Source organism: Streptomyces sp. C1-1 (assembly GCF_050214755.1).
GTDB lineage: Bacteria > Actinomycetota > Actinomycetes > Streptomycetales > Streptomycetaceae > Streptomyces.
Map to the genome: position 1 here is coordinate 4,368,837 of NZ_CP189826.1, position 55,657 is coordinate 4,424,493.

The following is a 55,657-nucleotide window of genomic DNA, read 5'->3' on the forward strand; positions in this document are numbered from 1 at the left end:
GTCCGTGAAGTGGACGAGCGCCTCGGTCTTGTCGTGGTCGTTGAACGCCGGGTAGTACTCGGCGACCACGTCGATCGGCGTGGCCTCGATCATCCGCTCGGCGAACCGCACGATGGCCGGGTCGACGTCCCGGGAGGCGAACGAGTACCGCTTGATGATCCCGGCGAACAGGTCGGCGGTGGCCCGCCGGCCCCGCTCCACAAGCGCGGCCTGCTGCCCCAGCGCCTTCAGCACGCCGGGCAGCACCCGCCGTACGGCGTTCACGCCCGCGACGGGCAACCCGAAGTTGACCTCGCCGAGCCGCCCGGACGACGTACCGACGAAGGCGGTGGCGACGACCCGGTCCCGGATCAGCTCCGGGTACTGGTCGGCCAGTGCCATCACGGTCATCCCGCCCATGGAGTGCCCGACCAGCACGATCGGCCCGGTCGGCGCGGCGGCGTCGATGACGGCCCTGAGGTCCCGCCCGAGCTGCTCGATGTCGACGGGCACCCCGTCCTGCACCTGCCGCACGCCCCGCCCGGAACGGCCGTGGCTGCGCTGGTCCCAGTGCACGGTCCGTACGACACCTCTCAGGGCCGCGCGCTGGAAGTGCCAGGAGTCCTGGCTGAGGCAGTAGCCGTGGCTGAAGACGACGGTGACGGGCGCGGGCGCCTTCCGCCCGAACAGGCGTCTGCGGCGCGGACCGAGCGCGGGCACGGCGTCGGGGTCGACGTCGTCGACCTCGTAGTACAGCTCGGTGCCGTCGTCGGCGTACGCCTTGCCGGGCGTGCCGCGCAGCGCGCCGTACGGGCCGGCCGAGTCGAGGGCGAGCCGCGCCTTCTTCCGCATCCCGCGTCCCACGGTGAGCCGCTCGATGGCGACGCCGGCCGCGGCCCCCGCCGCGACCACACCTATCGCCGCGCCGGCGATGCCGGTGGCCCGGCGCCAGTTCCCGGCCGCCCCCGTGGCGGAGGCGACGGCCGCGGCGGCCGCGACGACCTCCGCACTGCTCTCGCTCACGTACCGCTCCTCTTTCGCCGGAATGCCGTTCGCTGGGTCGGGTGACGCGGATACCGCCTGACCTGCCGGTGCCGTGCCTTCGGCAGGTCCCTCAGCGGATTACCCCGTCTGGTTCCTCATTCACATAGACGCGGGGAACGCGCGTTCCGATGCGTGTGACGATTTCGTACGCGATGGTTCCCGCGGCCTGCGCCCAGTCCTCGGCGGTGGGCTCGCCGCGGTCGCCCGGCCCGAAGAGCACCGCCTCCGCGCCGACCGGCGGCTCGTCCCCGCCCAGGTCCACGACGAACTGGTCCATCGCGATCCGTCCCGCGACCGTCCGCCACTTGCCCCCGACCAGCACCGGGCCGTTCCCCGAGGCGTGCCGGGGGATGCCGTCCGCGTACCCGAGGGGCACGAGGCCGAGGGTGGTCCGGCCGGAGGTGACGTAATGATGCCCGTAACTGACGCCGTGCCCCCCGGGAACGTGCTTCACCAGCGCGAGGTTCGCCGAGAGCGTCATCACCGGCCGCAGTCCGAAGTCGGCGGAGGTGCCGAGCTCGGGGCTGGGCGAGATGCCGTAGAGCGCGATCCCGGTGCGCACGAGGTCGAAGTGGGAGTCGGGGACGGTGAGGGTGGCGGGCGAGTTGGCGATGTGCCGCACCTCCGGCCGGACGCCCTGCCGCTCCGCGTGGTCGACCATCTCCCGGAAGAGGTCGAGCTGGGCGGCGATGGAGGGGTGCCCCGGTTCGTCGGCGCAGGCGAAGTGGGACCACAGTCCGGTGATCCGCAGCACCCCGTCGGCCTCGGCCCGCAGGGCCTCGGCGACCAGCTCGGCCCAGTCCTCGCCCGGCTGGCAGCCGTTGCGCCCCAGCCCGGTGTCGGCCTTGAGCTGCACGCGGGCGGGAACCCCGGCCGCCCGCGCCGCGGCCGTGACCTCGGCCAGGGCCCACATCCCGCTCACCGACACGTCGATGTCGGCCTCGACGGCCTCCCGCCAGGGCCCGCCCGGCGTCCACAGCCAGCACATGACGCGCCCCGGAAGCCCCGCCCGGCGCAGCGCGAGGGCCTCCTCGGGCGTGGCGGTCCCCAGCCACCCGGCTCCGGCCTCGACGGCCGCCCGGGCGCACCGGACCGCCCCGTGGCCGTAGGCCTCGGACTTGACCACGGCCATGAGCTGCGCCCCGGGCGCGAGGGCGCGCAGGGTCCGCACATTGGCGCGCAGGGCCCCCAGGTCGATCTCGGCACGGGCGCGCAGGGGCGCGGTCGGGGCAGATGCAGTCTCAGTCATGGCGCCCCCAGTGTCTCAGAGGGCGCCGGGAGCGCCGGAGCCCCGTCTACGCGCCGGGCCTGCGTCCCCACACGTACACCCGGTCGCCCTTCTTCAGCACGCTCCACAGCTTGCGGGCGTCACCGAGCCGGAGGTTGACGCAGCCCCAGGAGCCGACGGTGGTGTAGATGGTGCCGTAGACGGCGTGGAAGGCCTCTCCGCCGTCGAAGAACTGGGCGTAGGGCATGGGCGAGTTGTAGAGCGTGGACCAGTGGTTCTTGTGCCGCCAGTAGATCGTGTGCCAGCCGGCCCGAGTGCGGTGCCCGGCCCGCCCGCTGCGCATCGGCACGGGCCCGAAGACGACCTTTTTGCCTTTCTGCACCCAGGTCAGCTCCCGGTTGAGATCGACGCAGGCGACCCGGTAGGAGCGCACCGGGCACTTCCCGGCGGCGTTGGGGTTCTTGCGCGCCCCGATGAGCTGCATGGTGGCCCAGGTCACAGGGCCCGCGAACCCGATCGCGGGCTTGATGCCGTGCCCGGCCTGGAAGGCGCGGATGGCCCGGCAGTCGGCGGCGGACTGCCGCCCGTCCGCCCTGAGCTTCAGCCACCGTTCCACGGCCCGCTGATACGGCCCGGTCCGCTTGCTGCACGTCACCTTCTTGACCGCGTCCCCGAGGGGGACGTACTCGACGAGGTCGTACGTCCCCGGGGCCGCGCCCCTCGGTTCGACGGCGTCCTCCGCCGCGCTCGGCGCGTACACCCTCGGGGCGAGCATCTGGTCCGGCGTGTCGATCTGCCAGGGCCGGGAGGGGCCCGGGGGGAGACCCGGGACGAGTTCGGCGTCGGCGGGGTTGGGGGCGGCAGCGGCGGGGAGGCCGGCGCCGACGGACAGGGCGGTGGCCGCGGTGAGCAGCATCGCGATGCCTCGGTGGGCGATTCGTCTTCTGATCATCCCATCAGAGAAACGTGACGATACGCCCGATCGGGGACGGCGCGCGGCCGGGTCACCCTTATTGCGGAGCGGGACGGGTCACCCGTCGTGCTTGCACCGGAGCCGGTCCGGTCACCCGTCGTGCTTGCACCGGAGCCGGTCCGGTCACCCGTCGTGCTTGCACCGGAGCCGGTCCGGTCACCCTTCGTGCTTGCACCGGAGCCGGTCCGGTCACCCTTCGTGCTTGCACTGGAGCGCGTCGGCTCAGCCGCGTACGTCCCGCCAGGCCCCCGGAATCGCCTCCGCCACGTCGTGCGCCCCGGCCGGCGCGCCGTTGGCCGCGAACCGCCCGGCCAGGCCGTGCAGATAGGCGGCCGCGCTGCCCGCGTCCAGCGCCGACAGCCCCGACGCCAGCAGCGACCCGGCGAGTCCCGACAGCACGTCCCCGCTGCCGGCGGTGGCCAGCCAGGACGTGCCGGTCGCGTTGGCCCGTACGAGCGCGCTCTCCGGGTCGGCGACGAGCGTGGTCGACCCCTTGAGCAGCACGGTCGCCCGGTACCTCGCCGCAAGCTCCCGCACCCACTTCAGCCGCGCCCCCTCGACCTCCTCGCGCGCGACACCCAGCAGGGCGGCGGCCTCCCCGGCGTGCGGGGTCATGAGCGTGGGCGCACGCCGATCCCGTACGACGTCCAGGTCGGCGAGCCGCAGCCCGTCCGCGTCGATCAGCACCGGTACGTCGGCCTCCAGCACCTCGGCCACGGTCCCGGCGTCGTCCCCGGCACCGGGGCCGACCACCCACGCCTGCACGCGCCCCGCCTTGTGCGGTCCCTGGTCCGACACGAGCGTCTCGGGGAACCGCGCGATGACGGCGTCCCCGGCGGGCCCGACGTACCGGACGGCGCCCGCGCCACCGCGCAGCGCCCCGGACACGGCGAGGACGGCGGCGCCCGGATACCGGGCGGACCCGGCGGCGATCCCCACCACCCCCCGCCGGTACTTGTCGCTCTCGGCGCCGGGCGCCGGCAGCAGCGCGGCCACGTCGGCGTGCTGCAGCGCCTCCAGCTCGGGCCGCGCGGGCAGCACCTCGCCGAGCCCGATGTCGACGAGCCGAACGGAACCGGCGTATTCGCGCGCGGGATCGACGAGCAGGCCGGGCTTGTGCGTGCCGAAGGTCACGGTGAGATCGGCACGGACGGCGGCGCCCCGCACCTCTCCGGTGTCGGCGTCGACGCCGCTGGGCAGGTCGACGGCGACGACGGCCGCCCCGGACTGGGCGACGACCCCGGCCAGCCGCTCCGCCTCCGGCCGCAGTCCGCCCTTGCCGCCGATACCGACGATGCCGTCGAGGACGACGTCGGCGCGAAGGATCGCCTCCTCCACGCGGTCGAAGCCCGCGGCCGCGGCGGGTTCGGTGCCGCTCCCGGCCTCCACGACCCGCCCTCCGGCCCGCCGCAACGCCGCGAGCCCCCCGGCGTGCACGCGTTCGGGCGAGAGCAGTACGGCCGCGACCCCCGCCCCGCGCCGGGCGAGCCGCGCGCCGGCGTACAGGGTGTCGCCCCCGTTGTCCCCGCTCCCGACGAGCAGCACGACCCGGCTTCCGTAGACCCGCCCCAGCAGTTCGGCACAGGCGGCGGCGAGCCCCGCCGCCGCCCGCTGCATCAACGCACCCTCCGGAACCCGCGCCATGAGCTCCCGCTCGGCACCCCTGACCGTCTCCACGCTGTACGCAGTACGCATACGCCCGAGTCTGCCCCGAACCCGTCGCCACCCGCACCCGCCCCACCCGGAAGGGCCCGCGGGCCTGTCGTTTGGAACAGCTCGCCGTCGCGCAAGAAACCGTCCCCTGCAGCCAACCTGATCCAAACGACAGGCCCTAGCCCTCCGCGATCACCACCGCCGACGCGACCCCCGCGTCATGGCTCAACGACACGTGCCACGACCGCACACCCAGCTCCGCCGCCTTCGCCGCCACGCTCCCCTTCACGCGCAGCCGGGGCCGCCCGCTGTCCTCGACGTACACCTCGGCATCGGTCCACAGCAGCCCGGCCGGTGCGCCGAGCGCCTTGGCGAGGGCCTCCTTGGCGGCGAACCGGGCCGCGAGCGAGGCGACCCCACGGCGCTCCCCGTTCGGCAACAGCAACTCGTCCCGCACGAAGAGCCGTTCAGCCATCCCGGGCGTACGCTTCAGCGACGCCTCGAACCGCTCGATCTCGGCCACGTCGATACCGACCCCGATGATGCTCATGCCGAGCACCTTAGGGTGCCGGACGGCAGCCCGAGCCGCCCGGAAGGCCGTAACGGCTGCGCGAAATCCCGGTCCCTCCCGTCACACCCCCCTGCTAGCCTGCGAAGCCTCTCGCGCGCCTGGGGGGCCAGTTCGCGCGCTCTTTTCATCGATCGGTCAAGGGGGCGCCCGTATGGGCGAAAGCACCGTAGGCAAGGGGACCTTGAGCAAGGGGGCCGCAGCAGGCGGTGGAGCCGGTGGCTCGTCGGGCCCGGTGAGTGATCCGTTCGACGCCTTGCCCGGGCTGGCCCCGCTGCGTGCCGCCGCGTGGGACGACGACTGGGCGGGCACGCAGGCCTTCCTCGCGGAGATCGGGGATTGCGCCGCCGACGTCTCGTTCGCCGCGGGCCTCCTCGCGGGCGTGGAGCGGACGGAGGCGTATCTGGAACGGGCCGTGAAGGCGCTGCCCGCCGACCCTCTCCCCCGCACTCTCCTCGCGGAGCGGTACATCCGCATCGGCTGGCGCGTCCGCAGCGGCGCCCGGGCCGAGCGGGTCTCGCGGGACCAGTTCGCCCAGTTCCACGACTGGCTGCGCAAGGCCGAGCTGCTGCTGATCGAAGTGTGCGCGGAGCACCCGGAGTACGGCCCCGCCTGGACCGCCCGGCTGCTGACCGCCCGCGGCCTGGAGCTGGGGCAGTCCGAGGCGCGGCGGCGATACGACCGGCTCTCGGAGCACCATCCGCACCTCCTGCGGGCGCAGTCGCAGCTGTTGCAGCAGCTGTGCCCCAAGTGGAGCGGCTCCTGGGAGGCCGCGCACGGTTTCGCGAGGGAGACGGCGGCGGCCGCGCCTTCCGGCTCCCCCGCCGGAGCCCTGATCGCCGAGGCCCACATCGAGCGCTGGCTGGACCTGGGCGGCGCCGCGGCCACCGAGTACCTGCGCGATGTGGCGGTCCGCAACGAACTGCGCGACGCCGCCCGGATGTCCGTGCTGCATCCCGACCACCGCCCGGGATGGCACTCGTGGGGCGCCCACAGCACGTTCGCCCTCGTCTTCTCGCTCGGTGGTCATCTCCGGGACGCGGCCGCGCACTTCGCCGCCCTGGGCGACACGGTCTCCGAGTCGTTCTGGCAGTACCTGCCCGACTGGAAGAACCGTTTCACGACGTACCGCACGGCCGCGTCGGCGGCGCTCTGAGGACGGGGACGACACCACATGACCACGCCGAACACGACCACGCCCCCCGACATCGCGCAGCCGGACCTCGCCGCGCTCGACGGCCTCGTCGGCCACACCACCGTGCACGGCATCCCCGCCCTGTTCGCGCCCCGCCCCGGCCCCCTCACCGCCGGTCTCCTCTTCCGGGTGGGCCGGGCCGACGAGACCCTGCCCACGACCGGCGTCACCCACCTCGTCGAGCACCTCGCGCTGCACCGCCTGGGCCTGTCCGACCTGCACTACAACGGGGCCACGGCGGACGCGTACACCCTCTTCCACGTCACCGGCGACGAGGAGGAGGTCGTCACCTACCTCAACGGTGTCTGCGCGGCACTGCGCGACCTCCCGCTGGAGCGGCTGGAGACCGAGAAGGAGATCCTGCGGACGGAGGCGGGCAGCCGCGGGAACGGCCCCCTGTCACAGATGCCGCTGTGGCGCTACGGCGCCCAGGGCCACGGCCTCGCGAGCTACGACGAACTGGGCACCCGCAGCCTGACGGCCGACCAGGTACGGCACTGGGCCGAGACCCGCTTCACCCGGGACAACGCCGTGCTGTGGCTCACCGGCGACCAGGTGCCCGAGGGCCTGGACCTCACCCTGCCCGCCGGCCGCCGCATCCCCGCCCCGGCCGCCACCAGCGCGCTGCCCGTCACGCCCGCCTACATCGGCGGCGACGACGGCCACATCGCCTTCACCTCCGTGGTGCGCCGCTCCACCGCCGCCGCCGTGTTCGCCGAGATCCTGGGCCGCGCCCTCTTCCAGGACCTGCGCCAGAAGGGCGGCTACTCCTACTCCGCGGAGGCCGACTACACCCCGCGCGACGCCGACTTCGCCACCCTCACCGCGTACGCCGACGCCCTGCCGCAGAAGCAGGACGCGGCACTCGGCGGCTTCGTCGACGCCTTCGCCCGGCTGCGCGCGGGCCGCGTCGAGCAGGCCGAACTGGACTCCGCGCGCGGCAAGTTGCTCAAGCGCTACGACGTGCCCGACCTGGGCGCGGCCCTGCTGCCGTCGTACGCGCACAGCCTGCTGCTCGGCCACCGGCTGCTGACCCCCGAACAGCACCGGGCCGAGCTGGAGGCGGTGACGGTGGAGGACCTGCGCGAGGTGGCCCGCGAGGCCTGGGACGGCGGGCTGCTCCAGGTACCGACCCGCGGCGCCGAGTGGGCGGGCCTGACCCCGGCCCCGCGGTACTCGCCGACCGGGGTGTCCGGCACCCTGCACCCCTCGCTGGAGGACGACGACGTCACGCTGGTCATCGGGGACACCGGCGTGACGCTGTCACTGCCCGCCGGCCTGGTCACCGTCCGGTACGACGCGTGCGCCGCGATGACCACCCGCCCCGACGGGGCCCGGTACCTGACCGGCCTCGACGGTTTCCGGGTGGCCGTGGAGCCGACCCTGTACGGCGATGTCACACCCGAGCGGATCGCGGTCGTGGACGCGGCCGTGCCCGCCGAGGCGGTGGTCCCGCTGCCGGCCCGCAACGAGGAGGAGATCCCCCGGCCGCGGGAGCGCAAGCCCGCTGCGCCGGCCGCCGGGACCGATGCCTCCGGGACGTCGGGTACCTACGGAGCGACAGGGAAGAGGGCCTGGAGGTGGTCGCTCGGGCTCCTGCTCATGCTGGGCGTGGACGTGGTGTTCGGGGCGGGCGTCCTGCTCACCGCCGTCCACCTGGCCGAGTCCGCCGACCCGCGGTGGAGCCGCCTTCTGCCCGCGGTCGTTCCTGGCATCCTGCTCATGCGCATCACGTACCGGACGTACCTGAGCGCGACGGGCGCCCCCGAAAGGCGCCCCTGAGCGCCGCCTACTCCACCGTCACCGACTTCGCCAGGTTCCGCGGCTGGTCCACCTCGTTGCCCCGTGCCGTGGCCAGCTCGCAGGCGAACACCTGCAGCGGCACCGTCGCCACCAGCGGCTGCAGCAGCGTCGGCGTCGCCGGGATGCGGATGAGGTGGTCGGCGTACGGCACCACCGCCTCGTCGCCCTCCTCCGCGATGACGATCGTCCGCGCGCCCCGGGCCCGGATCTCCTGGATGTTGGAGACGATCTTGTCGTGGAGGACGGAACGCCCGCGCGGCGACGGCACGACCACCACCACCGGCAGATCCTCCTCGATCAACGCGATCGGCCCGTGCTTCAGCTCCCCCGCCGCGAACCCCTCGGCGTGCATGTAGGCGAGCTCCTTCAGCTTCAGCGCGCCCTCCAGCGCCACCGGGTAGCCCACGTGCCGCCCCAGGAACAGCACCGTGTCCTTGTGGGCCAGGGTGCGCGCCAGCGCCCGTACCGGCTCCATGGTCTCCAGCACCCGCTCGACCTCGCCGGAGATCTGGGACAGGTCCCGGATGACGGCGGTGATCTCGTCGCCCCACTTGGTGCCGCGCACCTGCCCCAGGTACAGCGCCACCAGATAGCAGGCCACCAGCTGGGTCAGGAACGCCTTCGTCGAGGCGACCGCCACCTCCGGACCGGCGTGCGTGTACAGCACCGCGTCCGACTCGCGCGGAATCGTCGACCCGTTCGTGTTGCAGATCGCCAGCACCTTGGACCCCTGCTGCCGCGCGTGCCGCAGCGCCATCAGCGTGTCCATGGTCTCCCCGGACTGCGAGATCGCGATCACCAGCGAGCGCCCGCCCAGGATGGGGTCCCGGTAGCGGAACTCGCTCGCCAGCTCCACCTCGCACGGGATCCGCGTCCAGTGCTCGATGGCGTACTTGGCGATCAGCCCGGCGTGGAAGGCCGTACCGCACGCGACGATGACGACCTTGTCGACCTCGCGCAGCTCGGCGTCGGAGATCCGCACCTCGTCCAGCGTCAGCGAGCCCGCGGCGTCGATGCGCCCCAGCAGCGTGTCGGCGACCGCCTTGGGCTGCTCGGCGATCTCCTTGAGCATGAAGTAGTCGTAGCCGCCCTTCTCGGCGGCCGACGCGTCCCAGTCGACGTGGTAGGAGCGCGTCTCGGCCGGACGCCCGTCGAAGCCGGTCACCGTCACCCCGTCGCGGCGCAGCTCCACCACCTGGTCCTGGCCCAGCTCGACCGCGGAGCGCGTGTGCGCGATGAACGCGGCGACGTCGGAGGCCAGGAACGCCTCTCCGTCCCCGACCCCGACCACCAGCGGTGAGTTCCGCCGCGCCCCCACCACCACGTCCGGGTCGTCGGCGTGCACCGCGACCAGCGTGAACGCCCCCTCCAGCCGCCGGCACACCAGCCGCATCGCCTCCGCGAGATCCGCGCAGGCGGAGAACTCCTCCGCGATCAGGTGCGCGACCACCTCGGTGTCGGTCTCGGAGGCCAGCTCGTGCCCCCGCTCCTCCAGCTCGGCCCGCAGCACCGCGAAGTTCTCGATGATGCCGTTGTGGACGACGCAGACCCGGCCCGCGTTGTCGAGGTGGGGATGGGCGTTGGCGTCTGTCGGTCCGCCGTGCGTGGCCCAGCGGGTGTGACCGATCCCCGTGGAACCCGTCGGCAGGGGCCGGTCCACCAGCTCCTTCTCCAGGTTCACCAGCTTCCCGGCCTTCTTCGCGGCCGCCAGCCCCCCGTCCGCCAGCACGGCGACACCCGCCGAGTCGTATCCCCGGTACTCCAGCCGCTTCAGTCCGGCCATCACGACATCCAGCGCCGACTGCGACCCCACGTATCCCACGATTCCGCACATGGGCGGCAGCCTACGGGCGAACCGGCGCCCGAAAGAGGCTCATCGTGCCCGGATTCGGAAATTCCCACGGCCATACGAACCCGCGCCGAAAGAGCGTGACGCACCCCACCCGCCATCGCGTTCAAACTCCGTTAACAATGGACTGTGATCTCTCCGGTCAACTCGATGCCCCGGAGCGCCCACCGGCGAGGGCCGGAGGCGACTCCCTACGTCGACCTCACCCGTTCCGAGTGGAGCGCGCTGCGGGACAAGACGCCGCTGCCGCTGACCGCCGAGGAGGTCGAGAAGGTGCGCGGCCTCGGCGACGTCATCGACCTCGACGAGGTGCGGGACATCTACCTCCCGCTGTCCCGCCTCCTCAATCTGTACGTGGGCGCCACCGACGGCCTCAGAGGCGCCCTGAACACCTTCCTCGGCGAGCAGGGCTCCCAGTCCGGCACGCCCTTCGTGATAGGGATCGCCGGTTCGGTGGCCTGCGGCAAGTCCACCGTCGCCCGGCTGCTGCAGGCCCTGCTGTCCCGCTGGCCCGAGCATCCGCGCGTCGAGCGGGTCACCACCGACGGCTTCCTGCTGCCCACCAAGGAGCTCCAGGCCCGCGGGCTGATGTCGAGGAAGGGCTTCCCCGAGTCGTACGACCGCCGGGCCCTGACCCGGTTCGTCGCCGACGTCAAGGCGGGCAAGGACGAGGTCACCGCACCCGTCTACTCCCACCTCATCTACGACATCGTCCCGGGCGAGAAGCTCGTCGTACGCCGGCCCGACATCCTGATCGTCGAGGGCCTGAACGTCCTCCAGCCCGCCCTGCCCGGCAAGGACGGCCGCACCCGCGTCGGCCTCGCCGACTACTTCGACTTCAGTGTGTACGTCGACGCGGGCGCCGAGGACGTCGAGAGCTGGTACCTCAACCGCTTCAAGAAGCTGCGCCAGACCGCCTTCCAGGACCCGAACTCCTACTTCCGCAAGTACACCCAGGTCTCCGAGGAAGAGGCCCTCGACTACGCCCGCGCCCAGTGGCGCACCATCAACAAGCCCAACCTGGTGGAGAACATCGCCCCCACCCGCGGCCGCGCCACCCTGGTGCTGCGCAAGGGCCCGGACCACAAGGTGCAGCGGCTGCGGCTGCGCAAGCTCTGACCGTTAGTCTGCGCCCATGCTGCACCTGCGTCTGATCACACCGTCCGACCGGACGGACGACGTGGTCCGCCTGATCGAGAAGACGGTCGGCACCACGCACCTCGTCGTCGTCCCCGGCGCCGCCCGCAACCCCGCCGGGGACCTCGTGATGTGCGACGTGGCCCGCGAGGCCGGCGACGAACTCCTCACAGGTCTGCAGGAGTTGGGCCTGGACCGCACCGGTTCGATCGCCGTCGAGAACATCGACCTGTCACTGTCCAAGCGGGCCGACAAGGCGGAGGCGGAGGCCCCGGGCGAGGGCGCGGACGCCGTCCTGTGGGAGCACCTCACCGACGCCACCCACGAGGAGTCGACGCTCTCCGCCACCTACCTCGCCTTCATCACGCTCGCCACGATGATCGCGGCCTGCGGTGTCGTCCTGGACAACGCGATCCTCATCGTGGGCGCGATGGCGGTCGGCCCTGAGTTCGGGCCCCTCGCCGGTGTCTGCACGGCGATCGTGCAACGCGCCCCGCGCCTGGCGCTGCGGTCACTGGTCGCGCTGCTGGTGGGCTTCGCCGTGGCCATGCTGCTGACGGTCGGCTTCAGCCTGTTCATGGACGCGGTCGGCCTCTTCACCAAGGCCCAGCTGGAGGCGGAGCGGCCCAACACGGGCTTCATCTACGCCCCGGACTGGTTCTCGTTCGTGGTCGCGATCCTGGCGGGGGCGGCGGGCACCCTCTCCCTGACCTCGGCCAAGTCGGGCGCCCTGGTCGGCGTCGCCATCTCCGTGACGACGGTCCCGGCCGCCGCCAACGCGGCGGTGGCCCTGGTCTACAGCGACACCCACCAGGCGGTGCGTTCCTCGGAACAACTGCTCCTGAACCTCATGGGCATCGTCCTGGCAGGCACCCTGACGCTACTCATCCAGAAGTGGCTCTGGTCCAGGCAACGGCATCTTTCGAAGGGACGGCAAGGCCGCTGACCTCAGGGGCGCGGGGAACTGCGCGACCAACCACGATGGCGCCGCAGCCCGCACCGCACAGCACCCCCACTCCGAACCCGGCGACTTAACCCAACGCCGACTTGACCGCGTCAGCGAGCCGCCCCGCCACGGACCGAGCCTGCTCGATGTCCGCGGCCTCCACCATCACCCGCACCAGCGGCTCGGTCCCCGACGGCCGCAGCAACACCCGCCCGGTGGAACCGAGTTCCTGCTCGGCCTCGGCGACGGCGGACGCCAGCTCGGCCGACGTACCGACCCTGGACCTGTCCACGTCCGGCACATTGATCAGCACCTGGGGCAGCCGCTCCATCACGGACGCGAGGTCCTTCAGCGACCGCCCGGTCTCAGCGACCCGAGCGGCCAGCATCAGCCCGGTCAGCGTCCCGTCCCCGGTCGTCGCGTGATCGAGGATGATCACGTGCCCGGACTGCTCGCCGCCGAGCGCGTACCCGTGCTGCTTCATCTCCTCCAGGACGTACCGGTCCCCCACCGCCGTCTGGACGAGTTTCAGTCCCTCCCGCTCCAGCGCGAGCTTGAAGCCCAGGTTGGACATGACGGTCGCGACCACGGTCTCGGACCGCAGCACGGAGCGTTCCCGCATGGCGAGCGCGAGCACGGCGAGGATCTGGTCGCCGTCGACCTCGGCTCCCGTGTGGTCCACGGCGAGGCACCGGTCGGCGTCGCCGTCGTGGGCGATGCCCAGCGCGGCCCCGTGCTCGACGACGGCCGCCTTCAGCTTGTCCAGGTGGGTGGACCCGCACCCGTCGTTGATGTTCAGCCCGTCCGGCTCGGCCCCGATCGTGACGACCTCGGCCCCGGCCCGCGAGAACGCCTCCGGCGACACCCGCGCCGCCGCGCCGTGCGCCTCGTCGAGGACGATCCTCAGCCCGTCCAGCCGGTTGGGCAGTACGGCGATGAGATGGGCGACGTACTGGTCGAACCCCTCGTCGTACGTCCGTACCCGCCCCACGCCCGCGCCGGTCGGCCGTTCCCACGGCTCCCCGTGCCGGTGGGAGTCGTACACGGCCTCGATCCTGTCCTCGAGCTCGTCGGCGAGCTTGTGACCGCCGCGGGCGAAGAACTTGACGCCGTTGTCGGGCATGGCGTTGTGGCTGGCGGAGAGCATGACGCCCAGGTCGGCGCCGAGCGCGCCGGTCAGGTACGCGACGGCGGGCGTGGGCAGCACACCGACCCGCAGCACGTCGACGCCGGCGCTCGCGAGGCCCGCGACCACCGCGGCCTCCAGGAACTCCCCGGACGCACGCGGATCGCGTCCGACGACCGCCGTAGGCCGGTGGCCCTCGAACGTGCCCGCCTCGGCCAGCACGTGCGCCGCCGCCACCGACAGACCGAGTGCCATCTCGGCGGTCAGATCCGCGTTGGCGACGCCGCGCACGCCGTCCGTGCCGAAGAGTCGTCCCACTTGTCCTCCTGAGAAAGCGTCAGCTGTTGCAGGCGTACCGGCAGCCCGACATCCCGGCATCCGATCACATGAGCCTCTGAGCATCTTGTGCCGTTATACGCCCACGACGGTGATAAACGAACGCCCCGGTCGGCACTGTGGCGTGCCGCCGGGGCGTTCGGAGTACGTGCAGGCAGCTGGTGATTAGCGCTTGCTGTACTGCGGGGCCTTGCGGGCCTTCTTCAGACCGGCCTTCTTGCGCTCGACCGCACGGTCGTCGCGGCGGAGGAAGCCGGCCTTCTTGAGCGGGCCGCGGTTGTTGTCGACGTCGGCCTCGTTCAGCGCGCGGGCGACACCGAGACGGAGCGCACCGGCCTGACCGGAGACACCGCCACCGGCGATGCGGGCGATGACGTCGTAGCGACCCTCGAGCTCGAGCACCTTGAAGGGCTCGTTGACTTCCTGCTGGTGCACCTTGTTCGGGAAGTAGTCCTCGAGGGTGCGACCGTTGATCTTCCACTTGCCTGTGCCCGGGACGATCCGGACGCGGGCGATGGCGTTCTTGCGACGGCCCAGGCCGGCGGCCGGCTGGGGGTCGCCGAAGCGGGAAGCCATGGACTCGGAGGTGTACTCGCCCTCGACGGGGACGTCCGACTCCGTGGTGTAGCTGTCGATGTCAAGCTCTTCGAGCGGCTGCTCGGCAGTGGTCTCGGCCACGATTCTCCTCAGATTCTCTTCAGGCTTAGGGGTGGCCGGACTTACTGCGCGACCTGGGTGATCTCGAACGGCTGCGGCTGCTGCGCGCCGTGCGGGTGCTGGTCACCCTTGTAGACCTTCAGCTTCGAGAGCATCTGACGGCCCAGCGTGTTCTTGGGGAGCATGCCCTTGACGGCCTTCTCGATGGCCTTCTCGGGGTTCTTGTCCAGCAGCTCGTCGTAGCGGACGGAGCGCAGACCACCCGGGTAGCCGGAGTGGCGGTACGCCATCTTCTGGGTCCGCTTGTTGCCGGAGAGGTGCACCTTGTCGGCGTTGATGATGATGACGAAGTCACCGGTGTCGACGTGGGGCGCGTAGATCGGCTTGTGCTTGCCGCGGAGAAGAGACGCGGCGGTCGTGGCCAGACGACCCAGGACGACGTCCTGAGCATCGATGACGTGCCACTGGCGAGTCACATCGCCGGGCTTGGGGCTGTATGTACGCACTTCGCAGCCTTTTTCTTCAGTGGATGGGTGCTGACACATGGCATCACTGAAGCGATCGTGCAGCTGGGGACGACAATGCCGGGGACGCTGCCCGTATGCCGCCCACTGGTAACTGCTCCAGGGAACCTAGGTATGGGCCTCTCGCGTGAGAACGAGCAAGCCAATACACAACGAAGATGCAGGATACCGGGGCGCCCCCGGACGGGTCAAAACGAGCCCGCCGCGGCGATCTGCGGCCGAGATGTACGGGCCTGTCACAAAGGTCCCCAGGAGCCTCGCCGGAGCCACACCGACCCCCTCCGTACCCCGTCTAAGATGCGCCCCATGAGCTTTGGGCAGCAGGGGGGTCCCCAGTCTCAATGGGATCCCTGGAAACCGAACTCCCAGCAGCCGTGGAACGGTGGCGGTGACGGCCGGACCCCGGACTGGGCCGCGCTCGCGGAGGCCTCCGAGACGCGCAACAGGCGGCGCCGGCTGCTGTTCATCGGCGGCGGGGCGCTCGCCACCATCGCGATAGGCACCGCCGTCGCGATGGCCGTGGTGTCCGCGAACAGCGACAACAAGGCGTCCGGCAACCCGTCGAACCTGCCGGCCAGCGCGTCCATCCCGGGCAGCACCGCCACCGCCCCCTCCTTCGCGCCGACCAGCGCGCCGCCGCCGCTGGACCCGAAGGAGTTCATCTCCAGCAAGGCCAAGGACACGGCGCCGCTCAGCGCGGCCCTCCTCTTCCCGGGCGCCCGGCTGACCATGGGCTCGACGGTCTACCAGAAGGGCGCCACGGCCGACACCAACAACTGCGCCTCGGCCGTACAGGGCACCTACGTGAATCTCCTCACGGCCAACAAGTGCACCCGACTGATGCGCGTGACGTACCAGAAGGACGGCGTCGCGGTGACGGTCGGCGTGGCCGTGTTCGACACGGAGGCCCAGGCGACCAAGGTCAAGGCCACTGCGGACAAGAAGGGCTTCGTCAAGCCGCTCTCGGGCGGCGGTGTGAAGGCCTTCTGCAACGCCGCCACCTGCCGCACGACGGTCAACTCCTACGGCCGGTACGCCTACTTCACCACCGGCGGCTTCCTGAACGGCAAGGACGTCACGAACAAGGACACGAAGGTGTTCTCGACCGGCGACGACCTGCAGACGTTCACCTTCCGCCAGATCCGCAGGCGCGGCGAGGCCCAGGCGTCGGCCGCGGCGACCGAGTAGGGCGCCCGGCTCCCGGGCGCCGCGGTCAGCAGCAGGCGGCCCCGGGGAGCGTCCGCCGGTTGCGGGCCTCCCTGTTCCGGGCGGCCAGCAGCTCGTCGGCCGGGTAGCCGACCTCCTCCAGCGTCAGCCCGTGCGGTCGCACGACGTGCACGGCCGAGTCCCGGACCCCGGCGGCCAGCACCTTGCCCGGCCACTCCGGGCCCCGGTGCCCGTCGCCGACGAACAGCAGCGCGCCGATCAGCGAGCGCACCATGTTGTGGCAGAAGGCGTCGGCACGGACGGTGGCGGTGACGATCCCGTCGTCGCCCCGCACCAGGCTGAGCTCCTGGAGCGTCCGGATCGTGGTGGCGCCCTCGCGCTTCTTGCAGTACGCGGCGAAGTCGTGCTCGCCGAGCAGCCGCTGGGCCGCCTCGTTCATGGCGTCGACGTCGAGCGGCCAGTCGTGCCACAGGACGTGGTTGCGCAGCAGCGGGTCGACCCCGCCGGGGTTGTCCGTCACCCGGTACGCGTAGCGCCGCCAGACGGCCGAGAACCGGGCGTTGAAGCCGCTGGGCGCCTCCCTGAGGGCCCAGACCCGTACGTCTCTCGGCAGCCGCCCGGCGAGCCGTTTGAGCAGCTTCTCGTGGTGTTCACGCCAGACCGCCTCCGGCAGGTCGACGTGCGCCACCTGTCCCCGGGCATGCACCCCGGCGTCCGTCCGCCCGGCGACGGTCAGCTCGTACGTCGTCTCCCCCGACCGCGTGACGGTCCGCAGGGCGTCCTCGATCTCCCCCTGCACGGTCCGCCGCCCGCCGGCCTGCCTGGCCCAGCCGGAGAAGTCGCTGCCGTCGTAGGACAGATCGAGGCGTAGACGTACGTAACCGGGTGCTGCTTCATCACTCACACGGAGATCCTCTCAGGTACGAGAAAGCGGGCCCGCCCCCCGAAGGGAACGGACCCGCTGAGCGCCCGCGAGGGGCGCGGGGATCTGCGCGACCAGCCACCACGAACCCGCGGCCGGCGGCGCACAGTCCCCGCCGGAACGCTTACGCGTCCTTCGACTCCTCGGCAGCCTCGGTCTCGGCGCCCTCGGCCTCGTCGGCCTTGGTCTCCTCGACCTTGGCCTCCTCGGCCTCCTTGACCGCACGCTTCGTCGCGGCCTCGGCCTCGCCGGTCGCCTGCTGCGCCACCGTCAGCGCCTCGACCAGCTCGATGACGGCCATGGGCGCGTTGTCGCCACGGCGGTTACCGATCTTGGTGATGCGCGTGTAGCCGCCCGGACGGTTCTCGTAGCGCGGGCCGATCTCGGTGAAGAGCGTGTGGACGACGCTCTTGTCCGTGATCACCTGGAGCACCTGACGGCGGTTGTGAAGGTCGCCCTTCTTCGCCTTGGTGACCAGACGCTCGGCGTACGGCCGCAGACGGCGGGCCTTCGCCTCGGTGGTGGTGATACGGCCGTGCTCGAAGAGGCTCTTCGCCAGGTTCGCGAGGAGCAGCTTCTCGTGCGCGGCGCTGCCGCCCAGACGGGCACCCTTGGTGGGCTTCGGCATTGTTCTTCTCCTGTGTGTCTGCCCCGGCCGTGTCAGGTACCGGGGTCAGGAACCCGATGAGCGGATGCCCATCGGCAACGACCGATCAGGTACTGATCAGTACTGCTCGGTCTCCACGAAACCCGCGTCCGCGTCGTCGTCGGCGCCGAAGGCGTCGGCAGCGGCCGTGGGGTCGAATCCGGGCGGGCTGTCCTTCAGGGCCAGGCCCATGCCGGCCAGCTTCGCCTTGACCTCGTCGATCGACTTCGCACCGAAGTTGCGGATGTCGAGCAGGTCGGCCTCGGAACGCGCGACGAGCTCACCCACGGAGTGGATGCCCTCGCGCTTGAGGCAGTTGTACGACCGAACGGTGAGCTCCAGCTCCTCGATCGGCAGCGCCAGGTCGGCGGCAAGGGCGGCGTCCGTGGGGGACGGGCCCATGTCGATGCCCTCGGCGTCGATGTTCAGCTCGCGGGCGAGACCGAACAGCTCGACCAGGGTCTTACCGGCGGAGGCCATGGCGTCACGGGGACGCATCGCCTGCTTGGTCTCGACGTCGACGATCAGCTTGTCGAAGTCGGTGCGCTGCTCGACACGGGTCGCCTCGACCTTGTACGTGACCTTCAGCACGGGGCTGTAGATGGAGTCGACCGGGATACGGCCGATCTCCTGGCCCACCTGCTTGTTCTGCACGGCGGAGACGTAACCGCGGCCACGCTCGACCGTGAGCTCCATCTCCAGCTTGCCCTTGCCGTTGAGCGTGGCGAGGACGAGGTCGGGGTTGTGCACCTCGACACCGGCCGGGGGCGCGATGTCGGCGGCGGTGACCAGACCCGGGCCCTGCTTGCGCAGGTACATCACGACCGGCTCGTCGTGCTCCGAGGAGACGACCAGCTGCTTGATGTTGAGGATCAGGTCGGTGACGTCCTCCTTGACGCCCGGCACGGTGGTGAACTCGTGCAGGACGCCGTCGATGCGGATGCTGGTGACAGCAGCGCCGGGGATCGACGACAGGAGGGTGCGGCGGAGGGAGTTGCCGAGGGTGTAGCCGAAGCCCGGCTCCAGCGGCTCGATCACGAACCGGGAGCGGAACTCGTCGACGACCTCTTCGGTCAACGAGGGACGCTGAGCGATCAGCATGTGTGGATCAGATCCTTCTTTCGTGGACGCCCGCTATTTGACGCCCGACGGAAACCGCGCCCTGTGAGAAGCGCGGGTACTGCAAGGGTACGGGCGATACGGCCCTTTTACGGAGCCGTACCGCCCGAATCCTGAAAGCAACCGTGCGTCAGACGCGACGACGCTTCGGCGGACGGCAGCCGTTGTGCGGGGTCGGGGTGACGTCCTGGATGGAGCCGACCTCGAGGCCCGTGGCCTGCAGGGAACGGATGGCGGTCTCACGACCGGAACCCGGGCCCTTGACGAACACGTCGACCTTGCGCATGCCGTGCTCCTGGGCGCGGCGGGCAGCCGACTCGGCGGCCATCTGCGCGGCGAACGGCGTGGACTTCCGGGAGCCCTTGAAGCCGACGTGGCCGGCGGAGGCCCAGGAGATCACGTTGCCGGACGGGTCCGTGATGGAGACGATCGTGTTGTTGAACGTGCTCTTGATGTGCGCGTGGCCGTGAGCGACGTTCTTCTTTTCCTTGCGGCGCACCTTCTTGGCAGCGCCCTGACGACCCTTGGGGGGCATCTACAAACTCCTACGGGGAGGTGGTCGGTCCTACAGCGAAGACCGCTGATGAAGCGTTGTCCGCTGAGGACTACTTCTTGCCCGGCTTCTTCTTGCCGGCGATGGCGCGACGCGGGCCCTTGCGGGTGCGGGCGTTGGTGCTGGTGCGCTGACCGCGGACCGGCAGACCACGACGGTGACGGAGACCCTGGTAGCAGCCGATCTCGACCTTGCGGCGGATGTCGGCCTGGATCTCGCGACGGAGGTCACCCTCGGTCTTGATGTTGTTGTCCACGTACTCGCGGATCGCGACGAGCTGCTCTTCGCTCAGGTCACGAACACGGGTGTTCGGGTCGATGCCCGTCTCCGCCAGCGTCTGCTGCGAAAGGGTCCGGCCGATGCCGAACACGTAGGTGAGGGCGACCTCCACGCGCTTTTCGCGCGGGATGTCAACACCGGAAACGCGTGCCACTTCAATGGCTCCTGGTGATCTTCGGAGGTCTTCCGCAGAACCGGTTCCCGGTCGCCGTATCAGGTACGAAGCGGGTCCCCGGCCTCCGAACCGGGGGTGTCAAGCCGTGTCGGCTTGGGCTCTGCGTATGAACATATTCAGCTCGCGTCGCGCGAATCCCTGCGATGTCGATGCAGAGGGAAAGGTCGATCGTGCGTCAGCCCTGGCGCTGCTTGTGGCGCGGGTTCTCGCAGATGACCATGACCCGACCGTGACGGCGGATCACCCTGCACTTGTCGCAGATCTTCTTGACGCTCGGCTTGACCTTCATGGGATTGAGGTTCTCCGGGTCAGTGCCACCACCCCGCCGAAGCGGAGTGCGGGCAAGATCTACTTGTAGCGGTAGACGATCCGGCCACGCGTCAGGTCGTACGGAGACAGCTCCACCACGACCCGGTCGTCAGGGAGGATGCGGATGTAGTGCATACGCATCTTGCCGCTGATGTGTGCCAGGACCTGGTGGCCGTTCTGGAGCTCGACCTTGAACATGGCGTTCGGCAGAGACTCGACGACAGTGCCCTCGATCTCGATGGCACCTTGCTTCTTGGCCACGCTTCGCCCTTCGAATCGACTACCTTGATCGACTCTCCTGCTTTTCCCTTATGGGCGCATGCGGACATGCGGGTGCACGAGAGCCGACGAGTCAGTCTACGTCAGCGCACCCTGAAAGACGAATCGAGAGAGTCTGCCCCACCGGGCAGATCGTTAAGCAGGGGGCTTGAACGTGACCGCGGCCGTCAGGCCAGCGGGTCCGGCGCCGTCGTGATGCCGTGCTCCGCCAGCTTCGCCTTGCCGCCGTCCGGGGCCGTGAGGACCAGCGGGCCCTCCTCGGTCAGCGCGACCGAGTGCTCCCAGTGCGAGGACCAGGTGCCGTCGGTGGTGATGACGGTCCAGTCGTCGGAGAGGACCTCGGTGCGCGGGGTGCCCAGGGAGACCATCGGCTCGATCGCGAGGCAGAAGCCGGGGACCAGCTTGGGGCCCTTGCCGCGCCGCCGGTCGACGTAGTTCAGCAGGTGCGGGTCCATGTGCATCTCGGTGCCGATGCCGTGGCCGCCGTAGTCCTCGATGATCCCGTACTTGCCGCCGCCCGGCTTCGGCTGGCGGCGGATGTAGGTCTCGATGGCCCGCGAGACGTCGACGAGGCGGTTGCCCGGCTTCATGGCCGCGATGCCGGCCCACATCGACTCCTCCGTCACCCGGGAGAGCTCGATCAGCTCGGGAGCGTGGCCGGAGCCCACGAAGGCCGTGTACGCGGCGTCTCCGTGCCAGCCGTCGACGATCGCGCCGCAGTCGATGGAGATGATGTCGCCGTCCTTGAGGACGACGTCGTCGGAGGGGATGCCGTGGACGACGACCTCGTTGACCGAGGTGCAGATCGTGGCGGGGAAGCCGCCGTAGCCAAGGAAGTTCGGCTTGGCGTTGTGCTCGGCGAGGACCTTGCGGGCGACCTCGTCCAGGTCCTTGGTGGTGGCTCCGGGCACCGCGGCCTCGCGGGTGGCGGCGTGGATGGCGGCGACGACCAGCCCCGCCTCACGCATCTTGGCGATCTGCTCGGGGGTCTTGATCTGCACCATGGGGGCCTGCGCTCTCCGTCACTCACGTCGTCCGATTACGTACACAACAGTACGGCCGTGACGCCCACACGGGTGCCACGGCCGTACCGGACCGGCGTCTACTTGCCGTCGTCCTCGCGCTTGAGCGCCTCCAGGGCGCGCTGCGTGATCTCGTCCACCGGGCCCAGGGAGGAGATCGTGACGACCAGGCCCTGCGCCTTGTAGTAGTCGATGATCGGCTCGGTCTGCGTGTGGTAGACCTCGAGCCGCTTGCGGACGGTCTCCTCGGAGTCGTCGTCACGCTGGTACAGCTCGCCGCCGCAGACGTCGCAGACGCCTTCCTTCTTGGCGGGGCTGTAGGAGACGTGGAAGACGTGCGCCGAGTCGTTGCGGCAGATGCGCCGGCCGGCGATCCGCTTCACGACCTCTTCCTCGGGGACCTCGAGGTCGAGTACCGCGTCCAGCTTGATGTTCTCGGTCTTGAGCAGCTCGTCGAGCGCCTCGGCCTGCGAGACGTTGCGCGGGAAACCGTCCAGCAGGAAGCCGCCCTCGGCGTCCGGCTGTTCCATGCGGTCCTTCGCCATCGCGATGGTGACCTCGTCGGGCACCAGGTTGCCGGCGTCCATATAGGACTTCGCGAGTTTCCCGAGCTCCGTCTGCCGGCTGATGTTGGCGCGGAACAGATCGCCCGTGGAGATGTGCGGGATCGAGAGCTTCCCGGCAAGGCGGGTGGCCTGCGTGCCCTTTCCGGCACCGGGCGGCCCGACGAGGACGATTCGCATCAGCGGAGGAACCCTTCGTAATTGCGCTGCTGGAGCTGGCTCTCGATCTGCTTCACCGTCTCGAGACCCACACCCACGATGATCAGGATGCTGGTCCCGCCGAACGGGAAGTTCTGGCTTGCCCCAAAGCCCACCAACGCCATCGTCGGCACGAGAGCGATCAGTCCCAGATACAGCGAACCCGGCCAGGTGATCCGGTTGAGCACGTACGAGAGGTACTCAGCGGTCGGTCGGCCAGCCCGGATGCCCGGGATGAAGCCACCATACTTCTTCATGTTGTCGGCGACTTCCTCGGGGTTGAAGGAGATCGCCACATAGAAGAATGCGAAGAACACGATGAGCAAGAAGTACGAAACGATGTAAATCGGGTGGTCGCCCTTGGTCAGATTCTGCTCGACCCAGGTTTTCCAGCCGGACCTGGAACCGGAGAACTGCGCGACCAGCGCGGGAATGTAGAGCAGCGACGACGCGAAGATGACGGGAATCACACCCGCCTGGTTGACCTTCAGCGGGATGTACGTGGACGTACCGCCGTAGGAACGTCGGCCGATCATGCGCTTCGCGTACTGCACCGGAATGCGGCGCTGGGCCTGCTCGACGAAGACGACCAGACCGACCATGACCAGGCCGACGAGGATGACGGTGCTGAACTCGATCCAGCCGCCGGCCAGGGTGCCCTGCTTCTTGATGGCCCACAGCGCGGACGGGAAGGTCGCGGCGATCGAGATGAACATCAGGATCGACATGCCGTTGCCGATGCCGCGGTCGGTGATCAGCTCGCCGAGCCACATCACGACGGCGGTGCCGGCGGTCATGCAGATGACCATCGTGATGGTGGTGAAGATCGAGCGGTTGGGCACGATCTGGCCGGCGACCTGACAGCCGTTGAAGAGCGCGCCGCTGCGGGCGGTGGCCACCAGGCCGGTGCCCTGCAGGATGGCGAGCGCCACGGTCAGGTAACGGGTGTACTGCGTGATCTTCGCCGTACCGGCCTGGCCCTCCTTCTTCAGGGCCTCCAGGCGCGGGATCACCACGGTCAGCAGCTGAAGGATGATGCTGGCCGTGATGTAGGGCATGATGCCGAGGGCGAAGACGGTGACCTGGAGCAGCGCGCCACCGCTGAACATGTTGATCATGCCGAAGAGACCCTGGTTGCCCGAGGCCTCCTTCACGCACTCCTGGACGGCCGTGTAGGACACGCCCGGGATCGGGATGTGGGTACCTACGCGGTAGACCACGATGATGCCCAGCGTGAAGAGCAGCTTCTTGCGCAGGTCGGGCGTCTTGAACGCCCGGGCGAACGCGGTGAGCACGGTTCCTCCTGCGACCCCCGCGCCGCGCGCGGCAGGGACTAGTCGTCTGACATGGCCCAGAGGGCCGAACGATGTTTTCTACCACCCCGACACCGAACGGCATATCTCGCGCGGGCACAGGTGGACTTACGGACTCTAACAGCGCCTGCGCAGCCAGGTGAAGTTCGTGAGAGGGACGGCAGGTCAAGGGTGGGTCAGTTAAGGGCCGGTGGAGATCCGCATCATCACCCGGCGGCGGTCAAGCCACATTGACATCCGGGAATACGACCGTATGTTTCCGGCCACTTTTCTACGGCAGAGGCCGGGCAGCTCCCCGTGGAGAACTGCCCGGCCTCTGTACGTGTGCGACGGTGTCGCCGGAACTCAGACGAGCTCGGTGACCGTACCGCCGGCGGCGGTGATCTTCTCCTTGGCGGAGCCGGAGACGGCGTCGACCGTCACCTGCAGCACCACGGAGATCTCACCCTGGCCGAGGACCTTGACGAGCGCGTTCTTGCGAACGGCACCCTTGGCCACCAGACCCTCGACGGTGACCTCGCCACCCTCGGGGTAGAGCGCGGCCAGCTTGTCGAGGTTCACGACCTGGTACTCGGTCTTGAACGGGTTCTTGAAGCCCTTCAGCTTCGGGAGACGCATGTGGAGGGGCATCTGGCCACCCTCGAAGCGCTCCGGAACCTGGTAGCGGGCCTTGGTGCCCTTGGTACCACGACCGGCCGTCTTACCCTTCGACGCCTCACCACGACCGACACGGGTCTTGGCGGTCTTGGCGCCGGGGGCGGGACGGAGGTTGTGGATCTTGAGCGGGTTCTGCTCCGCCATGATCAGTCGACCTCCTCGACCGTCACGAGGTGGCGGACGGTGTGCACCATTCCGCGGAACTCGGGGCGGTCCTCCTTGACGACCTGCGTGTTGATGCCCTTGAGACCAAGGGAGCGCAGGGTGTCACGGTGGTTCTGCTTGCTGCCGATGTAGGACTTGACCTGCGTGATCTTGAGCTGAGCCATGATCACACACCCGCCCCGGCACGAGCGCGCAGCAGAGCCGCGGGGGCGACGTCCTCGAGCGGCAGGCCACGGCGAGCCGCGACCTCCTCGGGGCGCTGCAGGCCCTTCAGGGCCTCCACGGTCGCGTGCACGATGTTGATCGCGTTGTCGGAGCCGAGCGACTTCGACAGGATGTCGTGGATACCGGCGCACTCGAGCACCGCACGCACCGGCCCACCGGCGATAACGCCGGTACCCGGGGACGCGGGCTTGAGCAGCACGACGCCGGCAGCCTTCTCACCCTGGATCGGGTGCGGGATGGTGCCCTGGATACGGGGGACCTTGAAGAAGTGCTTCTTGGCCTCCTCAACGCCCTTGGCGATGGCGGCCGGCACCTCCTTGGCCTTGCCGTAACCGACACCCACGGTGCCGTCACCGTCGCCCACCACGACCAGCGCGGTGAAGCTGAAGCGACGACCACCCTTCACAACCTTGGCGACGCGGTTGATCGCGACGACGCGCTCAACGTACGCGGTCTTCTCGGCGGCAGCAGCGCCGCCGTCACGGCCCTTCCGGTCCCGCCGCTCGCCGCCACCGGCACCGCTTCCGCGGCGCTGGGGTCCAGCCATTGGATTACCTCTCTCTTTCCGCTAGCTACAAGCGGCTCAGAACTTGAGCCCGGCCTCGCGGGCGGCGTCCGCCAGGGCGGCGATGCGCCCGGCGTACTGGTTGCCACCACGGTCGAACACGACGGCCTCGACACCGGCGGCCTTGGCACGCTCGGCGACCAGGGCGCCGACCTGCTTGGCCTGCGCGGACTTGTCGCCCTCGCCACCGCGGATCGAGCTGTCCAGCGTGGACGCCGAAGCCAGGGTGTGGCCCTTCAGGTCGTCGATCACCTGCGCCACGATGTGGCGGTTGGAGCGGGTCACGACCAGACGCGGACGCTCCGCCGTACCGGAGAGGTTCTTGCGAATCCGGATGTGGCGGCGCTTGATCGCGGCGCGCTTGTAGGCGTCGCCCTTGAGGATCTTCTGTCCGTATGCCATGGCTTACTTACCCGCCTTTCCGACCTTGCGGCGGATGACTTCGCCCTCGTACTTGACGCCCTTGGCCTTGTACGGGTCGGGCTTGCGCAGCTTGCGGATGTTGGCCGCAACCTCGCCGACCTTCTGCTTGTCGATGCCCTCGACCTGGAAGCGGGTCGGGGTCTCCACCTTGAAGGTGATGCCCTCGGGCGCCTCGACGGTGATCGGGTGGCTGTAGCCGAGAGCGAACTCGAGGTTCGAACCCTTGGCGGTCACGCGGTAACCGACACCGCTGATCTCGAGCTTCTTCACGTAACCCTGGGTCACGCCGGTGATCATGTTCGCCACCAGCGTGCGGGACAGGCCGTGCAGGGCCTTGCTCTGACGCTCGTCGTTGGGGCGGGTGACGTTCAGAACGCCGTCCTCACCCTTGGCGATCTCGATCGGCGCCGCGACGGTGTGGGTCAGCGAGCCCTTGGGGCCCTTGACCGAGACCGTCTGGCCGTCGATGGTGACGTCCACGCCGGCGGGAACCGTGATGGGGAGCTTGCCAATACGCGACATAGCTGTTTCCTCCGTTCCCTTCCGCTACCAGACGTAGGCGAGGACTTCCCCACCCACGCCCTTCTTGCCGGCCTGCTTGTCGGTGAGGAGCCCGTGCGACGTGGAGATGATCGCCACGCCGAGGCCGCCGAGCACCTTCGGCAGGTTGGTGGACTTCGCGTACACCCGGAGACCGGGCTTGGAGATCCGCTTGATGCCCGCGATGGAGCGCTCACGGTTGGGGCCGAACTTCAGCTCGAGGACGAGGTTCTTGCCGACCTCGGCGTCCTCGACCTTCCAGCCCGTGATGAAGCCCTCCTGCTGGAGGATCTCCGCGATGTGGGACTTGATCTTGGAGTGCGGCATCGACACCGAGTCGTGGTACGCCGAGTTCGCATTCCGCAGACGCGTAAGCATGTCTGCGATCGGATCAGTCATGGTCATGAATTGGCCTTCGGCCTCTCTCGCCGGGGTTTCCTGGTGCGCCATCCCTCTCCCCGATCCGAGACGGGACGGGTGCGGCGCGGTGGACCTACGGCGTAGTAAGTCGTACGGGCGGCGACAGACGCCCAACCCCACAAGCCTAAGGCATGCGGAGGTGGGCGTCTGACCGCCCAGTCTGCTTACCGAGAGCTTCAGGAATCCCGAACTAGGGGATTACCAGGAGCTCTTGGTCACGCCCGGCAGCTCGCCACGGTGAGCCATCTCACGAAGGCACACGCGGCACAGGCCGAACTTGCGGTACACGGAGTGGGGACGGCCGCAGCGCTGGCAGCGCGTGTAGCCACGCACGCCGAACTTGGGCTTGCGAGCAGCCTTCGCGATCAGAGCCTTCTTCGCCATCTCGCTCACGCCTCCTTGAAGGGGAAGCCGAGGTGACGAAGGAGCGCACGGCCCTCAGCGTCGTTGGTCGCCGTGGTCACCACGGTGATGTCCATACCCCGGACGCGGTCGATCTTGTCCTGGTCGATCTCGTGGAACATGACCTGCTCCGTGAGACCGAAGGTGTAGTTGCCACGGCCGTCGAACTGCTTGGGGGACAGGCCGCGGAAGTCGCGGATGCGCGGGAGCGCGAGCGACAGGGTGCGGTCCAGGAACTCCCACATGCGGTCGCCACGGAGCGTGACGTGGGCACCGATCGGCTGACCCTCACGCAGCTTGAACTGCGCGATGGACTTGCGGGCCTTGGTGACGGCCGGCTTCTGACCGGTGATGGTGGTCAGGTCGCGGATCGCGCCCTCGATCAGCTTCGAGTCACGGGCGGCGTCGCCGACACCCATGTTGACCACGATCTTGACGAGGCCGGGGATCTGCATGACGTTCTCGTACTTGAACTCGTCACGCAGCTTGCCCGCGATCTCCTCGCGGTACTTCGTCTTGAGACGCGGAGTGGTGGTGGTAGCCATCAGATGTCCTCACCCGTCCGCTTGGCAACGCGGATCTTGTTGCCCTCGTCGTCGAAGCGGTAACCGACACGCGTGACGACCTTGTTGCCGTCCTTCTCAACGACCAGCTGGACGTTGGAGACGTGGATCGGCGCCTCGGTCGTGACGATGCCACCGGCCTGCGAACCGCTGGCGGTCGGGCCGGCCTTGGTGTGCTTCTTGACCCGGTTGACACCCTCGACCAGGACGCGCTCCTCGCGCGGGAAAGCGGCAATGACCTTGCCCTGCTTGCCCTTGTCCTTGCCGGTGATGACCTGGACCAGGTCGCCCTTCTTGATCTTCATGCTTACAGCACCTCCGGAGCCAGCGAGATGATCTTCATGAACTTCTTCTCGCGCAGCTCACGCCCGACCGGGCCGAAGATGCGGGTGCCGCGAGGGTCGCCGTCGTTCTTCAGAATGACGGCGGCGTTCTCGTCGAAGCGGATGTACGAGCCGTCCGGACGGCGGCGCTCCTTGACGGTGCGAACGATGACCGCCTTGACGACGTCACCCTTCTTCACGTTGCCACCGGGGATCGCGTCCTTGACGGTGGCGACGATGACGTCACCGATGCCCGCGTAGCGGCGACCGGAGCCACCGAGCACACGGATGCAAAGGATCTCCTTCGCACCAGTGTTGTCGGCGACACGCAGTCGCGACTCCTGCTGGATCACGTCTATCTCCTGATCGTCTGCCGGTTCCCCGGGGGCCGTTCTTCAACGGCCCCCGGAGCCTGGCGGAACTGTCCTGCGGAATACCCCGCAGGCGTACTTGTTGGAATTCCCTTGCGGGAATTGCCTACTTGGCCTTCTCGAGGATCTCGACGACGCGCCAGCGCTTCGTCGCGGACAGCGGCCGGGTCTCCGCGAGGAGGACACGGTCGCCGACACCCGCGGCGTTCTGCTCGTCGTGCGCCTTGAGCTTGTTCGTACGGCGGATGACCTTGCCGTACAGCGCGTGCTTCACGCGGTCCTCGACGGCGACGACGACGGTCTTGTCCATCTTGTCGCTGACGACGAGACCCTCACGGGTCTTGCGGAAGCCACGGGCCTCTGCGTTCTCAGTCACGTTCTTCTCGCTCATCAGGCGTTCTCCACCGTTTCGATGCCCAGCTCACGCTCGCGCATCAGGGTGTAGATCCGCGCGATGTCCTTGCGGACCGCCTTCAGACGGCCGTGGTTCTCGAGCTGACCAGTCGCCGCCTGGAAGCGGAGGTTGAACAGCTCTTCCTTGGCCTCGCGGAGCTTCGCCAGAAGCTCCTCGTTGCCCAGCTCGCGCAGCTCGGACGCCTTGGTACCGGCCGACATCACGCTTCACCTGCCTCGCGCTTGACGATCCGGCACTTCATCGGCAGCTTGTGGGCCGCACGGGTCAGCGCCTCACGGGCGATCTTCTCGTTGGGGTACGACAGCTCGAACATCACGCGTCCGGGCTTGACGTTGGCGATCCACCACTCCGGAGAACCCTTACCGGAACCCATGCGGGTCTCGGCGGGCTTCTTGGTGAGCGGACGGTCCGGGTAGATGTTGATCCAGACCTTGCCACCACGCTTGATGTGACGCGTCATGGCGATACGAGCGGCCTCGATCTGACGGTTCGTCACGTACGCCGGGGTGAGCGCCTGGATGCCGTACTCGCCGAACGCAACCGTCGTGCCACCCTTGGCAGCGCCGCTGCGTCCGGGGTGGTGCTGCTTGCGGTGCTTGACCCTACGGGGGATCAGCATGTCGGTCAGGCCTCCGTTCCGGTGCTCTCAGCCGGAGCGGACGCGGGAGCCTCGGCCTTGGGGGCCTCGGCGCCGGCAGCCTGCTGCGGCTTGCGACCGCGCCGCTCGCCACCACGGCCACCACGGGCCGGGCGGTCGGCACCGCCACGGGCCGGGCGGTTACCCGCACGGGCCGCAGCGTTCTCGGCGCGGACCTCGGCGATGTTCTTGACGTCGCCCTTGTAGATCCAGACCTTCACACCGATGCGGCCGAAGGTCGTCTTGGCCTCGAAGAAGCCGTAGTCCACGTTCGCGCGGAGCGTGTGCAGGGGCACGCGGCCCTCGCGGTAGAACTCCGAGCGGGACATCTCGGCGCCACCGAGGCGGCCACCGCACTGGATCTTGATGCCCTTGGCGCCGGCCTTCATCGCCGACTGCATGCTCTTACGCATGGCGCGGCGGAAGGAGACGCGGGAGGAGAGCTGCTCGGCGACGGCCTGCGCGACCAGCTGAGCGTCCGTCTCGGGGTTCTTGACCTCGAGGATGTTCAGCTGGACCTGCTTGCCCGTGAGCTTCTCGAGGTCACCGCGGATGCGGTCGGCCTCGGCGCCACGGCGGCCGATGACGATGCCCGGACGAGCGGTGTGGATGTCCACACGCACGCGGTCACGGGTGCGCTCGATCTCGACCTTGGAGATGCCGGCGCGCTCCATGCCGGACGTCATCATCCGACGGATGGCGACGTCTTCCTTGACGTAGTCCTTGTACAGCTTGTCGGCGTACCACCGGGACTTGAAGTCCGTGGTGACACCGAGCCGGAACCCATGCGGGTTAACCTTCTGGCCCATTACCGGGTTCCTTCCTTGCTGCTGACGACCACGGTGATGTGGCTGGTCCGCTTGCGGATCCGGTAGGCACGGCCCTGGGCGCGCGGCCGGAACCGCTTCAGGGTCGGGCCCTCGTCGACGTACGCCTCGGAGATGAAGAGGCTGTCGGCGTCGGTGTGGTCGTAGTTGTGCGCGGCGTTGGCAATGGCGCTGTCCAGCACCTTGCCGACCGGAACCGAGGCTGCCTGCGGAGCGAATCGCAGAACAGCCTGGGCCTCCGTGGCGTCCATGCCACGGATGAGGTCCACCACACGGCGGGCCTTCATGGGCGTGACGCGGATGTACCGCGCCTGGGCCCTGGCTTCCATGGTTGTCCCTTCAGAGTTACTTACGTGTCTGAATGCGATCCGCTGTTAGCGGCGCTTCGACTTCCGGTCTTCCTTGACGTGACCCCGGAAGGTGCGCGTCGGCGAGAACTCGCCGAGCTTGTGGCCGACCATCGACTCGGTGACGAACACCGGGATGTGGGTCTTGCCGTTGTGCACCGCGATCGTGTGGCCGAGCATGGCCGGGACGATCATGGAGCGACGGGACCAGGTCTTGATGACGTTCTTGGTGCCGGCTTCGTTCTGGGCGTCCACCTTCTTGATGAGGTGTCCGTCGACGAAGGGCCCCTTCTTGAGACTGCGCGGCATCTAAACCCGCTCCTAGCGCTTCTTGTTCGTCTTGCGGCGGCGGACGATGTACTTGTTCGACGCCTTCTTGGGCGAACGAGTACGACCTTCCTTCTGGCCCCAGGGGCTGACCGGGTGGCGACCACCGGAGGTCTTGCCCTCACCACCACCGTGCGGGTGGTCAACCGGGTTCATCGCCACACCGCGAACGGTCGGGCGGACGCCCAGCCAGCGCTTGCGGCCGGCCTTGCCCCAGTTGATGTTGCTCTGCTCGGCGTTGCCGACCTCGCCGACCGTGGCGCGGCAGCGCTGGTCGACCAGGCGGATCTCACCGGAGGGCATGCGGAGGTGGGCCATCGTGCCCTCCTTCGCGAGCAGCTGCACGGAGGCACCGGCGGAGCGGGCGAACTTGGCGCCGCCGCCCGGACGAAGCTCCACGGAGTGGATCGTCGTACCGACCGGGATGTTGCGCAGCGCCAGGTTGTTGCCGGGCTTGATGTCGGCGCCGGGGCCGTTCTCGATCCGGTCGCCCTGGGTCAGGCCCTTCGGCGCCAGGATGTAGCGCTTCTCGCCGTCCGCGTAGTGGAGCAGCGCGATGCGCGCGGTGCGGTTGGGGTCGTACTCGATGTGCGCGACCTTCGCCGGCACGCCGTCCTTGTCGTGACGACGGAAGTCGATCACTCGGTAGGCGCGCTTGTGTCCGCCACCCTGGTGGCGAACGGTCACACGACCGGCGTTGTTACGGCCGCCCTTGCTGTGCAGCGGGCGGACCAGCGACTTCTCCGGCGTGGACCGCGTGACCTCGACGAAGTCGGCGACGCTGGAACCACGACGGCCCGGCGTAGTCGGCTTGTACTTGCGGATTCCCATTTCTCAGTCCTCGTCCGATATCGGACGATCCGACCCGCTTACGCGGTCGGACCGCCGAAGATGTCGATACGGTCGCCCTCGGCGAGGGTCACGATCGCGCGCTTGGTGGCCGCGCGCTGGCCGAAGCCGGTGCGGGTCCGCTTGCGCTTGCCGATGCGGTTGATCGTGTTGACCCCGGTGACCTTGACCGAGAAGACCGCCTGGACGGCCTCCTTGATCTGGGTCTTGTTGGCGCGCGGGTCGACGATGAACGTGTACTTGTTCTCGTCCAGGAGCGCGTAGCTCTTCTCGGAGACGACCGGCTTCAGCAGCACGTCACGGGGGTCCGTGTACGACTTGCTGAGCGGGGTCTCGACCGTGTTCTTGCCCTCGGTCGCGTGGCGACGCGCCTTGGCGACGCGCGCGGCCTTGGCGGCCTTCGCAGCCTTGGAGGCAATGCTCGGGTGACGCGTAGCCATCAGGCCTCGCTCCCTTCGGTGTCGTTGGCCTTCGGGCCGGCGACGAAGGACTCGAGAGCGGCCTGGGTGAAGACCACGTCGTCCGAGACGATCACGTCGTACGTGTTCAGCTGGCCCGGCTCCAGGATGTGGACCTGGGGCAGGTTGCGGGCGGACAGCCACGCGGCCTCGTCGGCGCGCTCGACGACCAGGAGCAGGTTCTTGCGCTCCGAGATCTTGCCGAACAGCGTGCGAGCGGCCTTGGTGCTGGGGGTCTCGCCCTCGATCACGCCGGAGACGACGTGGATGCGGTTGTGACGGGCCCGGTCGGTGAGGGCGTGACGCAGGGCGGCAGCCTTCATCTTCTTCGGGGTCCGCTGCGAGTAGTCACGCGGCACGGGACCGTGCACGACGCCACCACCGGCGAACTGCGGCGCACGGGTCGAGCCCTGACGGGCGCGGCCGGTGCCCTTCTGGCGGTACGGCTTCTTGCCGCCACCGCGAACCTCGCCACGGGTCTTGGTCTTGTGCGTGCCCTGACGGGCAGCGGCGTTCTGCGCGACGACGACCTGGTGGATCAGCGGGATGCTGACCTTCTCCACGCCGAAGATCTCCGCGGGGAGCTCGACGCTACCGGTCTTCTCGCCGGCAGGCGAAAGGATGTCAACAGTGCTCATCGGTACCTCAGGCCCCCTTGGCCGCGGTGCGGACCAGGACGAGGCCGCCGTTCGGACCGGGAACCGCGCCCTTGATGAGCAGCAGACCCTTCTCCGCGTCAACGGCGTGGACGGTCAGGTTCTGGGTGGTGACGCGCTCGTTGCCCATGCGACCCGCCATGCGGAGGCCCTTGAACACACGGCCCGGGGTGGCGCAGCCACCGATGGAACCGGGAGAGCGGTGCTTGCGCTGGGTGCCGTGTCCGGCGCCGAGGCCCTTGAAGTTGTGACGCTTCATGACACCGGCGAAGCCCTTGCCCTTGCTCTTGCCGGTCACGTCCACCTTGACGCCCGCCTCGAAGACCTCAGCGGAGATCTCCTGGCCCAGCGTGTACTCGGAGGCGTCCGCGGTGCGGATCTCGACGAGGTGACGGCGGGGAGTGACGTCGGCCTTGGCGAAGTGGCCCTTGAGGGGCTTGTTCACCTTGCGCGGGTCGATCTCGCCGAACGCGATCTGGACGGACTCGTAGCCGTCGACGTCGTTCGTGCGGACCTGGGTGACGACGTTGGGGCCGGCCTTGACGACGGTGACCGGAACAACGCGGTTGTTCTCGTCCCACACCTGCGTCATGCCGAGCTTCTCGCCCAGGATGCCCTTGATCTGCTTAGCCATTCTCAGATCACCAGCCCTCAGAGCTTGATCTCGATGTCGACACCGGCCGGGAGGTCGAGTCGCATCAGAGAGTCAACGGTCTTGGGGGTGGGGTCGAGAATGTCGATCAGGCGCTTGTGCGTGCGCATCTCGAAGTGCTCGCGCGAGTCCTTGTACTTGTGCGGCGACTTGATGACGCAGTACACGTTCTTCTCAGTGGGCAGCGGCACCGGGCCCGCGACCGACGCACCAGTGCGGGTCACCGTCTCGACGATCTTCTTCGCCGAGGAGTCGATGACCTCGTGGTCGTAGGCCTTGAGCCGGATGCGGATCTTCTGTCCCGCCATGGCTACTCAGTAGTCCTGTCTCTTCTACAGCTCTGGAACCTGGTGTTCCTCTGACACTTTCTCCGACCCACGCGGTCGGGCGTGTCGCGCTTCCACTGACACAGATGTCCCTTGTTCGAACATCCCTGATCTTGGGAAAGAGGTTCACCGGGTGCCTGGCCGGTGCCGCACCACACTTCCCGGAAGATTCCCGTACGTCCGTCCCAGTGCTGCCGTGAGGCAGTTAGGACGACGAGTACTGTGGGACTCGCTTCCGGTCCCCCCGGCGGGAGGCGCGCAGCATCAACACTCGACCGAGCAACTCCGACAGTCTGCCATATGGGGCAGGGGCCTGGCCAATCGAGCCGGAGAGAATACCCCGAGAGTGACGTAGGTCAAACACGGGTGCCCTTCGCAACGATCACGCATAGAGCGGACCGATCGCTTCCACTCTGTTCTACGCTGTGCCACCTCATGAGTACGGAGCGCGTGGGGACGCGCTCGGGGGTGGGGGTTGAACATGTCATCGATGCTGCGCGGATCCGGACGGCTGCTACCGCGCGCCGGGATCACCGTGGGAACCGCCGTGCTGTTGCTCGGCCTGCTGCCGGTGCCGGCCCAGGCGCACCGCGACGGATGTCATCGCTGGCATTCGTGTCCCTCCGACACCGGCTCGTACGTCTGCGGCGATCTCGGCTACGACACCTACTGCGGCGGGACGGGCGACAGCGGCCCGTCCGAGTCGGTCGACATCACGGCGCCCCGGCAGCCGAAGGTCGTCCGGCCGCACGCCGGCAGGGGCGGCCGGGTGAGCCTGACGGTCACGGCCGAGCGGGGCGCGCGGATCGAGGTCGCCGAGACCGACGAGTACGGCGACGCGTCCGACGTCGTGGCCAGGGCCACGGCGACCGGGGGCGCCCAGACGGTCGGCTTCAAGGCGGACAGCGGTTCGCACACCTACAGCGTCACGGCCACCGACAGTGCCGGGAACATCAGCGACGCGGCCGACGACATCACCGTCGACGTGGACGCCGAAGCGCCGGAGATCTCGGACTTCTCCGTCGCCGACGCCGACGCCACGACCGCGACGGCGCGGGTGTCGTTCGCCTCCGAGGCGGGAGCGAAGTACGAGCTGACCGTGTCGGGCCGCAAGAAGCGGCTCACCGGGGTCGTGGACGACGACGGCAAGGTGCCGGACACCGCTCTCGTCCTGCCGGACGGCGGTTATCGCGTCCGCCTCGCGGTCACGGACGACGCGGGCAACGTCGGCCGGGCGGAGCGAGAGCTGAAGGTGGACGTGGGCGACCTCGTCCCGAAGGTGTCCGCCGACAGCGAGCGTGGTTCCGGGCGCCTGCGGTTCACCGTCACCGCGCCGCCGCACAGCAAGGGCACGCTCCGGATCACCGGCACGGCGGACCGCACCTTCACGACGGACGCGGACGGACGTGCCGAGGTGGCGGCCCGGCTGCCCGACGGCCGCTACCCCGCGCCGGTGGTCGAGGTCACCGACCCCTACGGCCGAAACGGCCGTACGAGCGGCCGGAAGCTGGTCGTCGACACCGCCGCCCCGGCCCTGAAGGTCGTCTCGGACGCCGGCCGCGCCGCACACGGTGACCTGACGCTCGCGGTGACGGCGGAGGCGCACTCCAAGGTCGTGGTGGCGTACGGCTCCCGAACGCACGACGGCTTCACCTCCGCCGGGCACCGCGCCACGGTGACCAGGGCGCTCTCCCCCGGCACCTACCGCGTCACCGTCACCGCGACGGACGCGTACGGCAACGCCACGGTCCGGCGACTGAGCATCACGGTGGACGACCGGCGCACCGCGGGCGACTGGCTGCTGCTCCTGTTCGAGTTGCTGCTGGTGACAGCGCTGGTCGTGGCCGTCTGGTACGTCCGTCGCCGTACCCGCCCGGCCCGCGAGGCCCGCCGGGCGGCGCGTGCCCTCGACCGGTTCGAGCGGGAGCTGGGCGAGTGGCGGCGCCGACGCGAGTGGCTGGTCGAACTCGCCGAGTTCGCCGCGGAGTTGGGAGATGCGGAGCAGGACGCGGGCGGTTGGGCCGCCGACTGGGGCAAGCGTAAGCGGGGCGAGTCCGTGTGGTGGGTGACCGATGCCGACCTGGTGCAACCCGGCACCGACGGCACGGGCGTCTCCGTACGGGATTCGGGCACGCTGGTGGTCACCGGGCAGCGCGTGATCCTGGCCGGGCGGAAGCGACGCGAATGGCTCTTCTCGAAACTCGTGCAGGTCGAGCACTCGGGCGGGGACCTCACCTGGATGCGGGTCGCCAACCGCACCACCGTGTCCGGCGTCCGCTACCGGCGTGAGAGCGAGAAGACCCGCGTGGCCATCGAGTCGGCCGTCGCGGAGGCCCCGGCGGGCGAAGCCCGGGAGCTGGGCACCGGGCGCGGCCCGGTACTGGCCCGGCTGCGTCAGGCGATCCGGGAGCACGACCGGCACCGGCCGTCCCCGCCCGAACAGCCCGCGGCCGCGGACCGGACCGCGGTGCCGGTGACGTCCGGCTGACCTCGCCTGATGCGGGCGCGCCCGGACCGAGACCGGGCGCGCCCTAGGCCTTGGCCGTCCGTACCCGTACGAACGCCGTCTCCAGCCCCCGCTTCAGCACTCTCGCCGTCGGGCGTTCCACCAAGCGGTGGACCAGCCAGCTCAGTGCCAGGAAGGCGACGATGACGGTGGTGACCAGCAGGCGGGCGTCCAGGGTGTCGCGCAGGCGGTTGATGACCGTCGTACCGGCGACGTAGTGCAGGAGATAGAGCGGATACGTGAGGCTGCCCGCCGTCGCGAGCCACTTCCAGCGGAGCCTGTCCGTCGCGCCCAGGGCGATCGCCACCATCGCGAGCAGGAAGCCGGTGAACAGCACGACGCTCCCCCGCCAGCCCGACACGTGCTCGAAGTCGTCGATGCGGACGCCCAGTTGCCGCTGCCCCATCAGCCAGGCCATCGCGAGAATCCCCCACAGCAGCAGGTCCTGGCCGAAGCGGTGCATCAGGTAGAGGGCGAGCCCCGCGATGAAGAACCAGGCGCCCTCGGGGTTCGCCGCGAGCGTCAACGGGTCGAAGTGCGCCACCGGCGCCAGCATCGCCGCCGCGCCCCAGGCGCAGCAGAAGAGGACCACCTTCCTGTACGTCAGCCCCGTGGCGACGACGGCCAGGAAGAGCAGGTAGAAACGCAGCTCGGACCAGAGTGTCCAGTACACCCCGTCGACGCTGTCCACGCCCGAACCGGACTGCAGCATCGTGAGGTTGAGCAGGATGTCGCGCGCCCTCAGGCGTTCCCAGACGCCGGGCAGCGCCACCACCACGGCCGTCGTGAAGACGATGGCGAACCAGTACGCCGGGTAGAGGCGGATCACGCGTGAGACGAAGAACTGGCGTGGGCCGCGGCCCCAGCAGGACATGCAGATCACGAAGCCGCTGATGACGAAGAAGATCTCGACGCCGATCCAGCCGTAGGCCGCGAAGCGGAACACCGTCGGCATCACTTCCGACACCGGCCGGCCCCACACCGCGTTGCCCGGCTGGTCGACCCGGCGGCTGCCGGCGTAGTGGTGCACGGCGACCATCAGCGCGGCGAGGAGGCGGATCCCGTCGACGGCGTACAGGCGCGGGCGTTCGGGGCGGAGCGGGGGTCTGTGACGGTCGACCCGCACCGTTCGCACTTGCTGCGTCGGTCGGTCGACCACCACGGACATCGACGATCACCCCTGTCTGGCTGCTCGGAACGCCCTCACGCTAGGGCGTCACATCCAGCTCGAAGCGGGAGGAAAGGAGCATCCTCGGCGTCGCGTCCCGCAGAGTTCGCCCAGCCTTCACAGGACGAGCGAAAGGGCCCGTACGACCGAAGTCGTACGGGCCCTTTCAGTGCCCTGGCGGGTCAGGTCAGCCCTTGCGGGCCAAGATCACTTGGTGATCTTGATGACCTGGCCGGCGCCGACCGTCCGGCCACCCTCACGGATGGCGAACTTCAGGCCCTCTTCCATGGCGATGGGCTGGATGAGCTCCACCTTCATCTCGGTGTTGTCACCCGGCATGACCATCTCGGTGCCCTCGGGGAGGGTCACGACGCCGGTCACGTCCGTCGTACGGAAGTAGAACTGCGGACGGTAGTTGTTGAAGAACGGCGTGTGGCGGCCACCCTCGTCCTTGGACAGGATGTAGGCCTGCGCCTCGAACTCGGTGTGCGGGGTGACCGAGCCCGGCTTGATGATGACCTGGCCGCGCTCGACGTCCTCGCGCTTGATGCCGCGGAGCAGCAGACCGACGTTCTCACCGGCCTGGCCCTCGTCGAGCAGCTTGCGGAACATCTCGATGCCGGTGACCGTGGTGGTGGTCTTCTCGTTCTTGATGCCGATGATGTCCACGGTCTCGTTGACCTTGAGGACACCACGCTCGATACGGCCGGTGACGACCGTACCGCGACCGGTGATCGTGAAGACGTCCTCGATCGGCATGAGGAACGGCTTGTCGACGTCGCGCTCCGGCTCCGGGATCGCGGTGTCGACGGCGGCCATCAGGTCCAGGACCGACTGGCCCCACTCCTTGTCGCCCTCGAGCGCCTTGAGCGCGGAGACCTTGACGACCGGAACGTCGTCGCCCGGGAACTCGTACTCGGAGAGCAGCTCACGGACCTCGAGCTCGACGAGCTCCAGGATCTCCTCGTCGTCCACCATGTCGGCCTTGTTCAGGGCGACGACGATGTACGGAACGCCGACCTGGCGGGCCAGGAGCACGTGCTCCTTGGTCTGCGGCATCGGGCCGTCGGTGGCGGCGACAACGAGGATGGCGCCGTCCATCTGCGCCGCACCCGTGATCATGTTCTTGATGTAGTCCGCGTGACCGGGGCAGTCGACGTGGGCGTAGTGACGGGTCTCCGTCTGGTACTCGACGTGCGCGATGGAGATGGTGATACCGCGCTGGCGCTCTTCGGGAGCCTTGTCGATCTGGTCGAACGCCGAGGCCTCGTTCAGGTCCGGGAACGCGTCGTGCAGCACCTTGGTAATGGCGGCCGTGAGGGTCGTCTTACCGTGGTCGATGTGACCGATGGTGCCGATGTTGACGTGCGGCTTAGTCCGCTCGAACTTCGCCTTCGCCACTGGGGTCCTCCTGTGGAGTGGTTCTGTACGCCTTACTTCATCGGCGCCAGGTGATCTTTGCTGGATGGCCCGGATCCCCGGGGCATTCCTCCGCTCTTGCGGCGGAATGCCCCGTGAGGCTCCGGAGTCAAGCCTACGGCGTGTGAACGCGGTGCGTTACTCGCCCTTGGCCTTCGCGATGATCTCCTCGGCGACGTTCCGCGGAACCTCGGCGTAGGAGTCGAACTGCATGGAGTAGCTGGCACGGCCGGACGTCTTGCTGCGCAGGTCGCCGACGTAGCCGAACATCTCCGAAAGGGGCACGAGGCCCTTCACGACGCGGGCACCGGCCCGCTCCTCCATGGCCTGGATCTGGCCACGGCGGGAGTTGATGTCGCCGATGACCTCACCCATGTAGTCCTCGGGCGTGGTGACCTCGACGGCCATCATCGGCTCGAGGAGCACGGGGCTGGCCTTGCGCGCGGCCTCCTTGAAGGCCTGCGAGCCGGCGATCTTGAAGGCGAGCTCGGAGGAGTCGACCTCGTGGTAGCCACCGTCGTGCAGGATCACACGGACACCGGTCATCTCGTAACCGGCCAGGATGCCGAACTGCATGGCCTCCTGCGCACCCGCGTCCACCGAAGGGATGTACTCCTTGGGGATACGGCCACCGGTCACCTTGTTGATGAACTCGTACGAGGCGTCGCCGCCCTCGATCGGCTCGATGCCGATCTGGACCTTGGCGAACTGACCCGTACCACCGGTCTGCTTCTTGTGCGTGTAGTCGACGCGCTCGACGGCCTTGCGGATCGTCTCGCGGTACGCGACCTGCGGCTTGCCGACGTTGGCCTCGACCTTGAACTCACGGCGCATACGGTCGACCAGCACCTCGAGGTGCAGCTCGCCCATACCACCGATGATGGTCTGGCCGGTCTCCTCGTCCGAGTGGACCTGGAAGGAGGGGTCCTCCTCCGCGAGACGCTGGATGGCGACACCCAGCTTCTCCTGGTCACCCTTGGACTTGGGCTCGATGGCGACCTGGATGACCGGCGCCGGGAAGTCCATGGACTCCAGGATCACCGGCTGCTTGTCGTCGCACAGCGTCTCACCGGTCGTGGTCTGCTTCAGACCCATGACGGCGATGATGTCGCCGGCGCCCACCGAGTCGATCTCCTCACGCTTGTTCGCGTGCATGCGGTAGATCTTGCCGATGCGCTCCTTCTTGCCCTTGACGGAGTTCAGCACCGAGGTGCCGGACTCCAGGCGGCCCGAGTAGACCCGGACGAAGGTGAGCTTGCCCAGGTGCGGGTCGCTCATGATCTTGAACGCGAGGGCCGACAGCGGCTCGTCCTCGGACGGCTTGCGCTTGACGACCTCCTCCGGGTCGTTGACGGCGTGGCCCTCGATGGCCTCGACGTCGAGCGGGGAGGGGAGGTAGCGCACGACCGCGTCGAGCAGGGGCTGGACGCCCTTGTTCTTGAACGCGGTGCCGCAGAACACCGGGGTGACCGTGGTGTCCGTGGACTTGCCGGAGGCGATGGTGATGCGACGGATCGCGGCGTACAGCTGCTCCTCGGTGGGCTCGGTGCCCTCGAGGTACAGCTCCATGATCTCCTCGTCGTTCTCGGCCACGGCCTCCAGAAGCTTGCCGCGGTACTCCTCGGCAGCCTCGGCGTGCGTGTCCGGGATGTCGACGACGTCGTACATCTCGCCCTTGGTGGCCTCGGCGGACCACACGAGCGCCTTCATGCGGACCAGGTCCACGACGCCCTTGAAGTCGGCCTCGGCACCGATCGGGAGCTGCATGACGATCGGCTGCGCGCCCAGGCGGTCCGAGATCATGTCCACGCAGCGGTGGAACTCGGCGCCCGTGCGGTCGAGCTTGTTGACGAAGCAGATACGCGGAACGCCGTAGCGGTCCGCCTGACGCCACACGGTCTCGGACTGGGGCTCAACACCGGCGACGCCGTCGAACACCGTCACAGCACCGTCGAGCACGCGCAGCGAACGCTCCACCTCGACGGTGAAGTCGACGTGGCCGGGCGTGTCGATGATGTTGATGGTGTGGTCGACGTCTTCCAGCGGCCAGTGACAGGTGGTGGCAGCAGAGGTGATCGTGATGCCACGCTCCTGCTCCTGCTCCATCCAGTCCATGGTGGCAGCGCCGTCGTGGACCTCACCGATCTTGTAAGACACACCGGTGTAGAACAGGATCCGCTCGGTGGTGGTCGTCTTGCCCGCGTCGATGTGGGCCATGATGCCGATGTTGCGCACCTTGGCCAGGTCAAGTGAAGTGGTAGCCATAAGGCTTCGGTCTTCTCTCGGTCTCGATGGGGGTAGCGACTACCAGCGGTAGTGCGCGAAGGCCTTGTTGGACTCGGCCATCTTGTGGGTGTCCTCGCGCTTCTTCACAGCGGCACCGAGGCCGTTGGAGGCGTCGAGAAGCTCGTTGAGCAGACGCTCGGTCATGGTCTTCTCGCGACGGGCGCGGGAGTAACCGACCAGCCAGCGCAGCGCGAGCGTGTTGGCACGACCGGGCTTGACCTCGATCGGAACCTGGTACGTCGCACCACCGACACGGCGGGACTTGACCTCGAGGGTCGGCTTGATGTTCTCCAGTGCGCGCTTCAGCGTGATGATCGGGTCGTTGCCCGTCTTCTCACGCAGACCCTCCATGGCACCGTAGACGATGCGCTCGGCGGTGGAGCGCTTGCCGTTCAGCAGCACCTTGTTGATGAGGGAGGTCACCAGAGGAGAACCGTAGACCGGGTCGATGATGACCGGGCGCTTCGGGGCGGGGCCCTTACGAGGCATTCTTACTTCTCCTTCTTGGCGCCGTAACGGCTGCGAGCCTGCTTGCGGTTCTTGACACCCTGGGTGTCGAGCGAGCCGCGGATGATCTTGTAGCGAACACCCGGCAGGTCCTTCACACGGCCGCCGCGCACGAGCACGATGGAGTGCTCCTGCAGGTTGTGTCCCTCACCCGGAATGTAAGCGGTGACCTCGATCCCGCTGGTCAGACGCACACGCGCGACCTTACGCAGGGCCGAGTTCGGCTTCTTCGGGGTGGTCGTGAACACACGCGTGCAGACGCCGCGACGCTGAGGGGAACCCTCGAGTGCGGGCGTCTTGTTCTTCTCGACCTTGTCCTGCCGGCCCTTACGGACCAGCTGCTGGATCGTAGGCACTACTTCTCCGGTTTCTGTGTGCCGATAGGTACAGCTAACCTGGAACTTCGCCGACCCACGCGGTCGGGTGTGTCGAATCCGGCGGACTCCCGCCGCGAGGCGAAAAGAGCACAGATTACGGTGGCCAGTCTTGACTCGCTATGCGGTTGATGGCACGCACAAGAGCCAGGGCACACCCCAGGCACAAGGTCTGAGCGTACCTACCTCAAACGCTACGGTCAAAACAAATGGGCCTCACCCGCATCGCCATGCGGAGCATGTCAAGACCCTGCACCGTGTTCGATCTTCGATTTCACACCCCGGTCATCCACGGCGGCTACGTCACCGCAGCTCAGGCGCCTCAGGAGCCGGCGAGTGCCGCCGCCATGAGGATCGTGATGATCAGCGCCCATCCGGCGACCGACATCCAGCCCAGCACGAGCCCGGTCATCGCCAGTCCGTCGCCGCGCTCGCCGGTGCGTTGCATCTCACTGCGGGCGGTGTGCCCGAGGATGACCGCGGGCAGCCCGGTGAGTCCGGCGGTCACGACCGTGAGCACGCCACAGATCAGGGAGCCGACCGCCTTGGCGTTCGTGGGCGGCGGGGCCGGCAGGAAAGTGGCGGGCACGGGAGCGACGGGTGGCCTGTTGACCGGTACGGGTCCCTGCGGCAGGTCGGCCACCAGTAGGGCCAGCTCCCCCACCGTCCGCGCCTCGTAGGCCCGCGCGACCCGCCTCTCGAACTCGGAGTGCTGCAGCCGCCCCTCGCCGTACCCGGCTCTGAGCACGTCGACGGCCCGCTCCCGCTCCGCATGGGAGGCGAGCATGGAGGAAGTGGCCTGGGCCTGCCACGGCTGCGGGACACCTTGTCCCGACTGCCACGGCTGCCATGGCGTCGGCTGCGACTGCGACACGGGCGCCTCCCCCCAAAAGCGAATCAACGCCTCCATCATCCTCTAACGCATCGTTTCCGGCACCGGTTCCCGGACGGGGACATCTACTTCCGGCCGTTGCCGGGGCCCGGCAGCCGAAACCCTGCCGATGTGGTGCGGATCGCCCCTGACGGCGGGGCGGGAGCGCGCCGCACGATGCTCCGAGGGGACGCAACGAAGGTGGGGACGATGACGGCAGGCAGAGCCTCATGGGGGCGGTTCCTGGGGTACGGGCTGCTGAGCGGGACGGCCGCCTTCGCCCTGCTGATCCTCGCCGTCGGCCTGCTGCCGGTCGGCGAGGGCTGGACCGGGCTCCTCATGTACCTCGCCCTGGTGGTGCCGCCGACCCTGGCGGCCCGCCGTTTCGCCCCGGCCGCGAAGCGGCCGCCGACCGCCCTCCCCGCGGCACCCGCGAAGAGGCGCCCCACCGCCGCGGAGGCCGCCGAGCGGGCCGTCACGTCGTACGGCGAACTGCTGCGCCTGGAGACCTACCGGCCCGGTCCCGAGGCCGACCCGGACGACCTCGCCGCGTACCGCACCGCCCTGGACGTCTACGACGAGGCGAAGCACAGCGCCCCCGCCCGGGTACCGGAGCTGCTGGAACGCGGCCGGGCGGCCCTGGACCGGCTGGACTCCGCCCGCCTCGCCGGCACGGACATCACCTGGATCCGCGGCACCGGCGACACCCGGGTGCAGGTGCCCGCACCGGGCGACGGCCCCGCACTGCTGCTCTTCGAGACCGACGACCGGCACGGCGGCTTCCGGGTGTACGAGGGCGGCGGCCGGGGCGTCCGCCCACGGGAACTGTTCGGCGTCGCATACGAGGCGTGGAGCCCGGTGTCCGGCAGGGCCCGGGTGCTGGTGCCCGGCCGGCGCGGCGCGCGGTTGCTGCTGGACGTCCGGGCACCGGGCGCGTGGCGGATCGCCCTGCGCCCGGCCGGCGAGATCCGGCGGCTGGAGGAGGAGCTGCGCGGGCGGGGCATCGAGACGGTGCTCAAGGACGAGGGGTGCCGCCTGGTCGAGTTCGAGCACCGCGCCAGGGGCCCGTTCGCCCTGCATGAGCTCACCCGCACCCACCGCACCGGCCGGCTGCTCGCCGAGGGCCACGACAGCGCCCACCTGACGGTGGCGGTACCGGGGTCCCGCCTGACGCTCCGCGTCGACGCGACCGGCGAGTGGAGGCTGCGCACGCCGAAGGGCGGCCACCCCACGGGGTGACCGCCCTTCGGTCGACGTACGCCTTACTGGTTGTACGGACCGTAGTCGTAGTCCTCCAGCGGAACGGCCTGGCCGGAGCCGGTGCCGAACGGCGAGTAGTCGATGTCGTCGTAGCCGACGGCCGAGTACATCGCGGCCTTGGCCTCCTCGGTCGGCTCGACCCGGATGTTGCGGTAGCGGGACAGGCCCGTACCGGCCGGGATGAGCTTACCGATGATGACGTTCTCCTTGAGGCCGATGAGCGAGTCGGACTTGGCGTTGATCGCCGCGTCCGTGAGGACTCGCGTCGTCTCCTGGAAGGACGCCGCCGACAGCCAGGACTCCGTGGCCAGCGAGGCCTTGGTGATACCCATGAGCTGCGGACGACCGGAGGCCGGGTGACCGCCCTCCTGGACCACACGGCGGTTCTCGGTCTCGAACTTCGAGCGCTCGACCAGCTCGCCGGGCAGCAGCTCGGCGTCGCCGGACTCGATGATCGTCACACGGCGCAGCATCTGCCGGATGATGATCTCGATGTGCTTGTCGTGGATCGACACACCCTGCGAGTTGTAGACCTTCTGGACCTCGCCGACCAGGTGGACCTGGACGGCACGCTGGCCCAGGATGCGCAGCACGTCGTGCGGGTTGGTGGCACCCACGGTGAGCTTCTGGCCCACCTCGACGTGCTCGCCCTCGCTGACCAGGAGTCGGGCGCGCTTCGAGATCGGGTACGCCGTCTCGTCGCTGCCGTCGTCCGGCGTGATGACGATCTTCTTGGTCTTCTCCGTCTCTTCGATGCGAACGCGACCGCTCGCCTCGGAGATGGGAGCCACACCCTTCGGGGTACGGGCCTCGAAGAGCTCGACGACACGCGGCAGACCCTGGGTGATGTCGTCACCGGCCACACCACCGGTGTGGAAGGTACGCATCGTCAGCTGGGTACCGGGCTCACCGATGGACTGGGCGGCGATGATGCCGACCGCCTCACCGATGTCGACCAGCTTGCCGGTGGCCAGCGAGCGGCCGTAGCACATGGCGCAGGTGCCGACCTGGGACTCACAGGTCAGGATCGAACGGGTCTTGACCTCCTCGACACCGTGGTGCACCAGCTGGTCGATGAGCACGTCGCCCAGGTCCACGTTGGCCGGCGCGATCACCTTGCCGTCGATGACGACGTCCTCGGCGAGCATGCGGGCGTAGACGCTGGTCTCGACGTCGTCCGCCTTGCGCAGCACACCGTCGGCGCCGCGGTTGGCGATCCGCAGCTTCAGACCGCGCTCGGTGCCGCAGTCCTCCTCGCGGATGATGACGTCCTGCGAGACGTCCACCAGACGACGGGTCAGGTAACCCGAGTCGGCGGTACGCAGGGCGGTGTCCGCCAGACCCTTACGGGCACCGTGCGTGGAGATGAAGTACTCCAGCACGGACAGGCCCTCACGGAAGGACGCCTTGATCGGACGCGGGATGGTCTCGTTCTTCGCGTTCGACACCAGACCACGCATACCGGCGATCTGCCGCATCTGCATCATGTTTCCTCGGGCACCCGAGTCAACCATCATGAAGATGGGGTTCGTCTTGGGGAAGTTCTCGTTCATCGCCTCGGCGACCTCGTTGGTCGCCTTGGTCCAGATCGCGATGAGCTCCTGCGTGCGCTCTTCCTTGGTGATCAGACCGCGCTCGTACTGCTTCTGGACCTTCTCGTCCTGCGCCTCGTAGCCCTTGACGATCTCCTTCTTCGCCTCGGGAACGACGACGTCGGAGATGGCCACGGTGACGCCGGAGCGGGTCGCCCAGTAGAAGCCGGCCGCCTTCAGGTTGTCGAGCGTCGCCGCCACGATGACCTTGGGGTAGCGCTCGGCCAGGTCGTTGACGATCTCGGAGAGCTGCTTCTTGCCCACCGAGTAGTCGACGAACGGGTAGTCCTCGGGCAGCAGCTCGTTGAAGAGCGCGCGGCCCAGGGTGGTGCGCAGGCGGAACGTGTCCCCCTGCTGCCACTCCGGCTCGCCCTCCTCCTGCGCCGGCGGGGTCCAGCCGCGCGGCGGGATGGTGCCCACCGGGAAGCGGATGTCGACCGCGGACTGCAGCGCGAGCTCACCGGCGTCGAACGCCATGATCGCCTCGGCCGTGGAGCCGAAGGACCGGCCCTCGCCCTTGGTGTCACGCAGCTCGCCGTCGGTGGTGAGGAAGAACAGACCGAGGACCATGTCCTGGGTCGGCATCGTCACCGGACGGCCGTCGGCGGGCTTGAGGATGTTGTTCGAGGACAGCATCAGGATGCGGGCCTCGGCCTGCGCCTCCGCGGACAGCGGCAGGTGCACGGCCATCTGGTCACCGTCGAAGTCCGCGTTGAACGCGGTGCACACGAGCGGGTGGATCTGGATGGCCTTGCCCTCGACCAGCTGCGGCTCGAAGGCCTGGATGCCGAGGCGGTGCAGGGTGGGAGCACGGTTCAGCAGAACCGGGTGCTCGGCGATGACCTCTTCGAGGACGTCGTACACGACCGTGCGGCCGCGCTCCACCATGCGCTTGGCGCTCTTGATGTTCTGCGCGTGGTTCAGGTCGACCAGGCGCTTCATCACGAACGGCTTGAAGAGCTCCAGCGCCATCGCCTTCGGCAGACCGCACTGGTGCAGCTTCAGCTGCGGACCGACGACGATCACGGAACGCGCGGAGTAGTCCACACGCTTGCCGAGCAGGTTCTGACGGAATCGACCCTGCTTACCCTTCAGCATGTCGCTGAGGGACTTCAGCGGGCGGTTACCGGGACCGGTCACCGGACGGCCGCGACGACCGTTGTCGAAGAGGGCGTCCACGGCCTCCTGAAGCATGCGCTTCTCGTTGTTCACGATGATCTCGGGCGCACCGAGGTCGAGAAGGCGCTTCAGGCGGTTGTTGCGGTTGATCACACGGCGGTACAGGTCGTTCAGGTCGGAGGTCGCGAAGCGGCCACCGTCCAGCTGCACCATCGGGCGAAGGTCCGGCGGGATGACCGGCACGCAGTCCAGAACCATGCCCTTGGGACTGTTGCTGGTCTGCAGGAACGCGGAGACGACCTTCAGGCGCTTGAGCGCACGGGTCTTCTTCTGGCCCTTGCCGGTGCGGATGATCTCGCGGAGCTTCTCGGCCTCCTCGTCGAGGTCGAAGGACTCCAGGCGCTTCTGCAGCGCCGCGGCACCCATCGAACCGTCGAAGTACGTGCCGAAGCGGTCACGCAGCTCGCGGTAGAGGAGCTCGTCGCCCTCGAGGTCCTGGACCTTGAGGTTCTTGAAGCGGGTCCACACCTCGTCGAGGCGGTCGATCTCGCGCTGCGAACGGTCGCGCAGCTGCTTCATCTCACGCTCGGCACCCTCGCGCACCTTGCGGCGCACGTCGGCCTTGGCGCCCTCGGCCTCCAGCTCGGCCAGGTCGGACTCGAGCTTCTTGGCGCGGGCCTCCAGGTCGGCGTCCCGGCGGTTCTCGACCTGCTGCCGCTCGACCGAGACGTGCGCCTCCAGGGAGGGCAGGTCGCGGGTACGGCGCTCCTCGTCGACGTACGTGATCATGTACGCCGCGAAGTAGATGACCTTCTCCAGGTCCTTCGGGGCCAGGTCGAGCAGGTAGCCCAGGCGCGACGGGACGCCCTTGAAGTACCAGATGTGCGTGACGGGGGCGGCCAGTTCGATGTGGCCCATCCGCTCACGGCGCACCTTGGCGCGAGTCACCTCGACGCCGCAGCGCTCACAGATGATGCCCTTGAACCGGACACGCTTGTACTTGCCGCAGTAGCACTCCCAGTCCCGGGTCGGACCGAAGATCTTCTCGCAGAAGAGTCCGTCCTTTTCGGGCTTGAGGGTGCGGTAGTTGATGGTCTCGGGCTTCTTGACCTCGCCGTGGCTCCACTGACGGATGTCGTCAGCGGTGGCCAGACCGATCCGGAGCTCATCGAAGAAGTTGACGTCGAGCACTATGCGTCAATCCCTCTCAGGGTTGTAAGTCTTGGGGTCTGAAACGGGGGTCCTGGGGCCGGCCGGAGGTTCCTCACCAGTTCCTCCGGCCGGACTCCCGTCAGACCTCTTCGACGCTGCTCGGCTCGCGCCGGGACAGGTCGATGCCGAGCTCCTCCGCAGCGCGGAAGACGTCCTCGTCGGTGTCACGCATCTCGATGGACATACCGTCGCTGGACAGCACCTCCACGTTCAGGCAGAGCGACTGCATCTCCTTGATGAGCACCTTGAAGGACTCGGGGATGCCGGGCTCGGGGATGTTCTCGCCCTTGACGATGGCCTCGTAGACCTTCACACGACCGGTGACGTCGTCGGACTTGATGGTCAGCAGCTCCTGGAGGGCGTACGCGGCGCCGTAGGCCTCGAGGGCCCACACCTCCATCTCACCGAAGCGCTGGCCACCGAACTGCGCCTTACCACCCAGCGGCTGCTGGGTGATCATCGAGTACGGGCCGGTCGAACGGGCGTGCAGCTTGTCGTCGACCAGGTGGTGCAGCTTGAGGATGTACATGTACCCGATGGAGATCGGGTCCGGGAACGGCTCACCGGAGCGGCCGTCGAACAGCCTCGCCTTGCCGGTCGGCTGCACCATGCGCTCGCCGTCGCGGTTCGGGATGGTGTGCTGCAGCAGACCCGCGAGCTCGTCCTCGCGCGCACCGTCGAAGACGGGGGTCGCGACGTTCGTGCCCGGGTCGACCTGGTCGGCGCCGATCGCCTGGAGGCGCTGCGCCCACTCCTCGCCGAGGCCGGAGACGTCCCAGCCGCGGCTGGCGAGCCAGCCGAGGTGGATCTCCAGGACCTGTCCCGGGTTCATTCGGGACGGCACACCCAGCGGGTTCAGGATGATGTCGACGGGGGTGCCGTCCTCCAGGAACGGCATGTCCTCGATCGGCAGGATCTTGGAGATGACGCCCTTGTTGCCGTGGCGGCCGGCGAGCTTGTCACCGTCGGTGATCTTGCGCTTCTGCGCGACGTAGACGCGCACCAGCTGGTTCACACCGGGGGGAAGCTCGTCGCCCTCCTCGCGGTCGAAGACGCGGACGCCGATGACCTTGCCGGTCTCGCCGTGCGGCACCTTCAGCGAGGTGTCACGGACCTCACGGGCCTTCTCACCGAAGATCGCGCGCAGCAGGCGCTCCTCCGGCGTCAGCTCGGTCTCACCCTTCGGGGTGACCTTGCCGACGAGGATGTCACCGGCGATGACCTCGGCGCCGATGCGGATGATGCCGCGCTCGTCGAGGTCGGCGAGGACCTCCTCGGAGACGTTCGGGATGTCCCGGGTGATCTCCTCGGGGCCGAGCTTGGTGTCACGGGCGTCGACCTCGTGCTCCTCGATGTGGATCGAGGAGAGGACGTCGTCCTGCACGAGGCGCTGCGACAGGATGATCGCGTCCTCGTAGTTGTGACCCTCCCACGGCATGAACGCGACCAGCAGGTTCTTGCCGAGGGCCATCTCGCCGTTCTGGGTGGCGGGACCGTCGGCGAGGACCTGGCCGGTGATGATCCGGTCGCCCTCGTTGACGATGACCTTCTGGTTGACCGAGGTGCCCTGGTTGGAGCGCGAGAACTTGGCCAGGCGGTACGTGATGTACGTGCCGTCGTCGTTGGCGGTGGTGATGTAGTCCGCGGAGACCTCCTGGACCACACCGTCCTTCTCGGCCTTGACCACGTCACCGGCGTCGACGGCGGAGCGGTACTCCATGCCGGTGCCGACGAGCGGGGCCTCGCTCTTGATCAGCGGCACGGCCTGACGCATCATGTTCGCGCCCATGAGGGCACGGTTGGCGTCGTCGTGCTCGAGGAACGGGATCATGGCGGTCGCGACCGACACCATCTGGCGCGGCGAGACGTCCATGTAGTCGACGTCGTCGCCGGGGACGTAGTCGACCTCTCCGCCACGACGGCGGACCAGGACCCGGGACTCCTCGAACCGCATGTCGTCGTTGAGCGTGGCGTTGGCCTGCGCGATGACGAAGCGGTCCTCCTCGTCGGCGGTCAGGTAGTCCACCTCGTCGGTGACCTGGCCGTCGATGACCTTGCGGTACGGGGTCTCGACGAAGCCGAACGCGTTGACCCGGCCGTAGGAGGCGAGCGAGCCGATCAGACCGATGTTCGGGCCTTCGGGGGTCTCGATCGGGCACATGCGGCCGTAGTGCGAGGGGTGCACGTCACGGACCTCGAAGCCGGCCCGCTCACGGGAGAGACCACCCGGGCCAAGGGCCGACAGACGGCGCTTGTGGGTGAGACCCGACAGCGGGTTGTTCTGGTCCATGAACTGCGACAGCTGGCTGGTGCCGAAGAACTCCTTGATGGAGGCGACGACCGGCCGGATGTTGATCAGGGTCTGCGGCGTGATCGCCTCGACGTCCTGGGTCGTCATGCGCTCACGCACGACGCGCTCCATACGGGCCAGACCCGTGCGGACCTGGTTCTGGATGAGCTCGCCGACGCTGCGCAGGCGACGGTTGCCGAAGTGGTCGATGTCGTCGGTCTCGACGACGATCGTCTGACCGTTGTCCCCGACCGTCTCGGTCTCGCCGGCGTGCAGCTTCACCAGGTACTTGATCGTCGAGATGATGTCCTCGACGGTCAGGATGCCGGCGTCCAGCGGAGCGTCCGCGGCCAGCTTCTTGTTGACCTTGTAGCGGCCGACCTTGGCGAGGTCGTAGCGCTTGGGGTTGAAGTAGAGGTTCTCGAGCAGCGTCTGCGCGGCCTCACGCGTGGGGGGCTCGCCCGGACGCAGCTTGCGGTAGATGTCGAGCAGCGCGTCGTCCTGGCCCTGGGTGTGGTCCTTCTCCAGGGTGGCGCGCATCGACTCGTACTCGCCGAACTCCTCGAGGATCTGCTCGGTGGTCCAGCCGAGCGCCTTCAGAAGGACGGTGACGGACTGCTTGCGCTTGCGGTCGATACGGACACCGACCATGTCGCGCTTGTCGATCTCCATCTCCAGCCAGGCACCCCGGGACGGGATGATCTTGGCCGAGAAGATGTCCTTGTCGGACGTCTTGTCGATGGAGGAGTCGAAGTAGACGCCGGGCGAGCGGACCAGCTGCGACACCACGACACGCTCGGTGCCGTTGATGACGAAGGTGCCCTTGTTGGTCATGAGCGGGAAGTCGCCCATGAAGACCGTCTGGGACTTGATCTCGCCGGTCTCGTTGTTGGTGAACTCCGCCGTCACGAAGAGCGGGGCGGCGTACGTGAAGTCGCGCTCCTTGCACTCGTCGATGCTGTTCTTCGGCGGCTCGAAGCGGTGGTCGCGGAACGTCAGCGACATCGACCCGGAGAAGTCCTCGATCGGGGAGATCTCCTCGAAGATCTCCTCCAGACCGGACTTGGTGGGGACGTCCTGACCGGACTCCAGAGCCTCCTCGACCCGACTCTGCCAAGCGGTGTTGCCGAGCAGCCAGTCAAAGCTCTCGGTCTGCAGCGCGAGCAGGTTGGGAACCTCGAGGGGCTCCTTGATCTTTGCAAAGGAGATGCGCAGCGGGGCGGTGCTGGCGCCGTTGTTCATATTCGCGTTCGAGGCAGTGCGCGAGGCGGCCAAGAGGGGGTCCTTCCGAGGGCTCGGACTCACTACGCGCTCCCCGGCCCCTCACCCCACACAGGCGACAGAAATCCCAGGTCAGGGATGATCCGGTCGTATGTGCCGAGGCGAGGGCAGACCCCTGGTGACGGGCAGGGGACAGCTAACAGGCAGCGCAAAGGGTCAGTGTAGCCACTTGGCGCACTGATGTCCAGCCCCGATTTTCTGAGACCCTCGTTGTCCTCAACGCCCTCGGCATGCCTGCCCTCAACGCACGTTGATACTGCCCTCTTCGTCACCGATCCATGCCTCGGATTCGGACCGTTCTGGCGACGCGTCCTGAGAATTGCGCGCTGCGTGCGGTTCGTCAAGGCCCCCTAGCCCGAACCGGGGCCGCCGGGAGACACGACGAAGATCACCATACCCCTCGCTTACGAGGCCGCAAGGCAACCGTGGCCACGCCTCCAGGAACGCCGAAGAGCGACCACCCGGATGGATGATCGCTCTTCAGTGCTTACGCGTTACAGCCCTGGGGACTGTGAGAGGTCTTACTTGACCTCGACCGAGGCGCCGGCGCCCTTGAGGGACTCGGCGGCCTTCTCGGCGGCGTCCTTGGCGACCTTCTCGAGAACGGGCTTCGGGGCGCCGTCCACGAGGTCCTTGGCCTCCTTCAGACCCAGGGAGGTCAGCTCACGCACGACCTTGATGACCTGGATCTTCTTGTCGCCGGCACCCGTGAGGATGACGTCGAACTCGTCCTTCTCCTCCTCGACCGGGGCGGCGGCGGCCGGACCGGCCGGACCGGCGACGGCGACCGCGGCGGCGGCGGTGACGTCGAACTTCTCCTCGAACGCCTTCACGAACTCGGAGAGCTGGATGAGGGTCATGCCCTCGAACTCGGCGAGCAGTTCGTCCTGGGTGAGAGCCACGATGGCTTTCCTTCCACTAATTTCGGCTGGTGCCGGATGTACATGTGTGGCGGGCGTACGTTCGGCCCGCTGCGACCCACGCCTCAGGCGGCGCGGATCAATGCGCGAGCCGAGTTACTCGGCACCGCCCTGCTCGTCCTGCTTGGCGCGAAGCGCGTCCACGGTGCGGACGAGCTTCGACGGGAGCGCCTGGAAGACCTGAGCAGCCTGCGTCTGCTTGCCCTTCAGGGCGCCCGCCAGCTTGGCGAGCAGAACCTCGCGGGACTCGAGGTCCGCAAGCTTCTTGATCTCGTCGGCGGACATCGCCTTGCCGTCAAGGACACCGCCCTTGATGACGAGGTTCGGGTTGTCCTTGGCGAAGTCACGAAGACCCTTCGCCGACTCCACCGGGTCACCGGTGACGAAGGCGACCGCCGTCGGACCGTTGAACAGGTCGTCGAGCGTCGTGATCCCGGCCTCGTTGGCCGCAATCTTGGTCAGCGTGTTCTTCACCACGGCGTACTGGGCGTTCTCACCGAGCGAACGACGCAGCGTCTTGAGCTGCGCCACGGTGAGACCCCGGTACTCGGTCAGCACGGCGGCGTTCGAGCTGCGGAACTGCTCCGTCAGCTCGGCTACCGCGGCAGCCTTGTCGGGCCTTGCCATAGAGCGTCGGCCTCCTTCCGGGTGATGGGACCGCTCGGAAGGGGCTGGGAAAACGAAACGCCCCGGCGCAGGCGCACGGGGCGTAGCTCGACCGGAAATCCCCTTGGACAGGGGCGCACCGGGAGCACTTCCACAGTCACCTGCGCGGGTCGTCCGCGGTTCAGCGGATCCTTCGGCCACCGGGCCCTCTCACGAGCGCACGGCAACGACCAGCGGTCTTTGGCTTCTGTAGGAGAGTACGGGACCCGGTCGCCGTCAGGCAAATCCGCCCGTACGGCTCAGCCCTGGAGGCCCTTCATCATCTCGGCGAGGTCGGCGGTGTCCTTGGCCGGCGGGGCCGTGACCTTCACCGGCTTGTTGAAGTCGAGGAAGGTGATCGTCAGGTCGAGGGGACCCTTGTCGGCGTCCCCGCGCATCCGGAACTGCTTGGTGTGGTCCTGTCCGTCGACCCACATGTCCATGGTGAGCGCGTCCACGCCCATCTTCGTGTACTGGTCGAGCGCCTTCTCCCGCTGCTCCCGTACGGTCCTGCTCTCGTCCTTGAGGGAGGCCTTGATGGCGTCGACGGTGACCGTGCCCCGGTAGTGGGTGGTCTTCACCCCGTCGACGGTCTCGGTGCCGACCTTCCGCACGTCCTTGGAGCCGGTGAGGAAGGTGGAGTCGGCAGCCGGGTTCTGGTCGGCCTGGCCGGCGCCCAGCTGCTGGGTGTTCAGTTCCTTGTCGGCGCCGAGCGCGGACATGTCGAACTTGATCCAGCTCTTGCCGTCCATCTCCTTGGTCATGTCGGCGTTCCCGCCGACGTACATGGCCTTGCCGACGACGCGGATCTCCACCGGACCGGAGGTGGACTGGTCCTGGGCCGTCATCTTCATGCTCATGGCCAGCGGCTTCATGCTCATGGCCGCCTCGCCGGAGATCCGGCCCTCCCCCGGCACCTTGCCGGTCATCCGGTAGTGCATGGACGTGATGTCCTGGGTGTTCTTCGCGGCCTTGGCGACGGCCGCCGCGGGTGTCATGGCCGGCGACTGCTCGGAGCCGCCCTTCTGACAGCCGACGGCGCCCCCGGCGAGCAGCAGCGCCACGAGCCCCGCCCCCGTCGCCCCACGGCGCACCGAACCACGTACAGAAGTCCTCATCGTTTCCCCCCACGGAACGCATGGCTGATACACAGACTGTCGGCGATCCTAACTCCAAGAGACGGCAAAGGCTCCTGAATTCCCAAGGGCCCCAGAGGACCCGGGCGCATGGGAGCTGCCCCTCAGGAACTGCTTCCCTACCCTGGAGAGGTGTCGCCGCCCGGGGTCAGGACCTGGTTCCTCAGCAGGTCCTTGACGTCCTCGGTGTCGCTCGCGGGGGGCTCGGCGGCGGAGACCTTCGCCCCGTAGTCGCCGTAGTACGCGGTCTGCGTGTACCGCCCGGCCGACGTCGTGCCCTTCTCGACCTTCTTGACCAGCAGGTCCCGGTCGTTGACCCAGATGTCCACGGTCTCGGTGCTGACACCGGCCTGGGCGAGCTGTTTCCTCAGGGCCGTGGAGGCCAGGTCGGCGACGTGCACCGTGCCCGCGTAGTGCGTGGTGCGCTCGCCCCGCACCGTCTCCACTCCGACCTTCTCGACCCCGCCGGAGGCCAGCAGGAGTTTCACCGACTGGTTGGGGGTGGTGGCCCGCATCTGGTTCCTGAGGTCGGCTCCGGAAGCGCCGCCGAGATCGGCGAGATCCGCGTACCGGTAACGGATCCAGTGCCTGCCGCCCGCCCGCTCGGCGAACTTCTCGCCCATCCGCGCGTAGTAGGCGTCGGGCAGGTAGCGGGCCTCCATGGAGGTGGTGCCCAGCCGACGCATCAGGTCGGCCGTCGTGCCGCTGGTGTAGGTGATGGTGACGGTGCCCGTCGTGCCGTCGCGCCAGCCGAGGACGCCGTCCGCCGTCATGGACAGAGCGGAGCCCATGGTGGTCGTGGAGCGGACCCGGGCGGAGTCCGCGCGGTCGGTGGAGCTCTCGGCCGCGCGCAGGGCCGTGGCGACGGCGGGGTGGGTGGTGACCTTGCCGGAGGCCCTGCCGCCCCGGTCCGTGTCACCGGGGGCGTCGGAGGAGGTGCAGCCGGCGGCTCCCGTGAGCGCGGCCACCACCGCGATCGCGACGGTCCCACGGCACACGGTCGTGCCCTTCATACGCCCCCACCCCCAGGAGATTGCTGTGCTCGCACGCTAACCCAGGGCACCGACGGACGCGCCTGAAAAGGCGGGGGCCCCGCAACCTCGGGAGGTTGCGGGGCCCGCGTCTGCTTGCGCCTGCGCGCGGCTGCCGTCGGCTCAGACGGCGGCCGGGTCCTCCTCGACGAGGAGGTTGCGGGTGCGGTTCGGGTCGATCTGGATGCCGGGGCCCATCGTGGTGCTGATGGCGGCCTTCTTGATGTAGCGACCCTTCGCGGCGGACGGCTTGAGGCGGGTGATCTCCTCGAGCGCGGCGGCGTAGTTCTCCACCAGCTTGTCGTCCTCGAAGGACGTCTTGCCGATGA

General features: G+C 68.6%; 60 protein-coding genes (2 of these 60 only partly in view). 7 read left to right on the forward strand and 53 right to left on the reverse strand.

All coding sequences use genetic code 11. From position 1 onward, the window contains the following. The 5 genes from ACQF4J_RS19775 to ACQF4J_RS19795 form a co-directional block, all read right to left on the reverse strand. Positions 1–1,002: the 5' portion of an alpha/beta fold hydrolase gene (locus ACQF4J_RS19775; protein ID WP_351562727.1), read on the reverse strand. It extends 249 nt beyond the left edge of the window; 1,002 of the gene's 1,251 nt are visible here — the first part of the coding sequence; the start codon lies at positions 1,000–1,002; the stop codon falls past the left edge of the window. Between the two features lie 91 nt (positions 1,003–1,093). Next, positions 1,094–2,272: an alanine racemase gene (gene alr, locus ACQF4J_RS19780; RefSeq protein WP_427166343.1), complete on the reverse strand. Its 1,179-nt coding sequence runs from the start codon at positions 2,270–2,272 to the stop codon at positions 1,094–1,096. 46 nt (positions 2,273–2,318) lie between these two features. Then, complete coding sequence (locus ACQF4J_RS19785) at positions 2,319–3,203, reverse strand: L,D-transpeptidase family protein (protein WP_427166345.1); 885 nt, start codon at positions 3,201–3,203, stop codon at positions 2,319–2,321. Between the two features lie 243 nt (positions 3,204–3,446). Then, complete coding sequence (locus tag ACQF4J_RS19790; RefSeq protein ID WP_427166346.1) at positions 3,447–4,919, reverse strand: NAD(P)H-hydrate dehydratase; 1,473 nt, start codon at positions 4,917–4,919, stop codon at positions 3,447–3,449. A gap of 136 nt (positions 4,920–5,055) precedes the next feature. Continuing rightward, complete coding sequence (locus ACQF4J_RS19795) at positions 5,056–5,427, reverse strand: holo-ACP synthase (protein ID WP_351562733.1); 372 nt, start codon at positions 5,425–5,427, stop codon at positions 5,056–5,058. 253 nt (positions 5,428–5,680) lie between these two features. Between ACQF4J_RS19795 and ACQF4J_RS19800 the strand changes: the two genes are divergently transcribed. Continuing rightward, the gene (locus tag ACQF4J_RS19800; protein WP_427166348.1) at positions 5,681–6,601 is read left to right on the forward strand and encodes a hypothetical protein; all 921 of its coding nucleotides are present in this window, start codon (positions 5,681–5,683) and stop codon (positions 6,599–6,601) included. Positions 6,602–6,619: 18 nt separating this feature from the next. Continuing rightward, a complete protein-coding gene (locus ACQF4J_RS19805; RefSeq protein ID WP_427166350.1) occupies positions 6,620–8,422 on the forward strand; it encodes a M16 family metallopeptidase in 1,803 nt (600 codons plus the stop codon). 7 nt (positions 8,423–8,429) lie between these two features. On the opposite strand, the gene glmS is transcribed toward ACQF4J_RS19805, so the two are convergent. After that, positions 8,430–10,277: a glutamine--fructose-6-phosphate transaminase (isomerizing) gene (glmS, locus tag ACQF4J_RS19810; RefSeq protein ID WP_351802348.1), complete on the reverse strand. Its 1,848-nt coding sequence runs from the start codon at positions 10,275–10,277 to the stop codon at positions 8,430–8,432. Positions 10,278–10,442: 165 nt separating this feature from the next. Here glmS and coaA point away from each other — a divergent pair, with 165 nt between their 5' ends. Then, complete coding sequence (coaA, locus tag ACQF4J_RS19815; protein ID WP_351562741.1) at positions 10,443–11,411, forward strand: type I pantothenate kinase; 969 nt, start codon at positions 10,443–10,445, stop codon at positions 11,409–11,411. A gap of 16 nt (positions 11,412–11,427) precedes the next feature. After that, on the forward strand, positions 11,428–12,375 hold the full coding sequence (locus ACQF4J_RS19820; protein WP_351562743.1) for a DUF389 domain-containing protein: 948 nt from the start codon (positions 11,428–11,430) through the stop codon (positions 12,373–12,375). Positions 12,376–12,460: 85 nt separating this feature from the next. Here ACQF4J_RS19820 and glmM read toward each other — a convergent pair whose 3' ends face one another. The 3 genes from glmM to rplM all read right to left on the reverse strand — a co-directional run bounded on the left by glmM (position 12,461) and on the right by rplM (position 15,000). Continuing rightward, positions 12,461–13,819 carry a phosphoglucosamine mutase gene (gene glmM, locus ACQF4J_RS19825; RefSeq protein WP_351802350.1) on the reverse strand — a complete coding sequence of 453 codons (1,359 nt, stop codon included), beginning with the start codon at positions 13,817–13,819 and terminating at the stop codon, positions 12,461–12,463. 183 nt (positions 13,820–14,002) lie between these two features. Next, positions 14,003–14,515 carry a 30S ribosomal protein S9 gene (gene rpsI / locus ACQF4J_RS19830; RefSeq protein WP_142141946.1) on the reverse strand — a complete coding sequence of 171 codons (513 nt, stop codon included), beginning with the start codon at positions 14,513–14,515 and terminating at the stop codon, positions 14,003–14,005. 41 nt (positions 14,516–14,556) lie between these two features. Next, positions 14,557–15,000, reverse strand: a complete 444-nt coding sequence (rplM, locus tag ACQF4J_RS19835; RefSeq protein ID WP_058923752.1) for a 50S ribosomal protein L13 — start codon at positions 14,998–15,000, stop codon at positions 14,557–14,559. Positions 15,001–15,324: 324 nt separating this feature from the next. On the opposite strand from rplM, the gene ACQF4J_RS19840 reads away from it, so the two are divergent. Then, positions 15,325–16,206: a hypothetical protein gene (locus tag ACQF4J_RS19840; protein WP_427166352.1), complete on the forward strand. Its 882-nt coding sequence runs from the start codon at positions 15,325–15,327 to the stop codon at positions 16,204–16,206. 25 nt (positions 16,207–16,231) lie between these two features. Here ACQF4J_RS19840 and truA read toward each other — a convergent pair whose 3' ends face one another. The 31 genes from truA to rpsJ all read right to left on the reverse strand — a co-directional run bounded on the left by truA (position 16,232) and on the right by rpsJ (position 33,693). Continuing rightward, positions 16,232–17,089 (reverse strand): tRNA pseudouridine(38-40) synthase TruA, encoded by an 858-nt coding sequence (truA, locus tag ACQF4J_RS19845; RefSeq protein WP_351562749.1) that lies wholly within the window; start codon positions 17,087–17,089, stop codon positions 16,232–16,234. Positions 17,090–17,231: 142 nt separating this feature from the next. Further along, on the reverse strand, positions 17,232–17,735 hold the full coding sequence (gene rplQ, locus ACQF4J_RS19850; RefSeq protein WP_351562751.1) for a 50S ribosomal protein L17: 504 nt from the start codon (positions 17,733–17,735) through the stop codon (positions 17,232–17,234). A gap of 96 nt (positions 17,736–17,831) precedes the next feature. Continuing rightward, positions 17,832–18,854 (reverse strand): DNA-directed RNA polymerase subunit alpha, encoded by a 1,023-nt coding sequence (locus tag ACQF4J_RS19855; RefSeq protein WP_003966937.1) that lies wholly within the window; start codon positions 18,852–18,854, stop codon positions 17,832–17,834. A 148-nt stretch (positions 18,855–19,002) separates the two neighbouring features. Continuing rightward, positions 19,003–19,407 carry a 30S ribosomal protein S11 gene (rpsK, locus tag ACQF4J_RS19860; protein ID WP_003956432.1) on the reverse strand — a complete coding sequence of 135 codons (405 nt, stop codon included), beginning with the start codon at positions 19,405–19,407 and terminating at the stop codon, positions 19,003–19,005. 70 nt (positions 19,408–19,477) lie between these two features. Further along, positions 19,478–19,858, reverse strand: coding sequence for a 30S ribosomal protein S13 (rpsM, locus tag ACQF4J_RS19865; RefSeq protein ID WP_020135802.1), 381 nt, complete (start codon positions 19,856–19,858; stop codon positions 19,478–19,480). Positions 19,859–20,054: 196 nt separating this feature from the next. Further along, positions 20,055–20,168: a 50S ribosomal protein L36 gene (gene rpmJ, locus ACQF4J_RS19870; protein ID WP_003998809.1), complete on the reverse strand. Its 114-nt coding sequence runs from the start codon at positions 20,166–20,168 to the stop codon at positions 20,055–20,057. Between the two features lie 59 nt (positions 20,169–20,227). Continuing rightward, positions 20,228–20,449 (reverse strand): translation initiation factor IF-1, encoded by a 222-nt coding sequence (gene infA, locus ACQF4J_RS19875; RefSeq protein WP_003948620.1) that lies wholly within the window; start codon positions 20,447–20,449, stop codon positions 20,228–20,230. Between the two features lie 185 nt (positions 20,450–20,634). Then, positions 20,635–21,471 carry a type I methionyl aminopeptidase gene (map, locus tag ACQF4J_RS19880; protein WP_351562753.1) on the reverse strand — a complete coding sequence of 279 codons (837 nt, stop codon included), beginning with the start codon at positions 21,469–21,471 and terminating at the stop codon, positions 20,635–20,637. A gap of 98 nt (positions 21,472–21,569) precedes the next feature. Then, positions 21,570–22,232 carry an adenylate kinase gene (locus ACQF4J_RS19885; RefSeq protein WP_200700877.1) on the reverse strand — a complete coding sequence of 221 codons (663 nt, stop codon included), beginning with the start codon at positions 22,230–22,232 and terminating at the stop codon, positions 21,570–21,572. Further along, positions 22,232–23,545, reverse strand: coding sequence for a preprotein translocase subunit SecY (gene secY / locus ACQF4J_RS19890; RefSeq protein WP_351562755.1), 1,314 nt, complete (start codon positions 23,543–23,545; stop codon positions 22,232–22,234). Before secY ends, ACQF4J_RS19885 begins: the two co-directional genes overlap by 1 nt. 363 nt (positions 23,546–23,908) lie before the next feature. Continuing rightward, positions 23,909–24,364 carry a 50S ribosomal protein L15 gene (rplO, locus tag ACQF4J_RS19895; protein WP_427166357.1) on the reverse strand — a complete coding sequence of 152 codons (456 nt, stop codon included), beginning with the start codon at positions 24,362–24,364 and terminating at the stop codon, positions 23,909–23,911. 2 nt (positions 24,365–24,366) lie between these two features. Continuing rightward, positions 24,367–24,549 carry a 50S ribosomal protein L30 gene (gene rpmD, locus ACQF4J_RS19900; RefSeq protein ID WP_003974250.1) on the reverse strand — a complete coding sequence of 61 codons (183 nt, stop codon included), beginning with the start codon at positions 24,547–24,549 and terminating at the stop codon, positions 24,367–24,369. A gap of 2 nt (positions 24,550–24,551) precedes the next feature. Then, a complete protein-coding gene (gene rpsE, locus ACQF4J_RS19905) occupies positions 24,552–25,157 on the reverse strand; it encodes a 30S ribosomal protein S5 (RefSeq protein WP_142141939.1) in 606 nt (201 codons plus the stop codon). 36 nt (positions 25,158–25,193) lie between these two features. Continuing rightward, entirely contained in the window at positions 25,194–25,577 is a 384-nt protein-coding gene (gene rplR, locus ACQF4J_RS19910; protein ID WP_030745253.1) for a 50S ribosomal protein L18, read from the reverse strand. Between the two features lie 3 nt (positions 25,578–25,580). Beyond that, positions 25,581–26,120, reverse strand: coding sequence for a 50S ribosomal protein L6 (rplF, locus tag ACQF4J_RS19915; protein ID WP_351562758.1), 540 nt, complete (start codon positions 26,118–26,120; stop codon positions 25,581–25,583). Between the two features lie 24 nt (positions 26,121–26,144). After that, on the reverse strand, positions 26,145–26,543 hold the full coding sequence (gene rpsH / locus ACQF4J_RS19920) for a 30S ribosomal protein S8 (protein ID WP_014674378.1): 399 nt from the start codon (positions 26,541–26,543) through the stop codon (positions 26,145–26,147). 213 nt (positions 26,544–26,756) lie between these two features. Next, entirely contained in the window at positions 26,757–26,942 is a 186-nt protein-coding gene (locus ACQF4J_RS19925; protein WP_003948630.1) for a type Z 30S ribosomal protein S14, read from the reverse strand. A gap of 5 nt (positions 26,943–26,947) precedes the next feature. After that, on the reverse strand, positions 26,948–27,505 hold the full coding sequence (gene rplE / locus ACQF4J_RS19930; protein ID WP_007494758.1) for a 50S ribosomal protein L5: 558 nt from the start codon (positions 27,503–27,505) through the stop codon (positions 26,948–26,950). Then, the gene (gene rplX, locus ACQF4J_RS19935) at positions 27,505–27,828 is read right to left on the reverse strand and encodes a 50S ribosomal protein L24 (protein ID WP_058923760.1); all 324 of its coding nucleotides are present in this window, start codon (positions 27,826–27,828) and stop codon (positions 27,505–27,507) included. The genes rplE and rplX overlap by 1 nt, the downstream gene beginning before the upstream one ends. 2 nt (positions 27,829–27,830) lie before the next feature. After that, complete coding sequence (rplN, locus tag ACQF4J_RS19940; RefSeq protein WP_003998823.1) at positions 27,831–28,199, reverse strand: 50S ribosomal protein L14; 369 nt, start codon at positions 28,197–28,199, stop codon at positions 27,831–27,833. 124 nt (positions 28,200–28,323) lie between these two features. Next, on the reverse strand, positions 28,324–28,608 hold the full coding sequence (gene rpsQ / locus ACQF4J_RS19945; RefSeq protein WP_200700871.1) for a 30S ribosomal protein S17: 285 nt from the start codon (positions 28,606–28,608) through the stop codon (positions 28,324–28,326). Continuing rightward, on the reverse strand, positions 28,608–28,832 hold the full coding sequence (rpmC, locus tag ACQF4J_RS19950; protein WP_007494763.1) for a 50S ribosomal protein L29: 225 nt from the start codon (positions 28,830–28,832) through the stop codon (positions 28,608–28,610). Before rpmC ends, rpsQ begins: the two co-directional genes overlap by 1 nt. Beyond that, positions 28,832–29,251: a 50S ribosomal protein L16 gene (gene rplP / locus ACQF4J_RS19955; protein ID WP_007494765.1), complete on the reverse strand. Its 420-nt coding sequence runs from the start codon at positions 29,249–29,251 to the stop codon at positions 28,832–28,834. Before rplP ends, rpmC begins: the two co-directional genes overlap by 1 nt. Before the next feature lie 5 nt (positions 29,252–29,256). Further along, positions 29,257–30,078, reverse strand: coding sequence for a 30S ribosomal protein S3 (rpsC, locus tag ACQF4J_RS19960; protein WP_003998826.1), 822 nt, complete (start codon positions 30,076–30,078; stop codon positions 29,257–29,259). Next, positions 30,078–30,425, reverse strand: a complete 348-nt coding sequence (gene rplV / locus ACQF4J_RS19965) for a 50S ribosomal protein L22 (protein ID WP_003974262.1) — start codon at positions 30,423–30,425, stop codon at positions 30,078–30,080. The genes rpsC and rplV overlap by 1 nt, the downstream gene beginning before the upstream one ends. Before the next feature lie 45 nt (positions 30,426–30,470). Then, positions 30,471–30,752: a 30S ribosomal protein S19 gene (gene rpsS / locus ACQF4J_RS19970; protein ID WP_058923762.1), complete on the reverse strand. Its 282-nt coding sequence runs from the start codon at positions 30,750–30,752 to the stop codon at positions 30,471–30,473. A gap of 12 nt (positions 30,753–30,764) precedes the next feature. After that, positions 30,765–31,601, reverse strand: coding sequence for a 50S ribosomal protein L2 (gene rplB / locus ACQF4J_RS19975; RefSeq protein WP_058923763.1), 837 nt, complete (start codon positions 31,599–31,601; stop codon positions 30,765–30,767). 38 nt (positions 31,602–31,639) lie between these two features. Continuing rightward, positions 31,640–32,059, reverse strand: a complete 420-nt coding sequence (rplW, locus tag ACQF4J_RS19980) for a 50S ribosomal protein L23 (protein WP_058923764.1) — start codon at positions 32,057–32,059, stop codon at positions 31,640–31,642. Next, positions 32,059–32,715 carry a 50S ribosomal protein L4 gene (gene rplD, locus ACQF4J_RS19985; RefSeq protein WP_142141938.1) on the reverse strand — a complete coding sequence of 219 codons (657 nt, stop codon included), beginning with the start codon at positions 32,713–32,715 and terminating at the stop codon, positions 32,059–32,061. The genes rplW and rplD overlap by 1 nt, the downstream gene beginning before the upstream one ends. 7 nt (positions 32,716–32,722) lie before the next feature. Beyond that, complete coding sequence (gene rplC, locus ACQF4J_RS19990; RefSeq protein ID WP_005481233.1) at positions 32,723–33,367, reverse strand: 50S ribosomal protein L3; 645 nt, start codon at positions 33,365–33,367, stop codon at positions 32,723–32,725. A 17-nt stretch (positions 33,368–33,384) separates the two neighbouring features. Further along, positions 33,385–33,693, reverse strand: coding sequence for a 30S ribosomal protein S10 (gene rpsJ, locus ACQF4J_RS19995; RefSeq protein WP_003948644.1), 309 nt, complete (start codon positions 33,691–33,693; stop codon positions 33,385–33,387). Between the two features lie 508 nt (positions 33,694–34,201). On the opposite strand from rpsJ, the gene ACQF4J_RS20000 reads away from it, so the two are divergent. After that, on the forward strand, positions 34,202–36,199 hold the full coding sequence (locus ACQF4J_RS20000; protein ID WP_427166367.1) for a hypothetical protein: 1,998 nt from the start codon (positions 34,202–34,204) through the stop codon (positions 36,197–36,199). Positions 36,200–36,242: 43 nt separating this feature from the next. Here ACQF4J_RS20000 and ACQF4J_RS20005 read toward each other — a convergent pair whose 3' ends face one another. The 6 genes from ACQF4J_RS20005 to ACQF4J_RS20030 form a co-directional block, all read right to left on the reverse strand. Beyond that, a complete protein-coding gene (locus ACQF4J_RS20005) occupies positions 36,243–37,385 on the reverse strand; it encodes an acyltransferase family protein (protein WP_427166369.1) in 1,143 nt (380 codons plus the stop codon). A 207-nt stretch (positions 37,386–37,592) separates the two neighbouring features. Beyond that, positions 37,593–38,786: an elongation factor Tu gene (tuf, locus tag ACQF4J_RS20010; protein WP_351562768.1), complete on the reverse strand. Its 1,194-nt coding sequence runs from the start codon at positions 38,784–38,786 to the stop codon at positions 37,593–37,595. A gap of 156 nt (positions 38,787–38,942) precedes the next feature. Continuing rightward, the gene (fusA, locus tag ACQF4J_RS20015; protein ID WP_351562770.1) at positions 38,943–41,069 is read right to left on the reverse strand and encodes an elongation factor G; all 2,127 of its coding nucleotides are present in this window, start codon (positions 41,067–41,069) and stop codon (positions 38,943–38,945) included. A gap of 39 nt (positions 41,070–41,108) precedes the next feature. Further along, positions 41,109–41,579 carry a 30S ribosomal protein S7 gene (rpsG, locus tag ACQF4J_RS20020; RefSeq protein WP_003992340.1) on the reverse strand — a complete coding sequence of 157 codons (471 nt, stop codon included), beginning with the start codon at positions 41,577–41,579 and terminating at the stop codon, positions 41,109–41,111. 2 nt (positions 41,580–41,581) lie between these two features. Next, positions 41,582–41,953 carry a 30S ribosomal protein S12 gene (gene rpsL, locus ACQF4J_RS20025; RefSeq protein WP_003948652.1) on the reverse strand — a complete coding sequence of 124 codons (372 nt, stop codon included), beginning with the start codon at positions 41,951–41,953 and terminating at the stop codon, positions 41,582–41,584. Between the two features lie 340 nt (positions 41,954–42,293). After that, the gene (locus ACQF4J_RS20030) at positions 42,294–42,845 is read right to left on the reverse strand and encodes a DUF1707 and DUF4190 domain-containing protein (RefSeq protein ID WP_427166372.1); all 552 of its coding nucleotides are present in this window, start codon (positions 42,843–42,845) and stop codon (positions 42,294–42,296) included. Positions 42,846–43,052: 207 nt separating this feature from the next. Here ACQF4J_RS20030 and ACQF4J_RS20035 point away from each other — a divergent pair, with 207 nt between their 5' ends. Then, complete coding sequence (locus tag ACQF4J_RS20035) at positions 43,053–44,081, forward strand: hypothetical protein (RefSeq protein WP_427166374.1); 1,029 nt, start codon at positions 43,053–43,055, stop codon at positions 44,079–44,081. Between the two features lie 23 nt (positions 44,082–44,104). Here the strand turns inward: ACQF4J_RS20035 and ACQF4J_RS20040 are convergent, their stop codons facing one another. The 7 genes from ACQF4J_RS20040 to rplA all read right to left on the reverse strand — a co-directional run. Then, positions 44,105–48,004 carry a DNA-directed RNA polymerase subunit beta' gene (locus ACQF4J_RS20040; RefSeq protein ID WP_351562774.1) on the reverse strand — a complete coding sequence of 1,300 codons (3,900 nt, stop codon included), beginning with the start codon at positions 48,002–48,004 and terminating at the stop codon, positions 44,105–44,107. A gap of 100 nt (positions 48,005–48,104) precedes the next feature. Beyond that, on the reverse strand, positions 48,105–51,590 hold the full coding sequence (gene rpoB / locus ACQF4J_RS20045; RefSeq protein ID WP_142141932.1) for a DNA-directed RNA polymerase subunit beta: 3,486 nt from the start codon (positions 51,588–51,590) through the stop codon (positions 48,105–48,107). A gap of 527 nt (positions 51,591–52,117) precedes the next feature. Then, the gene (gene rplL / locus ACQF4J_RS20050; protein WP_093499670.1) at positions 52,118–52,501 is read right to left on the reverse strand and encodes a 50S ribosomal protein L7/L12; all 384 of its coding nucleotides are present in this window, start codon (positions 52,499–52,501) and stop codon (positions 52,118–52,120) included. Positions 52,502–52,612: 111 nt separating this feature from the next. After that, positions 52,613–53,143 (reverse strand): 50S ribosomal protein L10, encoded by a 531-nt coding sequence (gene rplJ, locus ACQF4J_RS20055; RefSeq protein ID WP_058923775.1) that lies wholly within the window; start codon positions 53,141–53,143, stop codon positions 52,613–52,615. A 278-nt stretch (positions 53,144–53,421) separates the two neighbouring features. Next, the gene (locus ACQF4J_RS20060; protein WP_351562777.1) at positions 53,422–54,279 is read right to left on the reverse strand and encodes a DUF1396 domain-containing protein; all 858 of its coding nucleotides are present in this window, start codon (positions 54,277–54,279) and stop codon (positions 53,422–53,424) included. A 137-nt stretch (positions 54,280–54,416) separates the two neighbouring features. Next, positions 54,417–55,310, reverse strand: coding sequence for a hypothetical protein (locus ACQF4J_RS20065; RefSeq protein WP_351562779.1), 894 nt, complete (start codon positions 55,308–55,310; stop codon positions 54,417–54,419). Between the two features lie 141 nt (positions 55,311–55,451). After that, a protein-coding gene (gene rplA, locus ACQF4J_RS20070; RefSeq protein WP_351562781.1) for a 50S ribosomal protein L1 crosses the window boundary here: on the reverse strand, positions 55,452–55,657 show its end. It continues 520 nt past the right edge of the window; the window shows 206 of its 726 coding nt (coding positions 521–726); its start codon lies beyond the right edge, outside the window; it ends in the stop codon at positions 55,452–55,454.

Excerpts from the sequence above, each read along its gene's own strand:
- alr (WP_427166343.1), bottom strand. The coding sequence starts at position 2,272 with ATGACTGAGACTGCATCTGCCCCGACCGCGCCCCTGCGCGCCCGTGCC.
- ACQF4J_RS19785 (WP_427166345.1), bottom strand. The coding sequence starts at position 3,203 with ATGATCAGAAGACGAATCGCCCACCGAGGCATCGCGATGCTGCTCACC.
- ACQF4J_RS19790 (WP_427166346.1), bottom strand. The coding sequence starts at position 4,919 with ATGCGTACTGCGTACAGCGTGGAGACGGTCAGGGGTGCCGAGCGGGAG.
- ACQF4J_RS19795 (WP_351562733.1), bottom strand. The coding sequence starts at position 5,427 with ATGAGCATCATCGGGGTCGGTATCGACGTGGCCGAGATCGAGCGGTTC.
- ACQF4J_RS19805 (WP_427166350.1), top strand. The coding sequence starts at position 6,620 with ATGACCACGCCGAACACGACCACGCCCCCCGACATCGCGCAGCCGGAC.
- glmS (WP_351802348.1), bottom strand. The coding sequence starts at position 10,277 with ATGTGCGGAATCGTGGGATACGTGGGGTCGCAGTCGGCGCTGGATGTC.
- coaA (WP_351562741.1), top strand. The coding sequence starts at position 10,443 with ATGCCCCGGAGCGCCCACCGGCGAGGGCCGGAGGCGACTCCCTACGTC.
- ACQF4J_RS19820 (WP_351562743.1), top strand. The coding sequence starts at position 11,428 with ATGCTGCACCTGCGTCTGATCACACCGTCCGACCGGACGGACGACGTG.
- ACQF4J_RS19840 (WP_427166352.1), top strand. The coding sequence starts at position 15,325 with ATGAGCTTTGGGCAGCAGGGGGGTCCCCAGTCTCAATGGGATCCCTGG.
- rplQ (WP_351562751.1), bottom strand. The coding sequence starts at position 17,735 with ATGCCGAAGCCCACCAAGGGTGCCCGTCTGGGCGGCAGCGCCGCGCAC.
- ACQF4J_RS19855 (WP_003966937.1), bottom strand. The coding sequence starts at position 18,854 with ATGCTGATCGCTCAGCGTCCCTCGTTGACCGAAGAGGTCGTCGACGAG.
- rpsK (WP_003956432.1), bottom strand. The coding sequence starts at position 19,407 with ATGCCCCCCAAGGGTCGTCAGGGCGCTGCCAAGAAGGTGCGCCGCAAG.
- rpmJ (WP_003998809.1), bottom strand. The coding sequence starts at position 20,168 with ATGAAGGTCAAGCCGAGCGTCAAGAAGATCTGCGACAAGTGCAGGGTG.
- map (WP_351562753.1), bottom strand. The coding sequence starts at position 21,471 with ATGGTGCAGATCAAGACCCCCGAGCAGATCGCCAAGATGCGTGAGGCG.
- ACQF4J_RS19885 (WP_200700877.1), bottom strand. The coding sequence starts at position 22,232 with ATGCGAATCGTCCTCGTCGGGCCGCCCGGTGCCGGAAAGGGCACGCAG.
- rplO (WP_427166357.1), bottom strand. The coding sequence starts at position 24,364 with ATGGCGGAGCAGAACCCGCTCAAGATCCACAACCTCCGTCCCGCCCCC.
- rpmD (WP_003974250.1), bottom strand. The coding sequence starts at position 24,549 with ATGGCTCAGCTCAAGATCACGCAGGTCAAGTCCTACATCGGCAGCAAG.
- rpsE (WP_142141939.1), bottom strand. The coding sequence starts at position 25,157 with ATGGCTGGACCCCAGCGCCGCGGAAGCGGTGCCGGTGGCGGCGAGCGG.
- rplR (WP_030745253.1), bottom strand. The coding sequence starts at position 25,577 with ATGGCATACGGACAGAAGATCCTCAAGGGCGACGCCTACAAGCGCGCC.
- rplF (WP_351562758.1), bottom strand. The coding sequence starts at position 26,120 with ATGTCGCGTATTGGCAAGCTCCCCATCACGGTTCCCGCCGGCGTGGAC.
- rpsH (WP_014674378.1), bottom strand. The coding sequence starts at position 26,543 with ATGACCATGACTGATCCGATCGCAGACATGCTTACGCGTCTGCGGAAT.
- ACQF4J_RS19925 (WP_003948630.1), bottom strand. The coding sequence starts at position 26,942 with ATGGCGAAGAAGGCTCTGATCGCGAAGGCTGCTCGCAAGCCCAAGTTC.
- rplE (WP_007494758.1), bottom strand. The coding sequence starts at position 27,505 with ATGGCTACCACCACCACTCCGCGTCTCAAGACGAAGTACCGCGAGGAG.
- rplX (WP_058923760.1), bottom strand. The coding sequence starts at position 27,828 with ATGAAGATCAAGAAGGGCGACCTGGTCCAGGTCATCACCGGCAAGGAC.
- rpsQ (WP_200700871.1), bottom strand. The coding sequence starts at position 28,608 with ATGAGCGAGAAGAACGTGACTGAGAACGCAGAGGCCCGTGGCTTCCGC.
- rpmC (WP_007494763.1), bottom strand. The coding sequence starts at position 28,832 with ATGTCGGCCGGTACCAAGGCGTCCGAGCTGCGCGAGCTGGGCAACGAG.
- rplP (WP_007494765.1), bottom strand. The coding sequence starts at position 29,251 with ATGCTGATCCCCCGTAGGGTCAAGCACCGCAAGCAGCACCACCCCGGA.
- rpsC (WP_003998826.1), bottom strand. The coding sequence starts at position 30,078 with ATGGGCCAGAAGGTTAACCCGCATGGGTTCCGGCTCGGTGTCACCACG.
- rplV (WP_003974262.1), bottom strand. The coding sequence starts at position 30,425 with ATGGAAGCCAGGGCCCAGGCGCGGTACATCCGCGTCACGCCCATGAAG.
- rpsS (WP_058923762.1), bottom strand. The coding sequence starts at position 30,752 with ATGCCGCGCAGTCTCAAGAAGGGGCCCTTCGTCGACGGACACCTCATC.
- rplB (WP_058923763.1), bottom strand. The coding sequence starts at position 31,601 with ATGGGAATCCGCAAGTACAAGCCGACTACGCCGGGCCGTCGTGGTTCC.
- rplW (WP_058923764.1), bottom strand. The coding sequence starts at position 32,059 with ATGGCTACGCGTCACCCGAGCATTGCCTCCAAGGCTGCGAAGGCCGCC.
- rplD (WP_142141938.1), bottom strand. The coding sequence starts at position 32,715 with ATGAGCACTGTTGACATCCTTTCGCCTGCCGGCGAGAAGACCGGTAGC.
- rplC (WP_005481233.1), bottom strand. The coding sequence starts at position 33,367 with ATGGCTAAGCAGATCAAGGGCATCCTGGGCGAGAAGCTCGGCATGACG.
- rpsJ (WP_003948644.1), bottom strand. The coding sequence starts at position 33,693 with ATGGCGGGACAGAAGATCCGCATCCGGCTCAAGGCCTACGACCACGAG.
- ACQF4J_RS20000 (WP_427166367.1), top strand. The coding sequence starts at position 34,202 with ATGCTGCGCGGATCCGGACGGCTGCTACCGCGCGCCGGGATCACCGTG.
- ACQF4J_RS20005 (WP_427166369.1), bottom strand. The coding sequence starts at position 37,385 with ATGTCCGTGGTGGTCGACCGACCGACGCAGCAAGTGCGAACGGTGCGG.
- fusA (WP_351562770.1), bottom strand. The coding sequence starts at position 41,069 with ATGGCTACCACTTCACTTGACCTGGCCAAGGTGCGCAACATCGGCATC.
- rpsG (WP_003992340.1), bottom strand. The coding sequence starts at position 41,579 with ATGCCTCGTAAGGGCCCCGCCCCGAAGCGCCCGGTCATCATCGACCCG.
- ACQF4J_RS20035 (WP_427166374.1), top strand. The coding sequence starts at position 43,053 with ATGACGGCAGGCAGAGCCTCATGGGGGCGGTTCCTGGGGTACGGGCTG.
- rplJ (WP_058923775.1), bottom strand. The coding sequence starts at position 53,143 with ATGGCAAGGCCCGACAAGGCTGCCGCGGTAGCCGAGCTGACGGAGCAG.
- ACQF4J_RS20060 (WP_351562777.1), bottom strand. The coding sequence starts at position 54,279 with ATGAGGACTTCTGTACGTGGTTCGGTGCGCCGTGGGGCGACGGGGGCG.
- ACQF4J_RS20065 (WP_351562779.1), bottom strand. The coding sequence starts at position 55,310 with ATGAAGGGCACGACCGTGTGCCGTGGGACCGTCGCGATCGCGGTGGTG.